The 56,505-nt window shown below is 57.3% G+C and carries 56 protein-coding genes (1 of these 56 only partly in view); 37 read left to right on the top strand and 19 right to left on the bottom strand.

Annotation, left to right across the window (positions count from 1 at the left end):
* The coding region (locus tag AC0V6O_RS00005; protein ID WP_486145423.1) for a Maf family protein at nt 1-178 on the bottom strand (178 nt) is incomplete at its 3' end.
* Nucleotides 175-1,020 (bottom strand): pyruvate, water dikinase regulatory protein, encoded by an 846-nt coding sequence (locus AC0V6O_RS00010; RefSeq protein WP_486140964.1) that lies wholly within the window; start codon nt 1,018-1,020, stop codon nt 175-177. The genes AC0V6O_RS00010 and AC0V6O_RS00005, both read right to left, overlap by 4 nt.
* A 384-nt stretch (nt 1,021-1,404) precedes the next feature.
* On the opposite strand from AC0V6O_RS00010, the gene hemE reads away from it, so the two are divergent.
* From hemE to AC0V6O_RS00060, 10 genes are all read left to right on the top strand, one after another.
* Nucleotides 1,405-2,421, top strand: coding sequence for a uroporphyrinogen decarboxylase (gene hemE / locus AC0V6O_RS00015; RefSeq protein ID WP_486140965.1), 1,017 nt, complete (start codon nt 1,405-1,407; stop codon nt 2,419-2,421).
* A gap of 42 nt (nt 2,422-2,463) precedes the next feature.
* Nucleotides 2,464-2,907, top strand: a complete 444-nt coding sequence (locus AC0V6O_RS00020; RefSeq protein ID WP_486140966.1) for a CopD family protein — start codon at nt 2,464-2,466, stop codon at nt 2,905-2,907.
* A gap of 272 nt (nt 2,908-3,179) precedes the next feature.
* The gene (gene rho / locus AC0V6O_RS00025; protein ID WP_486137803.1) at nt 3,180-4,445 is read left to right on the top strand and encodes a transcription termination factor Rho; all 1,266 of its coding nucleotides are present in this window, start codon (nt 3,180-3,182) and stop codon (nt 4,443-4,445) included.
* Nucleotides 4,446-4,460: 15 nt separating this feature from the next.
* The gene (locus AC0V6O_RS00030; RefSeq protein ID WP_486140967.1) at nt 4,461-4,853 is read left to right on the top strand and encodes a BLUF domain-containing protein; all 393 of its coding nucleotides are present in this window, start codon (nt 4,461-4,463) and stop codon (nt 4,851-4,853) included.
* A 168-nt stretch (nt 4,854-5,021) separates the two neighbouring features.
* Nucleotides 5,022-5,297 carry a DUF6489 family protein gene (locus AC0V6O_RS00035; RefSeq protein WP_486140968.1) on the top strand — a complete coding sequence of 92 codons (276 nt, stop codon included), beginning with the start codon at nt 5,022-5,024 and terminating at the stop codon, nt 5,295-5,297.
* A gap of 37 nt (nt 5,298-5,334) precedes the next feature.
* A complete protein-coding gene (mnmE, locus tag AC0V6O_RS00040) occupies nt 5,335-6,612 on the top strand; it encodes a tRNA uridine-5-carboxymethylaminomethyl(34) synthesis GTPase MnmE (protein ID WP_486140969.1) in 1,278 nt (425 codons plus the stop codon).
* A 109-nt stretch (nt 6,613-6,721) separates the two neighbouring features.
* Nucleotides 6,722-8,587 (top strand): tRNA uridine-5-carboxymethylaminomethyl(34) synthesis enzyme MnmG, encoded by a 1,866-nt coding sequence (gene mnmG / locus AC0V6O_RS00045; RefSeq protein ID WP_486140970.1) that lies wholly within the window; start codon nt 6,722-6,724, stop codon nt 8,585-8,587.
* Nucleotides 8,584-9,225, top strand: coding sequence for a 16S rRNA (guanine(527)-N(7))-methyltransferase RsmG (rsmG, locus tag AC0V6O_RS00050; RefSeq protein ID WP_486140971.1), 642 nt, complete (start codon nt 8,584-8,586; stop codon nt 9,223-9,225). Before mnmG ends, rsmG begins: the two co-directional genes overlap by 4 nt.
* 130 nt (nt 9,226-9,355) lie before the next feature.
* Complete coding sequence (locus AC0V6O_RS00055; protein WP_486140972.1) at nt 9,356-10,132, top strand: ParA family protein; 777 nt, start codon at nt 9,356-9,358, stop codon at nt 10,130-10,132.
* Entirely contained in the window at nt 10,129-11,142 is a 1,014-nt protein-coding gene (locus tag AC0V6O_RS00060) for a ParB/RepB/Spo0J family partition protein (RefSeq protein ID WP_486140973.1), read from the top strand. The genes AC0V6O_RS00055 and AC0V6O_RS00060 overlap by 4 nt, the downstream gene beginning before the upstream one ends.
* Nucleotides 11,143-11,378: 236 nt before the next feature.
* On the opposite strand, the gene AC0V6O_RS00065 is transcribed toward AC0V6O_RS00060, so the two are convergent.
* Together AC0V6O_RS00065 and AC0V6O_RS00070 are read right to left on the bottom strand one after the other, a co-directional pair.
* A complete protein-coding gene (locus tag AC0V6O_RS00065) occupies nt 11,379-12,302 on the bottom strand; it encodes a glycine zipper 2TM domain-containing protein (RefSeq protein ID WP_486140974.1) in 924 nt (307 codons plus the stop codon).
* A gap of 191 nt (nt 12,303-12,493) precedes the next feature.
* Nucleotides 12,494-12,988: a GAF domain-containing protein gene (locus AC0V6O_RS00070; RefSeq protein WP_472640845.1), complete on the bottom strand. Its 495-nt coding sequence runs from the start codon at nt 12,986-12,988 to the stop codon at nt 12,494-12,496.
* A gap of 66 nt (nt 12,989-13,054) precedes the next feature.
* Here AC0V6O_RS00070 and AC0V6O_RS00075 point away from each other — a divergent pair, with 66 nt between their 5' ends.
* Together AC0V6O_RS00075 and AC0V6O_RS00080 are read left to right on the top strand one after the other, a co-directional pair.
* A complete protein-coding gene (locus AC0V6O_RS00075) occupies nt 13,055-13,501 on the top strand; it encodes a hypothetical protein (protein ID WP_486140975.1) in 447 nt (148 codons plus the stop codon).
* The gene (locus tag AC0V6O_RS00080) at nt 13,428-14,537 is read left to right on the top strand and encodes a PQQ-dependent sugar dehydrogenase (RefSeq protein ID WP_486140976.1); all 1,110 of its coding nucleotides are present in this window, start codon (nt 13,428-13,430) and stop codon (nt 14,535-14,537) included. The genes AC0V6O_RS00075 and AC0V6O_RS00080 overlap by 74 nt, the downstream gene beginning before the upstream one ends.
* A gap of 73 nt (nt 14,538-14,610) precedes the next feature.
* Here AC0V6O_RS00080 and AC0V6O_RS00085 read toward each other — a convergent pair whose 3' ends face one another.
* Nucleotides 14,611-16,353 (bottom strand): acyl-CoA dehydrogenase family protein, encoded by a 1,743-nt coding sequence (locus AC0V6O_RS00085; RefSeq protein WP_486140977.1) that lies wholly within the window; start codon nt 16,351-16,353, stop codon nt 14,611-14,613.
* Between the two features lie 91 nt (nt 16,354-16,444).
* On the opposite strand from AC0V6O_RS00085, the gene AC0V6O_RS00090 reads away from it, so the two are divergent.
* A complete protein-coding gene (locus tag AC0V6O_RS00090; protein ID WP_486140978.1) occupies nt 16,445-17,377 on the top strand; it encodes an L-threonylcarbamoyladenylate synthase in 933 nt (310 codons plus the stop codon).
* Here AC0V6O_RS00090 and AC0V6O_RS00095 read toward each other — a convergent pair.
* The 6 genes from AC0V6O_RS00095 to AC0V6O_RS00120 all read right to left on the bottom strand — a co-directional run bounded on the left by AC0V6O_RS00095 (nt 17,374) and on the right by AC0V6O_RS00120 (nt 22,911).
* Entirely contained in the window at nt 17,374-17,718 is a 345-nt protein-coding gene (locus AC0V6O_RS00095) for a hypothetical protein (RefSeq protein ID WP_486140979.1), read from the bottom strand. The two genes, AC0V6O_RS00090 and AC0V6O_RS00095, sit on opposite strands and share 4 nt — an antisense overlap.
* Before the next feature lie 52 nt (nt 17,719-17,770).
* On the bottom strand, nt 17,771-18,574 hold the full coding sequence (locus tag AC0V6O_RS00100) for a head GIN domain-containing protein (protein ID WP_486140980.1): 804 nt from the start codon (nt 18,572-18,574) through the stop codon (nt 17,771-17,773).
* 152 nt (nt 18,575-18,726) lie between these two features.
* Nucleotides 18,727-19,263, bottom strand: coding sequence for a CarD family transcriptional regulator (locus AC0V6O_RS00105; protein WP_486140981.1), 537 nt, complete (start codon nt 19,261-19,263; stop codon nt 18,727-18,729).
* 296 nt (nt 19,264-19,559) lie between these two features.
* Complete coding sequence (fdxA, locus tag AC0V6O_RS00110) at nt 19,560-19,898, bottom strand: ferredoxin FdxA (RefSeq protein WP_472640232.1); 339 nt, start codon at nt 19,896-19,898, stop codon at nt 19,560-19,562.
* 47 nt (nt 19,899-19,945) lie between these two features.
* Entirely contained in the window at nt 19,946-20,203 is a 258-nt protein-coding gene (locus AC0V6O_RS00115; protein WP_486140982.1) for a S4 domain-containing protein, read from the bottom strand.
* Nucleotides 20,203-22,911: a helicase-related protein gene (locus AC0V6O_RS00120; protein ID WP_486140983.1), complete on the bottom strand. Its 2,709-nt coding sequence runs from the start codon at nt 22,909-22,911 to the stop codon at nt 20,203-20,205. Before AC0V6O_RS00120 ends, AC0V6O_RS00115 begins: the two co-directional genes overlap by 1 nt.
* Nucleotides 22,912-23,291: 380 nt before the next feature.
* On the opposite strand from AC0V6O_RS00120, the gene AC0V6O_RS00125 reads away from it, so the two are divergent.
* The 5 genes from AC0V6O_RS00125 (at nt 23,292) to AC0V6O_RS00145 (ending at nt 27,601) form a co-directional block, all read left to right on the top strand.
* Nucleotides 23,292-24,833: a peptidoglycan DD-metalloendopeptidase family protein gene (locus tag AC0V6O_RS00125; protein ID WP_486145425.1), complete on the top strand. Its 1,542-nt coding sequence runs from the start codon at nt 23,292-23,294 to the stop codon at nt 24,831-24,833.
* A 94-nt stretch (nt 24,834-24,927) separates the two neighbouring features.
* The gene (gene hemB / locus AC0V6O_RS00130; RefSeq protein WP_486140984.1) at nt 24,928-25,923 is read left to right on the top strand and encodes a porphobilinogen synthase; all 996 of its coding nucleotides are present in this window, start codon (nt 24,928-24,930) and stop codon (nt 25,921-25,923) included.
* Nucleotides 25,916-26,473: a GNAT family N-acetyltransferase gene (locus tag AC0V6O_RS00135; protein WP_486140985.1), complete on the top strand. Its 558-nt coding sequence runs from the start codon at nt 25,916-25,918 to the stop codon at nt 26,471-26,473. The genes hemB and AC0V6O_RS00135 overlap by 8 nt, the downstream gene beginning before the upstream one ends.
* Complete coding sequence (locus AC0V6O_RS00140) at nt 26,466-27,023, top strand: GNAT family N-acetyltransferase (RefSeq protein ID WP_486140986.1); 558 nt, start codon at nt 26,466-26,468, stop codon at nt 27,021-27,023. The genes AC0V6O_RS00135 and AC0V6O_RS00140 overlap by 8 nt, the downstream gene beginning before the upstream one ends.
* Nucleotides 27,020-27,601, top strand: a complete 582-nt coding sequence (locus AC0V6O_RS00145) for a gamma carbonic anhydrase family protein (protein WP_486140987.1) — start codon at nt 27,020-27,022, stop codon at nt 27,599-27,601. Before AC0V6O_RS00140 ends, AC0V6O_RS00145 begins: the two co-directional genes overlap by 4 nt.
* On the opposite strand, the gene AC0V6O_RS00150 is transcribed toward AC0V6O_RS00145, so the two are convergent.
* The 5 genes from AC0V6O_RS00150 to AC0V6O_RS00170 all read right to left on the bottom strand — a co-directional run bounded on the left by AC0V6O_RS00150 (nt 27,598) and on the right by AC0V6O_RS00170 (nt 33,666).
* Nucleotides 27,598-28,113 carry a DUF1993 domain-containing protein gene (locus tag AC0V6O_RS00150; protein ID WP_486140988.1) on the bottom strand — a complete coding sequence of 172 codons (516 nt, stop codon included), beginning with the start codon at nt 28,111-28,113 and terminating at the stop codon, nt 27,598-27,600. The genes AC0V6O_RS00145 and AC0V6O_RS00150 overlap by 4 nt on opposite strands.
* Before the next feature lie 52 nt (nt 28,114-28,165).
* The gene (locus AC0V6O_RS00155) at nt 28,166-29,761 is read right to left on the bottom strand and encodes a cisplatin damage response ATP-dependent DNA ligase (protein ID WP_486140989.1); all 1,596 of its coding nucleotides are present in this window, start codon (nt 29,759-29,761) and stop codon (nt 28,166-28,168) included.
* A complete protein-coding gene (locus tag AC0V6O_RS00160) occupies nt 29,762-30,793 on the bottom strand; it encodes a ligase-associated DNA damage response exonuclease (protein ID WP_486140990.1) in 1,032 nt (343 codons plus the stop codon).
* A 67-nt stretch (nt 30,794-30,860) separates the two neighbouring features.
* Nucleotides 30,861-33,287, bottom strand: a complete 2,427-nt coding sequence (gene clpA, locus AC0V6O_RS00165; protein ID WP_486140991.1) for an ATP-dependent Clp protease ATP-binding subunit ClpA — start codon at nt 33,285-33,287, stop codon at nt 30,861-30,863.
* Between the two features lie 175 nt (nt 33,288-33,462).
* A complete protein-coding gene (locus tag AC0V6O_RS00170) occupies nt 33,463-33,666 on the bottom strand; it encodes a DUF1192 domain-containing protein (RefSeq protein WP_486140992.1) in 204 nt (67 codons plus the stop codon).
* A gap of 171 nt (nt 33,667-33,837) precedes the next feature.
* Here AC0V6O_RS00170 and AC0V6O_RS00175 point away from each other — a divergent pair, with 171 nt between their 5' ends.
* From AC0V6O_RS00175 to AC0V6O_RS00190, 4 genes are all read left to right on the top strand, one after another.
* Nucleotides 33,838-34,824 carry an NAD(P)H-quinone oxidoreductase gene (locus tag AC0V6O_RS00175; protein ID WP_486145427.1) on the top strand — a complete coding sequence of 329 codons (987 nt, stop codon included), beginning with the start codon at nt 33,838-33,840 and terminating at the stop codon, nt 34,822-34,824.
* Nucleotides 34,817-35,446: a glutathione S-transferase family protein gene (locus AC0V6O_RS00180; RefSeq protein WP_486140993.1), complete on the top strand. Its 630-nt coding sequence runs from the start codon at nt 34,817-34,819 to the stop codon at nt 35,444-35,446. Before AC0V6O_RS00175 ends, AC0V6O_RS00180 begins: the two co-directional genes overlap by 8 nt.
* A 187-nt stretch (nt 35,447-35,633) precedes the next feature.
* A complete protein-coding gene (locus AC0V6O_RS00185) occupies nt 35,634-36,446 on the top strand; it encodes a cell cycle transcriptional regulator TrcR (protein WP_486140994.1) in 813 nt (270 codons plus the stop codon).
* A gap of 187 nt (nt 36,447-36,633) precedes the next feature.
* Nucleotides 36,634-38,337: a long-chain-fatty-acid--CoA ligase gene (locus AC0V6O_RS00190; RefSeq protein WP_486140995.1), complete on the top strand. Its 1,704-nt coding sequence runs from the start codon at nt 36,634-36,636 to the stop codon at nt 38,335-38,337.
* 102 nt (nt 38,338-38,439) lie between these two features.
* Here AC0V6O_RS00190 and AC0V6O_RS00195 read toward each other — a convergent pair whose 3' ends face one another.
* Entirely contained in the window at nt 38,440-38,853 is a 414-nt protein-coding gene (locus tag AC0V6O_RS00195; RefSeq protein WP_472640248.1) for a bactofilin family protein, read from the bottom strand.
* 28 nt (nt 38,854-38,881) lie between these two features.
* Nucleotides 38,882-40,051: a M23 family metallopeptidase gene (locus AC0V6O_RS00200; RefSeq protein WP_486140996.1), complete on the bottom strand. Its 1,170-nt coding sequence runs from the start codon at nt 40,049-40,051 to the stop codon at nt 38,882-38,884.
* 306 nt (nt 40,052-40,357) lie between these two features.
* Between AC0V6O_RS00200 and AC0V6O_RS00205 the strand changes: the two genes are divergently transcribed.
* The 9 genes from AC0V6O_RS00205 to AC0V6O_RS00245 all read left to right on the top strand — a co-directional run bounded on the left by AC0V6O_RS00205 (nt 40,358) and on the right by AC0V6O_RS00245 (nt 47,902).
* Nucleotides 40,358-41,641: a glutamate-5-semialdehyde dehydrogenase gene (locus AC0V6O_RS00205; RefSeq protein WP_486140997.1), complete on the top strand. Its 1,284-nt coding sequence runs from the start codon at nt 40,358-40,360 to the stop codon at nt 41,639-41,641.
* Between the two features lie 16 nt (nt 41,642-41,657).
* Nucleotides 41,658-42,311, top strand: coding sequence for a nicotinate-nucleotide adenylyltransferase (locus tag AC0V6O_RS00210; RefSeq protein WP_486140998.1), 654 nt, complete (start codon nt 41,658-41,660; stop codon nt 42,309-42,311).
* A 132-nt stretch (nt 42,312-42,443) separates the two neighbouring features.
* The gene (gene rsfS, locus AC0V6O_RS00215) at nt 42,444-42,791 is read left to right on the top strand and encodes a ribosome silencing factor (RefSeq protein ID WP_486145429.1); all 348 of its coding nucleotides are present in this window, start codon (nt 42,444-42,446) and stop codon (nt 42,789-42,791) included.
* 185 nt (nt 42,792-42,976) lie between these two features.
* Entirely contained in the window at nt 42,977-43,396 is a 420-nt protein-coding gene (locus AC0V6O_RS00220; RefSeq protein WP_486145431.1) for a 23S rRNA (pseudouridine(1915)-N(3))-methyltransferase RlmH, read from the top strand.
* A 21-nt stretch (nt 43,397-43,417) separates the two neighbouring features.
* On the top strand, nt 43,418-44,653 hold the full coding sequence (locus tag AC0V6O_RS00225; RefSeq protein WP_486140999.1) for a murein hydrolase activator EnvC family protein: 1,236 nt from the start codon (nt 43,418-43,420) through the stop codon (nt 44,651-44,653).
* A 157-nt stretch (nt 44,654-44,810) separates the two neighbouring features.
* Nucleotides 44,811-46,154 carry a S41 family peptidase gene (locus AC0V6O_RS00230; protein WP_472640254.1) on the top strand — a complete coding sequence of 448 codons (1,344 nt, stop codon included), beginning with the start codon at nt 44,811-44,813 and terminating at the stop codon, nt 46,152-46,154.
* Nucleotides 46,155-46,175: 21 nt separating this feature from the next.
* On the top strand, nt 46,176-46,652 hold the full coding sequence (locus AC0V6O_RS00235) for a disulfide bond formation protein B (protein WP_486141000.1): 477 nt from the start codon (nt 46,176-46,178) through the stop codon (nt 46,650-46,652).
* Entirely contained in the window at nt 46,649-47,170 is a 522-nt protein-coding gene (locus AC0V6O_RS00240) for a demethoxyubiquinone hydroxylase family protein (protein WP_486141001.1), read from the top strand. Before AC0V6O_RS00235 ends, AC0V6O_RS00240 begins: the two co-directional genes overlap by 4 nt.
* Before the next feature lie 90 nt (nt 47,171-47,260).
* On the top strand, nt 47,261-47,902 hold the full coding sequence (locus tag AC0V6O_RS00245) for a hypothetical protein (protein WP_486141002.1): 642 nt from the start codon (nt 47,261-47,263) through the stop codon (nt 47,900-47,902).
* Between the two features lie 31 nt (nt 47,903-47,933).
* Here AC0V6O_RS00245 and AC0V6O_RS00250 read toward each other — a convergent pair whose 3' ends face one another.
* Nucleotides 47,934-48,947 (bottom strand): NAD-dependent epimerase/dehydratase family protein, encoded by a 1,014-nt coding sequence (locus AC0V6O_RS00250; protein ID WP_486141003.1) that lies wholly within the window; start codon nt 48,945-48,947, stop codon nt 47,934-47,936.
* Nucleotides 48,948-49,243: 296 nt separating this feature from the next.
* Between AC0V6O_RS00250 and wecB the strand changes: the two genes are divergently transcribed.
* The 6 genes in view from wecB to AC0V6O_RS00280 are tightly spaced (at most 11 nt apart) and all read left to right on the top strand, a layout consistent with a single transcriptional unit that may run on beyond the window.
* Nucleotides 49,244-50,380, top strand: coding sequence for a non-hydrolyzing UDP-N-acetylglucosamine 2-epimerase (gene wecB / locus AC0V6O_RS00255; RefSeq protein WP_486141004.1), 1,137 nt, complete (start codon nt 49,244-49,246; stop codon nt 50,378-50,380).
* 11 nt (nt 50,381-50,391) lie between these two features.
* Complete coding sequence (gene wecC / locus AC0V6O_RS00260) at nt 50,392-51,654, top strand: UDP-N-acetyl-D-mannosamine dehydrogenase (RefSeq protein WP_486141005.1); 1,263 nt, start codon at nt 50,392-50,394, stop codon at nt 51,652-51,654.
* Entirely contained in the window at nt 51,651-52,781 is a 1,131-nt protein-coding gene (locus AC0V6O_RS00265; protein ID WP_486141006.1) for a hypothetical protein, read from the top strand. Before wecC ends, AC0V6O_RS00265 begins: the two co-directional genes overlap by 4 nt.
* The gene (locus AC0V6O_RS00270) at nt 52,781-53,641 is read left to right on the top strand and encodes a hypothetical protein (protein WP_486141007.1); all 861 of its coding nucleotides are present in this window, start codon (nt 52,781-52,783) and stop codon (nt 53,639-53,641) included. The genes AC0V6O_RS00265 and AC0V6O_RS00270 overlap by 1 nt, the downstream gene beginning before the upstream one ends.
* Complete coding sequence (locus tag AC0V6O_RS00275; protein WP_486141008.1) at nt 53,628-54,782, top strand: hypothetical protein; 1,155 nt, start codon at nt 53,628-53,630, stop codon at nt 54,780-54,782. The genes AC0V6O_RS00270 and AC0V6O_RS00275 overlap by 14 nt, the downstream gene beginning before the upstream one ends.
* Nucleotides 54,779-56,505 carry the 5' portion of a bi-domain-containing oxidoreductase gene (locus AC0V6O_RS00280; protein WP_486141009.1) on the top strand. 394 nt of this gene lie beyond the right edge of the window, so only the first 1,727 of its 2,121 coding nucleotides appear in the window; it begins with the start codon at nt 54,779-54,781; its stop codon lies beyond the right edge, outside the window. The genes AC0V6O_RS00275 and AC0V6O_RS00280 overlap by 4 nt, the downstream gene beginning before the upstream one ends.

The raw sequence follows: 56,505 nt of genomic DNA on the forward strand, positions 1-56,505 counted from the left end.
TCGCGACCGCCAGCGCTTCGGCAATCTCATGCGGAGCAGAGCCCGCCATTTCCTCTTCAAGCGCTCGCTCATCAATCGCAGCGGGACGCGCTTCGTAGGGTACTCTAGCTGCATCGAGCATCGCGCGGCGAGAGGCCGATTTAGAGGCCAATATCAATTTCGGGCTGGTGGCACTCATATCGGCTTGGACGTCCCATCAACTGGCCGGTCACGGCGCTGGCGCTCTTGCACTAGGCGAATAATCGCCGCCGCGCTTTCCTCAATCGAACGGCGCGTCACGTCAATCACCGGCCAGCCATTGTCGGCAAACATCCGGCGCGCAAATTGCAGTTCATCCTTCACCCGGTCACCGTCAACATAGGAGGTCTCAGTGCCCTCATTGAGCGACAGCAGGCGGTTGCGGCGAATTTGGACCAGGCGCTCTGGCGCAGTGGTAAGGCCAACAACCAGTGGATGCCGCAAGCCAAACAGAGCCTTGGGTGGGGGACTTTCCACCACCAGCGGGATATTCGCGACCCTATAGCCGCGATTGGCGAGATAGATGCTGGTTGGTGTCTTTGAGCTGCGCGAAACCCCGGCCAAGACAATGTCGGCCTCTTCCCAATTTTCCCAGCCAATGCCGTCGTCATGCGCAATGGTAAACTGGATCGCCTCGACCCGCTTGAAATAGGCCTCGTCCATCAAATGTTGGCGCCCCGGGCGACCATGAGCTTCTTCGCCCAATTGCGCCTCTAATGCTGCTGTAACACCATCCAGCACGGGAACCGCTGGCAAACCGAGCTGTCGGCAATGCTCCTCCAGCCGGGCGCGAGTATCGGGATTGACCAGAGTGAACAGCACCAGGCCAGGATTAGCAGCCAGATCGGGCACAATCCGGTCAAGATGCTGGCGCGAGCGCACCATCGGCCAAAAATGCCGGTTTACCTCGGGATTATCAAACTGCGCCAGGGCTGCCTTAGCGATCATTTCCAAGGTTTCGCCGGTGGAATCCGATACAAGATGCAGATTCAGCCGGTTCATAGCGTGTGGTGTTTGATCCTTGGGCGGCGATTTGCCAATTTCATGCTGTTTAGCCAGTGTGCTTTATCATCGGCGCGAGCATGTTGATAGACATTGGTATAAACCACGGGAGAAACCGGTCGACAAGATCGGGGATCGGATTCATGCCCAGAGGCAGGCATTGGAGCCGCGTGTTTGTCGACATGGGACAATGGTTTTAGACAGGCTGGGGAGAGCGGGGATAAGAATGGCTTGACCACATGAACACCTAGATTCGCGTTCACCTTTGGGTCTGTTCAGAGCCGGAGAAATCAGGCAGAGGCCGGTAATTCCCGATTTCCACAGGGCCAACAAACTCCTACAAACCTTATATAAATATATATATTTATTGATTGGAACCGATCTATGCCGGGCATCTTGCTCGATACTCTTAAGGGAACCAAACAGGAAAAGGCTCCCATTTGGCTAATGCGACAGGCCGGTAGGTATTTACCCGAATATAGGGAGTTACGGGCCGAAAAGGGTGGCTTCCTTGAGCTCGTATACGACAGCGAGGCGGCAGCTGAGATCACGGTTCAACCCATTCGCCGGTTCGGCTTTGATGGAGCGATCCTGTTTTCTGATATTCTCATCGTGCCACATGCCATGGGCCAAGGCCTTGCGTTTCTTGCAGGCGAGGGCCCTAAGCTCAGTCCCACTTTGCTGGAGGCGAAGCTTGAGGATTTCACCGCAGCGCCGGAGCGGTTTGATCCCATTTATGAGACGGTACGGCTAACGCGCGGCATGATCAGCGAAGAAGTGACCATGCTGGGTTTTGCAGGCAGCCCATGGACGGTCGCGACCTACATGATCGCTGGCGAGGGCAGCAAAGACCAGGGCAAAGCGCGCTTGTTAGCGTATCGCGATCCAGCCCGGATGCAGGCAATCTTGGATGCGATTGTGGACGTGACCATCGGCTATTTGCGCGGCCAGATCGACGCCGGGGCGGAGGCAGTGCAATTGTTTGACAGCTGGGCGGGCAGTCTTGCGCCAGATGAATTTGAGCGCTGGGTTATCGCGCCCAATGCAAAGATCGTTGCAGCGGTGAAGCAGTCGCATCCAGGCACTCCAATCATTGGGTTTCCCAAGGGCGCGGGCGCGAAACTGCCCAGTTATGCGCGCGAAACCGGGGTCGATGCGATCGGGATGGACGAAACGCTTGATCCAGACTGGGTCCATTTGGTGTTGCCCGATGGCATGCCGGTGCAGGGCAATTTTGATCCTTTGCTGCTGGAGGCGGGCGGCGATGCCGTGAGCGCCCGAGCAAAACTGATCCTTCGCGCTTTCGCCGAGCGTCCGCATGTCTTCAATCTGGGGCACGGCATTGGCCAGTTTACCCCGATCGAGCATGTCGAAATCCTGCTTGAGACCATTCGGGGCTGATCAGGGGATGAAATTCACGCCAAGTCTCCCTACACAGACCCTATGCAGGATCCTCTTTCGTTGATGTATGTGTGGCTCAAAGCAGGCCATGTGATTTTCATGGTGTTCTGGGTGGCGGGGCTCTTCATGTTGTCGCGCCAATGTATTTATATTCTTGATCACACCAGCGGCTCTGAAGGTGAGGCGAAATGGGCGGAGCGCATGGGAAAGCTGCGCAAGATCATCATGACGCCCAGTCTCATAATCGTTTGGGTTTTGGGTTTGACTTTGGCCTATTCCACCGGTGCATTCACGCAGGGCTGGTTCCACGTAAAACTGGCGCTGGTGCTTGCGCTCACGGGCTATCACGGCTGGTTGGTTGCTCAGACGAAAAAGATGACGCGGGGTGAGCGGCCGCTGACCGAAAGGCAATTGCGCATATTCGGCGAGGTGCCCGGTCTGATCCTCGTACTGGTCGTGGTGCTAGTTTATACGCGACCATTCTAAACGCGGCTAATGTCGCGATATCAGGTTTTCCTCAGACTTATCCGGTGCGTTACACCTCGCCTTTCTCAGCCGAGCGGCAATTCGGCAATTGACCTGAGCGCGCGGCTCTCATATTTTGCAATTCATCAATCCGGCTTTGATGGCGTGACAATGGCGTTATCAGGTCTGCTTTCTCCAAGCCCAAGCCTGCTCGCAAACCAGCGATCTGGCACCTCTTTTTGAAAAAGAGGCACTGACCCGCCGGTCATCTCGAAGACGGAACGTAAATTACTATGCATCTTAAAGACTTAAAACTGAAAACCCCTGCTGAACTCGTCCAGATGGCCGAAGAATTGGGCGTTGAAAGTGCCTCTACCATGCGCCGGCAAGACCTGCTGTTCAGCATCTTGCGCGAGCTGGCCGAGGATGAAGAATACAACGAAGATATCATGGGTATTGGCACGATCGAAGTGCTGCAGGATGGCTTCGGCTTTCTGCGCTCGCCAGAGGCCAATTATCTCGCTGGCCCAGGCGATATCTACGTCTCGCCCAACCAAATTCGCAAATGGGGGTTGCGCACTGGCGACACTGTCGAGGGGCAAATCCGCGCACCGAAGGAGGGCGAGCGCTATTTCGCGCTGACCGATCTCACCAGCGTGAATTTCGAAGGCCCGGAAAAGGTGCGGATGCGCACCAATTTCGATAACCTTACCCCGCTTTATCCAGATGAAAAACTGACGTTGGACCAGGCCGACCCTACCGTTAAAGACAAGTCCGCTCGGGTGATCGATATCATCTCACCTCAGGGCAAAGGCCAGCGTGCATTGATCGTTGCGCCGCCGCGCACGGGTAAGACGGTTTTACTGCAAAACATTGCAAAAGCGATCACCGACAATCATCCTGAGGTGCATCTTTTGGTGCTACTGGTGGATGAACGCCCGGAAGAAGTCACCGATATGCAGCGCAGCGTTAAGGGTGAGGTTATCTCTTCAACCTTTGATGAGCCTGCCAATCGGCACGTTCAAGTTGCTGAAATGGTTATCGAAAAGGCAAAACGCCTGGTCGAGCACAAAAATGATGTAGTCATCCTGCTGGATTCAATCACACGCCTTGGCCGGGCCTACAACACGGTTGTGCCTAGCTCTGGCAAGGTTCTGACCGGCGGCGTGGACGCCAATGCTCTGCAGCGCCCTAAGCGCTTCTTTGGCGCCGCGCGTAACATTGAAGAGGGCGGCTCGCTGTCCATCATTGCAACCGCGCTGATCGACACAGGTAGCCGGATGGACGAGGTTATCTTCGAAGAATTCAAGGGTACGGGTAACTCTGAAATCGTGCTGGATCGCAAGGTGGCTGACAAACGCATCTTCCCAGCACTGGATGTTGGTAAATCGGGCACTCGTAAGGAGGAGTTGCTGGTTGAGAAGGACAAGCTCTCCAAAATGTGGGTGCTGCGCCGGATCCTGATGCAAATGGGCACGGTTGATGCGATGGAGTTCCTGCTCGACAAGATGAAGGATTCCAAGACCAACGAAGATTTCTTCGAAACGATGAACCAGTAAGCGCTGGCTGGCGATATGCTGAGGCAATATCTCTATATCAGCACGGCGCCGAGCCTCTCGCGAGAGGAAGTGGAATCGATCCTCAGCAGCAGCATTCGCAACAATCCCAGTCGCGGGGTAACGGGCTTATTGCTCTATAACGGACGCAACTTCCTTCAGTTACTTGAAGGGGAAGAGGCCGAACTCGTCGAGCTTATGCTGCGGATTTCCTATGATCCGCGCCATTCTGGCCTATCTTTGCTTGATCGGCGCAATATTGCTGAGCGGGCGTGTTCGGACTGGGCGATGAAGCGTATTTTAGTGGCAGAACCGGTTGAAGAGCGTCAACGTTTGCTGGAGGCAGACCTTCCAGATGGTTTGGAGTCCGAGATACGCAAATTAATCGTGAATTTTGCGGTTTTGAACTAGGTATGGGCTTCGTTCACTAGGTGGGCTGGAATAACCTTTTCCTAAACTGCGTAGTTGCCGACTGATACGACTCATTGCGCTTCGCCAATGCTAAGCCAAATGCTACATTGCAAAACGCAGAGCGCAAATGCTTGGGCGATCAGCCCGCAAGGATGGAGAGAGCACCCGATGAAGGTCAATATTGAGATTGATTGCACGCCAGAGGAGGCGCGCAGCTTCATGGGCTTGCCCGATGTGACCGAAGCCAACAATGCTTACGTTGATAACATCACCAAAGCGATGAAGGGCGTGAGCAGCCCGGATCAGTTGCAGGAATATGCACAAGCCTTGGCGCCTATGGGTCAGATGGGGTTGAAGATGTTTCAGAACTTTGTTGAGAACGGGATGCGGGCAGGGGCGATGAGTGGATCATCACGCTCCAAAAAAGACAAACCTGACGATTAAAATATTGAATTCAATACTGTAATTGGGTCCGCATTGAATGAGTGACACCATCTTTGCGATTTCCAGCGGCGCACCTCCCGCTGCTATTGGTATCATCAGGATCAGCGGTTCTGAGGCCGGATCTGCGCTGCGTAAACTGGCTGGGCGAGACTTCACTGCGCGTCGCGCGTCACTTACGACGTTACGAGATGCCGACGGGGATACGTTGGATCAGGCACTGGTTTTGTGGTTCCCTGGCCCAGCGACGGCGACCGGCGAAGATCTTGTGGAATTGCATTGCCATGGGGGCCGGGCGGTCTTGGCTGCTGTTTTAAGGGCTTTAGAGGCGATTTCGGGCCTTCGTGCGGCAGAGGCCGGGGAATTCACTCGGCGCGCTTTTGCCAATGGCCGAATTGACCTCGCTGAAGCGGAGGGGCTTAGTGAGCTGCTTAGCGCAGAGACGGAGCTGCAGAGGGCCGCCGCCATCCAGATGGCAGGAGGGGCTTTTTCTACTCAGGTTGAGGCATGGCGCACCGCTGTTTTGCGGCTTTCCGCGCAATTGGAGGCGGCGCTCGACTTTTCGGATGAAGACGATGTGTCAGAATTGCCCCCGCAATTTGCCGAAGGTATCAGGATGTTGTCGCAAGAGCTGGAGGAATGGCTGAGCCGCCCGCGAGCCGAGAAACTGGGGGAGGGTTACCGAGTGGTGCTCGCCGGTCCGCCTAATTCTGGCAAATCAACCTTGTTTAATGCTCTGATTGAAAGCGAGGCGGCGATCACATCAGATATCGCGGGCACCACGCGCGATCTGATTGAGCGCAATGTGGCCATTGCGAGCGTCCCTTTTAGTTTCGTCGATACGGCAGGCCTTCGTGATGAGAGCGAGGATACAATCGAGCGGATCGGTATCGACCGCGCCCGTGAACAATTTGCGCGCGCAGATACTGTTCTGTGGCTTGGACCAGAGGGTGGGGGGCCGGAAAGGGCATGGGAAGTGGCGGCCAAGAGTGATGCGCCCGATTATCAGGCGAAACCTTCTGCGGATTACATATTATCAGCCACCAAAGGTGCGGGCGTCGATGAGCTGAAGCAGGGCTTGGTTGAGGCGGCGCGGGCGGCTTTGCCGAAACCCGGCGAGGCGGCGCTTAACGCGAGGCAACACGCGGTCCTGTCGGATGCCGCTCAGGCATTGCGCGGAGCGATTGATCAAGGTGATCCCTTGCTGTGTGCTGAGGAGCTTAGACAGGCTCGAGGTGCGTTTGATCGCCTCATCGGCCGTACAACCACGGAGGATATGCTGGATGCGCTGTTTGGGCGTTTCTGCATCGGGAAATAGGAAAAGCCTCTCGTGATCGAGAGGTGCAGCGCACAAACCACCCAATTCGAGCGGTGTTCCACGTGAAACAGCTTTGACCCAAGCCGCGTGAAGCCCTATCTGGCGCAGCATGCATAACTTTGATGTCCTGGTTATTGGCGGCGGTCACGCCGGTGTGGAGGCTGCCTGTGGGGCGGCCCGCATGGGCGCGCGCACTGGACTGGTGAGCTTCGATCTGGGCGCTATTGGGGCAATGAGCTGCAATCCGGCGATTGGCGGGCTGGGGAAGGGGCATTTGGTTCGGGAAGTCGATGCGCTCGACGGTGTGATTGGCCGAGCGGCAGACGCCGGAGCAATCCATTATCGTATGCTCAACCGTTCTAAGGGTAGCGCCGTCTGGGGACCTCGCGTTCAAGCCGACCGCGTGCTGTTCAAAGCCGAAGTCCAGCGGATTGTTAGGGCGCAGGCGAATCTAACGCTGATCGCGGGGGAGGCTGCTGCACTTCGCCTCGAGAGCGGTCGTGTTGCTGGGTTAGAGCTTGCTGATGGTACAGCACTGGATGCGCCGCGCGTCATCCTCTGCACCGGCACCTTTCTGGGCGGCACTTTGTTTCGCGGCGAAGAGCGCTTTACTGGCGGGCGCATTGGCGAGAACTCCGCTCAGCGTTTGGCGGAGCAATTGCGCCGAGCCGATCTGCCAATGGCGCGGCTCAAGACGGGTACGCCCCCGCGGATAGATGGGCGCACAATTGATTGGGCTGCCCTGCCAGAGCAAGCCTCCGATTATGAGAGTTGGACGATGTCCGCGCTCACCGAAAGGCGAGCAAATCCTCAGGTCTTCTGCGCGATCACTCGGACTACGGAGGCAGCGCATGATGCTATTCGCGCAAACCTGCACCGCTCCCCGTTGTTTTCGGGCGCGATCGATGCAGCCGGTCCACGCTATTGCCCTTCGATCGAAGATAAGATCCACCGCTTTGGTGATCGCGACGGGCATCAGGTGTTCCTAGAGCCGGAGGGGCTGAACACTCATTTGGTCTATCCAAACGGGATCAGCACATCCCTGCCGGTGGATGTTCAGCACGATATGGTTCGCGCGATGGCTGGGCTGTCGAAAGCGGAGATCGTCGAGCCTGGCTACGCGGTGGAATATGACCATATTGATCCACGTGCACTTACGCCTGACCTTCAGCTGCGAGCGATCCCTGGCCTCTATTGTGCAGGGCAGATCAATGGGACTACCGGCTATGAAGAAGCCGCCGCGCAGGGTTTGATTGCCGGCCTAAATGCCGCCGCTGCAGAGACCGACCGCCAGGCACCAGTTCTGGACCGCGCCAATTCCTATATCGCGGTAATGATAGATGACCTCAGTCTCCAAGGGGTGAGCGAGCCGTACCGAATGCTCACCTCACGTGCTGAGTACCGCCTTCGCCTGCGGGCCAACAACGCTTCGACGCGTTTAACGAAGCTGGGTGTCGAAGCAGGGTGCGTGTCAGATGAGCGCTCAAAATGGTTTGAGCATCGGGAGGCTGCGCGGACAGTTTTGGCGCCCCTGTTTGCGCAAAAGCTTCATTCCAAAGATCTGGCTGAGGCAGACCTACCTGTCCGGCGTGATGGTGGTGAAAAGCCCATCTCGGAATGGCTAAGGCATGACGGCGTCGAATTTGCTGACCTGATGCCTTGGGTAGACACCGAACTTGCCGAGGCGCTTTACGCCAACACCGACCTTGCTGATGAGATGGCCGAGGATGCGGCGTATGAGCCTTATCTCGCCCGTCAAGAGGCGGAGCTAAGAGACCTTCGTGCAAGTGAGAATCTGGCGCTAGCAGAGGACTTTCCGTTTGGCGCGGTTCCGGGGCTCTCATCGGAGATGATCGAGCGGCTGACGTCTGCCAGCCCGCCAACCTTAGCTGCTGCGGGCCGTGTGCCGGGGGTGACCCCAGCGGCTCTATCGGCTTTGTTGGTTTATGCGCGTCGCTGGCAAACTGCGGCATGAGCGAACCGAATATCATTGAGACAGAGGAGCAGGCACGCGCTTATGTTAGCGAGTGGGCTGACGCTACGGCAATCAAGCGGCTAGAGCGTTTTTCCACGCTGCTTCTCACTGAAAACAAACAACAAAACTTGATATCGAAGCCCTCTGAAGGTCAGCTATGGCAACGGCATATTGCTGACAGCGTTCAGCTCCTACAACATGTTTCACGTGAAACACGTGAAGATCGCACAGGTGTGCCATGGCTCGATTTAGGAACAGGCGCAGGCTTTCCGGGGATAATTTTGGCTAGCTTGCTACCTAACATCCCAATAGTTCTGGTCGAATCACGGGCACGCCGCGTTGAGTTTCTGGAGCGTGTGGTGACCGAGCTCGACCTCAAGCGATGCCGAGTGGTGGGTGAGCGTCTGGAGAAGATAAAACCATTTCCAGTCAATGTGATAACGGCACGCGCCTTCGCGCCGCTCGATAAGCTCCTGCGCCTTTCACAACCGTTTTGCACCGCGAACACACGCTACGTTCTGCCGAAGGGCCGGTCCGCATCAGATGAGTTGGCCGGACTAAAAGCTCGCAATCGGCGGAAGTTCCACGTGGAACAATCATTGACCGATCGCGACGCAGGTATCATCGTCAGTTTGTGAATTGAGATTACCGCGTCGAATGGTTTCGTTTGCGGCGATTTTAGACTCACTTGAGCGCAAACGCCCCGCAATTAGGGGTTTTTGTGCTTAGAGTTTGCTGGTTCAAGCACGAGTTAAGGAACGCGTTAAGATGCTGACAATCGCAATTGCAAACCAGAAGGGAGGGGTCGGGAAGACGACCACTGCCATCAATATTGCAACAGCGATGGCGGCAACGGGATGGCGGACGCTGCTGATTGATCTCGATCCTCAAGGCAATGCATCGACTGGCATGGGTGTCGATGCGAATGATCGCGGCCTGTCGAGCTATGACCTCTTGGTTGATGAGATTGCTTTGGAAGATGCGGTGGTGCCGACCAGCATTCCTGGTCTCGATCTGGTTCCGGCGACGGTGGATTTGAGCGGCGCCGAGGTCGAGCTGGTTTCTGTCGAAGAGCGGACTGGGCGGCTAAAAGCGGCGTTGGCTCATCACAGGGAGCACGACATTTGCTTCATTGACTGCCCGCCGTCTCTGGGTCTGCTGACACTCAATGCCTTGTGCGCGGCTGACACTCTGCTTGTTCCGTTGCAATGCGAATTCTTCGCGCTCGAAGGTCTCAGCCAATTGCTGCAGACGGTGGAACGGATTCAGCAGCGCTTCAACCCTGATTTAGGTATTATTGGTGTTGCGCTCACAATGTTTGACCGTCGTAACCGCTTGACCGATCAAGTTGCTGATGACGTGCGAGATTGCCTCGGCAATTTGGTGTTTGAGACCGTCATCCCTCGCAACGTTCGCTTATCCGAGGCGCCAAGCCACGGGTTACCAGCGCTTGTCTATGACCATTCCTGCACGGGCAGCCGGGCGTACATCGCGCTAGCTCGAGAACTAATCGGACGATTCCCGCCAGAAAGGAAAGCCGCATGAGCCGCACTGTGAAACCGAACGCGAACCAATCTGGCGAGAAGATCGAATTCTCTGTACCGCATCGTGCACCTGGTGATCGTAAGAAGAAGCTCGGTAAGGGCCTCGGAGCGCTGTTGGGCGAAACTCAGCGTGAAGAGCCGCTTGTCCGTAGCGATATTGCGCAAGGCTCTGATAAAGTGATGAAAAGTGGAAATGCGAAGCCAGTCTCTGGCCTTGCGGCTCTACCAATTGCCTCGATTAGCCCCTTGCCAGGGCAACCACGCAAACATTTTGATGATGCCGCGCTTGCAGAACTGGCTGCATCGATCGCGGCACGCGGTGTTATTCAGCCGATCATCGTTCGGCCGCGCGGCGAGGGCCGTTATCAATTGGTTGCGGGTGAACGTCGTTGGCGGGCCGCGCAGAAGGCGCGCTTGCATGAGATCCCTGCGCTTGTTCGTGAACTGAATGACCGCGAAGTGATGGCGCTGGCTCTGATCGAGAATATTCAGCGTGAAGACCTCAACCCAGTCGAGGAGGCGCGCGCTTATCAACGCCTTGCTGATACTGAGGGTATGACCCAGGCCGAAATTGCCCGCATGGTCGATAAATCACGCAGCCATGTTGCGAATTTTCAGCGGCTTTTGGGCCTTCCTGGCGCAGTGCTCGATCTAGTAGAGGGTGGCAGACTGTCGATGGGGCATGCGCGCGCGCTCATTGGGCAGGAGAATGCGGCGAGCCTCGCTCAACAGGCGGTGAACGATAATCTGTCTGTGCGTGAGATTGAGCGCATGGTTCGCAAGGTTGCTGGGAAAGTCGCGACGAAGGCTCCGAAAACTCAGGTGGGTGGACGCGACCCCGCGAATGACGCCGATATCGAAGCGGTGCAGCGTCATCTGGAGGAATTTCTGGGTCTGACCGTCCGGATTAAGGCCGATGCGGATCCGCGTTCTGGTGCAGTTACTATCCGCTATCGGACGCTCGATCAGTTGGATCTGGTGTGTCAGAGGCTAACGGGCGGCGACATCTAGGTTTCTCAGATATCCGTTGCACAAGATATCCCATATCTAAATCAGTGATTTAAAGTTTTCGCAGCTTTGCACTTCTCGCCTGTAGAAAGTTGCGCCGCGCAACTGCGCTCATCTAGTGCGCCGGGTTGAATGGTATCTTGCTCACGGGAAGCGCATAGCAAAGCACGCGAGACTCGCTGAGAGTCCCGCATGCTGCTGTATCAAGATATGACGGCGACTAGATCCGCCGACCCAACCTAGTTCTTGATCATTTTGATTGGACGCGGCGCTGGCAAGACCCGTGTTGGCTGCTTGATCATGCGAGGCTCAGGAATTGTCCGTTCACGCACTGGCTCTGGCACAAATTCCTCGCGCACAGTTTCGCGAACGATCACCCGTTGCCGCTGCGTGGTTTGAACGGGAACTAGAACAGTTTGCTGTACGGGTTGCGCTTGGTAGCAATTGCAGCCGCCATAGCCATAAGCAGGTGCAGCAATGGTCCTGCTGGCAAAACGTTGAGGCGGTGCGGCAACCAATCCAGTGCTATTTTGCAGATAATCGTTGAGTGCTGCCTCGCAATCATAACGATCGTCATCATCGCCGTCGCCGATCAAGGTGCCAATCGCCAGGCCGGCCAAGCCGCCTGTACCCGCACCGATCAAAGTGCCAGCCAAACGCTCACCGCTTGATACCCGGTTGCCAATAATGCCGCCGGTGATTGCGCCGAGTAGGCCGCCAATAATGCCGCCCTTTTCCTTGCCATCGCGGCCGTCAGTGCGGCGGCGGCATTCTGCGAGCCATTGTTCACGTTCAAACACCACTGGCTGAGACACTGGGTAATATTGCACGGGCGCGGGTTGACCAAAACCACTATCCGTAGGCGGGATCGAGCGTGTCGCCGTGCGCGGTGTGATGTACCGTGTGCGGATGACAGTTTCGACCCCGTCTTCGCCGATGATGACTTCTTCGGTCTCACCCAAGGTCCGGCCGCCGGTTTGCGCTGGAGCAATGGAAGTCTCTGACGTTGGGGCCGGAGCGGTTTGAAGGTCCGCCGGGAGCGATTGAATCTCTCCCTCGGTCATCACCACCTCTGCCTGTGCGAAAGCAGGTGCGGCGCTGGCCAAAGCCAGCCCGGCGACCGGTACGCTGAGGCTGCGAAGCGCGAAATGGAGTGTCGACATCAAAAGTTTCCCCTGTGCTTATAGAGCGATCATGAGGCACGATATCGTGCGATTCGCACGCTGAACCCATGGCAAATTGTTAGCTACTATCAACTAACAGACCAAACCAGCCAAACAGGAGAACTGTCTCTTTTCGGGGCGATTAAAGGTGGAACTGCTGCGGTTGACCAGTAAGTTTAGCTGACTTAGGGCTAAATTCGATTCTCTAGCAACGCGGCAAGGGCCTCTAACCCGCTTGCATCCTCTTTGGTGAAGCGCGCTGCCTCCGGGCTGTCGCAATCGATCACTGCAATAACCTCACCATCGCGCATCACGGGCACGACAACTTCGGATTGGCTGGCGGCATCGCAGGCAATATGCCCAGGGAAGGCGTGGACGTCCTCAACCAACTGAGTTTCCCCAGTTGCAGCGGCTGCACCGCACACACCTTGGCCAAAAGGAATGCGAATACATGCAGGGCGGCCGACAAAGGGCCCAAGCACCAGCTCTTTTTCCGTCCCGTTTCGAACCACGCGGTAAAAACCTGCCCAATTGAGCCGGGGCACAAATTCCCAGATCAGCGCCGCGACATTCGCCATATTGGCAATGCTATCGTTCTCTCCGGCAGTAAGGGCGTCGGCGGCATCGGCCAATTGCCGATAAAGTTCGGCGGGCGCGAGGGTTTCATCAGGTTTGAAATCATACATGGCGATAGGCTGTCTAATCGCTTCCCCCATTGCCGCAAGGCCATGCCTCTTATATCGCGGGGACCTATGGCTATTATTCGTAAAATTCTCATCGCTTTTATTGTCCTGCTTGTGATCCTGGGCATTGCCGGTTTCTTTTTGACCCGCGGTGACACGGCGGATCTGTCGGTTGACGAGGTTGCGGGGACGGACCCAACCTTGGGAGAGCCTGATCCGGAGAGCTTCCCTACGGTGCAGATCGCAAAGCCGGTTGGCTGGGAAGAGGGCGCCTTGCCGGTGGCTGCTGAAGGACTGACCGTGACGCGATTTGCCGAAGGTCTGGACCACCCACGCGTGCTGTACGGTCTGCCGAATGGCGATGTGCTGGTCACTTTGACTCGGTCACCGAAGGCAAAGGATGATGGCGATGGTGGCATTATGGCCAGCATCCGCAGCTTTGTTGCAGAATATCTGTTCTCAGAAGCGGGCGCTGCTGGCGATTCTGCCCAACCAAATCGTTCTGCTGCGCGATGAAGACGGTGACGGTGTCGCTGAAAAGCAGGTCGTCATCCTGTCCGCTGGGCTCGATTCCCCGTCCGGGATGAGCTGGAACGATGGCGCGCTCTATGTTGCCAATCACAATGCCGTGCTGGCGTTTCCCTATGAACTGGGGGCGGAAGCCGTAACAGGCGAACCGACAAAGCTGATGGATCTGGCACCGGGCGGCGGGCACTGGATGCGCAATATGGAGCTGCATCCGGACGGCAACCGTCTCTATGTCGCTGTCGGTTCGGTCAGCAATATCGGCGAAAGTGGGATGGAGGTCGAAGAAGGCCGGGCGATGATCTGGGAATATGATCTGACGGCTGGGCGTCAGCGCCAGTTTGCCGTCGGTCTGCGCAACCCCAACGGGCTGGACTTTAGCCCATGGTCGGGCGAGCTGTGGACCACGGTGAATGAACGCGACATGCTCGGCTCTGACCTGGTTCCTGACTATCTGACGAATGTACCCGTGGGCGCGCAATATGGCTGGCCGTGGCTGTATTATCGCACCAATATCGATCGCCGGGTCGAGGCGCCTATGCCAGCCTATCTCATGGAATATGCGCGTTACCCTGAATATGCGCTTGGGCCTCATGTCGCCGCGCTGGGTCTCGTCTTCACCAAGGAAGGTCACCGCATGGGCAATGGCTTTGCCAGCGGTGCTTTCATCGCGCGGCATGGCTCATGGAACCGAAAGCCGCCGTCTGGCTATGACGTGGTCTATGTCGCCTTTGATGAACGCGGCAATCCTAACGGTAAGCCGGTGCCTGTGCTTACCGGCTTCCTGAATGAGGACGGCACAACAAAGGGCCGCCCGACTTGGGTTGAATGGGGCGGGGATGGCTCTTTGCTGGTGTCCGACGATACCGCAGGGATCATTTGGCGCGCCATTGCCCCCGGTGCGGAAGCGGGTGCCGCGATTGGACGTTTGGAAGGTGAGCGCTTGCGACCACAGCGAGAGCTAAGCGGCAATCCCACGGCCAGCTTTGGCGAGGATGACTTTGCACGCATCCAGCCTGCGGAATAGCGCCTCGCCCTAGGCCTGGGTCTCATGCAAAAGTCGCGTGGCGCAACATCGCTGCGCGTTCTTTCCGCTCCGTTTAGCTTGCGAGCTTGTCTGCGCTCAGGGCGTAGAGCAGGTCTGAGCCGCTGATTGCGCTGGCCTTTAGCCCGGCGGCTTCTGAGACGATATGGTCGAGGAAGAAGCGCGTTGTCACCGGCTTGGTCTCTGCCAAAGCAGGTGCGGCCCCTTCGGCCACCGCGCGCACCTGGTGCAGCATTTGCCACCCTGCGACTGCCACGGCCGCCATAGTGCAGAACGCGGCGCTGCCAGCCAAGCGATCATCCAGGCTTGCCTCATCACGCATCCAGCGGGCGATATTCGCGCAATCGCCGGCAAGACCGGCAAGACCTGCTTCGTCGCTCGCGTCTCGGGCGATCTCTTCAAACAGGCCAATCACTGTTTCGCCGCCGGACATGCCAAGCTTGCGCGTTACCAGATCGGCGGCCTGAATGCCGTTGGTGCCCTCATAGATCGGGGCAATTTTGGAATCGCGCCAATGCTGCGCCGCGCCGGTTTCCTCAACGAAGCCCATACCGCCATGCACTTGAATACCGATGCCTGACACCTCGACGCCGATGTCGGTGCCCCAGGCTTTGACCAGCGGGACCAGCACTTCGGCGCGCTCACCAGCGGCTTCATCGCCGATCGTGCCGCGATCCACTTGGCCGGCGCAGTAATAGAGCAGAGCGCGAACCCCTTCGGTTAGGGCTTTCATGCGCAGGATCATGCGCCGCACGTCGGGATGCTCGATAATCGCAACCGGGGTTTTGTCTGGCGAGCCAGCGCGGGCCGATTGGACCCGGTCCATCGCATAAGCAATCGCTTGCTGGGTCGCACGCTCAGCGATTTGTGCGCCCTGGTTGCCGACGTTGATCCGCGCATTGTTCATCATCGTGAACATGGCCATCAGACCGCGGTTCTCCGCGCCGACCAGCTCTCCAATGCACTCGCCATTGTCGCCATAGCTCATCACGCAGGTGGGGGAGGCATTGATGCCGAGCTTATGTTCGAGACTTACGCAGCGCACATCATTGCGATTACCCAGCGATCCGTCGTCATTGACGTGGTATTTGGGGACGAGGAACAGCGAGATGCCGCGTGAGCCCTCTGGCGCATCGGGCAGTCTTGCGAGCACCAGGTGGATGATGTTCTCGGCCAGATCGTGCTCACCCCAGGTGATGTAGATCTTTTGGCCTGCTATCTTGTACTTCCCGGCCTGTTCACCCTCTGTGATAGGCTCTGCGGTGGAGCGCAGCGCACCCACATCGCTGCCCGCGCCTGGTTCGGTGAGGTTCATGGTGCCGGACCATTTGCCGCTGACCAGATCGGGCATGTACTTTGCCTGCTGATCCTTGCTGCCATGGTGGCCGATTGCCTCAATCGCGCCGACAGACAACATCGGCAGCAGGGTGAAGGCCATATTGGCGGACCCGAGGTTTTCCAGCACATTGCAAGACAACGTAAAGGGCAGGCCTTGGCCGCCAAACTCCTCGGGCGAGGCGATCGCGTTCCAGCCTTGCTCGACATAGGCGCCGTAGGCGGGCTCAAATCCCTCTGGCAGACGCACCGCGCCATTTTCCAGCTTTGCTCCCTCAAGGTCGCCCACACGGTTGAGCGGTGCGAACTCACCCGCAGCAAACTGGCCCACGCCATCGACAATCGCCTCGACCAAATCGGCCTCTGCACTGGCAAAGCGCTCGCTTTGCGCCAGCTCTTCGATCCCGGCATTCACTCGGATGGCGAGCAATTGGTCTTGGGTAGGGGGCGTGTAAGGGGTCACGGGCGTGGGTCGTCCTTTGATTGGGTGCATTTCTCGGCTGGAGGCCGCCTGCCTCTTGGCAGCGCTTGCGCTTGAATATAGCGCAGATGGCATGAGCGACAAGAACCTTACGGAAGTGCTGGATGCTGATGCGCTGGGCATCGCTCGCGCGGCGGCGATTCTCGAATCGGGCGGGCTTGTCGCAGTGCCGACAGAGACGGTTTATGGGCTCGCGGCGAGGGCGGATAGCGCAGAGGCCGTGGCGAAGATTTACGCTGCCAAGGGACGGCCGGATTTCAACCCGCTGATCGTGCATGTGCGAGACGCAGTGCAGGTGGGCATGCTGGCCAAGTTGTCAGATGCGGCATGGTCGCTTGCCGAGCAGTATTGGCCCGGCCCGCTAACCTTAGTTTTGCCCTGCAGGCCAGAGGCAAAGCTCGCTGGCGCAGTGACGGCAGACCTGCCGACGGTTGCGGTCCGCGCGCCTGCGCATCCTGTGATGCGGGCCTTGCTGGAGGCTGTGGATTTCCCGCTTGCCGCACCCTCGGCCAATCGCAGCGGGTTTATTAGCCCCACCACCGCGCGCCATGTGCTTGCCTCGCTGGATGGCCGAATTGATCTGGTGCTGGATGGCGGGCCAACGCAGGCGGGTGTTGAGTCGACAATTGTCGCTGTTCGCGGCGATGGTAGCTTGGAAGAATTGCGGCCCGGCCCTGTGGTATTAGGAGGCGCGCATCGCGCGAATGTGAGTGGTGTTGAAGCCCCTGGTCAGCTGGCCAGCCATTACGCGCCGGGCAAACCAGTGCGGCTGAACGCTCATCACGCCGAGACTGGTGAGTTTTTGATCGGGTACGGTGATGTGCCTGGCGATTGCACTTTGTCGGCAGCGGGCGATCTGGCCGAAGCCGCTTCCCGCCTCTATGGCTGCTTGCATATAGGCGCGGCGTCGGAAAAGCCGCGCATCGCAGTTGCGCCTATCCCAGAGGATAGCATTGGCATTGCGATCAACGACAGATTGCGCAGAGCAGCAACTCCGCCGGACTAATCGTCTTCCGGCTCCAGTGGGACGCTGGGCAGGATTTCCTGCATTTCGGCATAGGTCGCTTGAGCCTCATCGCAGGCTGCATCATCGCCTTCGCGGCATTCCTCGATCTGCTTGTCGTATTTGCGCTCAAGCTTGCCGAGCTGTTCCTCGCGGCGGCGAATTTCGCGCCCGCGGTTCTCGTCAGCCTCGGATTGGCTGGTGGTCGCAACATCCGCGGCCTTGCCGGCCACCTTTACCGGCGCCGTCACTACGTCGAGCGCAGTGCGGGCAAGACAGCCGCTCAAAGCGATGCTTGAAACAAGGGTGAGAGCCAGGGTTGAGGCAGGGTGGGAGGCGCGCATACCGTGCTTGTCGCGCGCATCCTGCCGCTTGGCAAGTGAGAGTGGCGCCGGATTAGCTCTCGTCTGCCTCGTCTTGCGGTGTTTCTGTTTCTGTTTCTGGTTCGTCTGCGGCCGGTACTGCATTGGAGCGTGGCGCGCAATTGAGGTCGCCTGATCCCACTGCGTTGAGTTCGCACTGGGCGCTACCGAACACGTTGATATCGCCTGATCCCGCAATCGTAGCCTCGACCGTGCCATCAGAAGAGAAGGCTACATCGCCTGATCCACCAATCGTCACTTCGGCGCGTTCGGTTGTTAGATCATCGAGGTTTACGTTGCCGTTGCCGCCGATGACCACTTCCAACCGGTTCGCTGAGCCCGCGCCGTTTACCGTGCCAGATCCGCCAATGTTTACGTCCAGCCGGCTGGCATCGAACTGTGCAACAGTCACACTGCCGGAGCCGCCGATGTTGATTGATGCGCTATCAGCCATAACCGGGGTTTCGACATTGCCGCTGCCGCCGATATTGATGTCGCGCGGTGCAGGCATGGTGATGCGAACGGTTGTCGAACCGCCGTTGTCCCAGCCATCTTCGCGGTAAATGGACAGATCGCTGCCATCGAGTTCGAAGCGCAAAGTTTCGGTCGCCTCTTCGTCACCCTCGACCGTGATGTCGAGCGTTTCCCCTTCGGTGATGATGACCTTGTCCGGTCCGGCAATGGAGAGCGTATCAGGCGCCGCACCGCTCATCTCGAGGTCGGCCAATGGTACGCCGTCACCGCCGCCGATATTGATGTCCACTTCACAGCCTGAGAGTCCGAACCCCAGCAACAGGGCAGCGACGGGTGCGATGCGTTTCGAAGTGGATGTCAGCATTGGGGGATCCTCCAGGAGTATTTGAATGGCGTATTAGTCATATAATACACTAGATACGAAGGTTCAAGCACTGGCTTGGATTCTGCTGCGCAAATGAAAAAGGGGCCGCCTACGATAGGCAGCCCCTTTGAAACGGTCCAATATAAGGGGGCTTAGCCCTCCTCTTCCGGATTGTCGTAATATTGCGGCGCGTGTTCGCGCAGCACATCGAGAATTTTCTCAAGCGCGGTTGGCTCGTCGGTCTCTTCCATCGCGGCCAGTTCGCGTGCCAGACGGCTGGAGGCGGCTTCAAAAATCTGCCGCTCAGAATAGCTCTGCTCTGGCTGATCTTCAGGACGGAACAGATCGCGGGTAACCTCAGCGATCAGCACGATTTCGCCAGAATTGATCTTCGCTTCGTATTCTTGTGCGCGGCGCGACCACATGGTGCGCTTGACCTTTGGTTTGCCCTTGAGCGTTTCCATCGCTTCTTTCAAAGTCTTGTCGCTCGACAGCTTGCGCATACCGATCGCTTCGACCTTATTGGTGGGCACCCGCAGGGTCATCCGCTCTTTTTCGAAGCGCAGCACATACAGTTCGAGCTGCATGCCGGCGATCTCTTCGTTCTGAAGTTCGATCACGCGGCCAACGCCGTGTTTGGGGTAAACGACATAGTCGCCAACGGTAAAAGCAGGCACATTGCTTGCCATGCGAATTCCTTTCAATTGGCTCAGTTCAATTGCAAGTAGCCGACATGTCTTTCAGCGGCGCTGCGATGTGCAAACGCCGTCCAAAACATTGCCGGATCTGTTGCTACTGGTCTGAAACCTTCCTGTTTTTCGACCCGGCGCCGGGACCAACCAGCGCGGTTGAACAATTATATAGCACAACCGCAACAAAATTGCGAATCGCAACTCTATTGGTCGCCTGTCAGCGTTTCTAATGGTGGGAACGGACGTCCTGGCAGGATATTCGTTACGCTCTGGCTATGGCCGATGTTCAAGCCTTAATCGCCTTCGCCCGGTGCCTCGCTAAAGTACTTCTCAAACTTGCCTTCAACGCCTTTGAAATCATCGGCGTCTGCGGGTGCTTCCTTCTGGCTCGTGATGTTAGGCCATTCAGCGGACAGCTTGGTGTTGAGCTCCAGCCATTTTTCTAGGCCGTCTTCGGTATCGGGCAGAATCGCCTCTGCTGGGCATTCTGGTTCACACACCCCGCAATCAATGCACTCGCTGGGATTGATCACCAGCATGTTGTCGCCTTCATAGAAGCAATCGACCGGGCACACTTCGACACAATCGGTGTATTTGCATTTGATACAGGCGTCGGTGACGACGTAAGTCATGAGGTAAGGCTTTCTTTCGATACCGTTTCGAGCGCTGCTAGTGCGCTTTACCCAGCGCGGTCAAGCTCGCGGTAGTGCGTGCGTGCTTCGTCGGGTGATCCGCGCCGCTTTGGCAGCGATATGATCTCAACTACGCGCACTTCATTACCGATTGCTAAAGTCAGCACATCGCCTGCTACAACATCTTCGCTAGGGCGCATCACATGCTTTCTATTGCAGCGTAAAGAGCGGCTTGCGATCATCTTTTGCGCGCGCGATCGGGTCCGCGCGAATCTGAGATAGACCAGCAAGCGGTCGAGCCGCATTAGCGCAAGAGATCCGCCAAAGCATCGAAGGCACCGCTGGCTTTGGCCGGGCCAGTGTCGGGCTTTTTGCTGCGGTTTTGCGACCGTCCCAGGGGTGGGCCTTTGCCCACCTTGCTGTGCTTCGCGCCCTTGTTCTTGCCGCCTGCGTGCTTGTGGTCTGCGCCAGCACCTTTGTTTTTGGCGGTGGGGCGGCGTCGGCGCGGATTGTCCTCTCCAGCGCGCTTGGGCCGCCAGGTCCAGCTGTCCGGCGCGGGCGGGCCAAATGCACCCTCGGCCAGCGCACGGGCGCGTTGCACTCTAAATCCAGCAGCGCTCAGCAGGCGGCGGGCGTTGTCTTCCTCAAGACCAATCGAGACCGGCAGCGCCAGATCAAGCCCAAACTTCAGATTGCGCTGCTTGCCCGCCTTTTCCTGAGCCTTGCCGCGCGCATCAAAGGCGGCGCGGAAAATCTTCTCCGCCAGATCAACCCGGATCGCCTGACTGCCGGCTGGACGATATCCTGCAGGCAGGCCCTTTGCCTCGGGGATGACCGGCAGCATGGCAGGATTAAGCGGACGTTTGTCGACACCCAGCGCGTGCAACAATTGCCGCGGGGCCGGTTTCAGCAAAGGCGCGGCGAAAATGTCGAGCGCGCCAAAAGTAATGCCCAACTTGCGCAGGAACGGACGCATTTCTTTAGGCAGATGTTCCAGCCCGGCCCTTTCACGGGTCACCACGCCACGTGCATCGATCAGAATATGCAGCAGAGCGCGCGCTTGCGATCCAGCCTCTGGGTCACGCGCCGCCTCGGCCAGCTTGCGCAATGGCTCAAGCGGTTCTAGCTGCCCTGTCAGCCATTGAGTCAGACCTGCTTTCAATGCGGTCCTCGGTACCTCTGGCAAGGTCGAGATATCGCGCGCCAATAACAGGCGCGGCGCCGCAAAATCCTCTGGGCCAGAGTTCGCTGAAAAGCTGATCTCGGCCAAAGTGCGATCTTGCCAGCGGATCGCACCGCGTGACAATTCCAATTCGCCAAGCCCCTCGGCCAGCAGCCAATTGGCCCGCTGGGTCAAGATAGTCGGTAGTGCTTTCTCGCCAGCAGCGAGCAGCATTTTCCGGTCCGCCACGGTCGCATTGGGGTCGACTACAAAGCGAAACCCATCGAGCCGACCAATCGGCTCGCCCTCAACGCACATTTGCCCATCGGGCTCCAGCGTAACTGGCAATGCATTGGCATCCTGTCCCAGCGACTTCATAAGTATTGTCGTCCTCCGATTGACGAACCTCTCGGTGAGCCGCCCATGCAGCGCATCCGATAATTTTGCTTCGACCGCGCGGGCGCGCGCAGCCATCTCATCTCGCGCCAGCACCCAATCGGGGCGCTGGCAAATATAGGCCCAGGATCGAATCGCAGCGATCCTACCTTGCAGTGTATCAATATCACCCTGCGTGCGGTCCAGCTCTGCGATCCGCGCCGCAACAAAGTCTGCGCCGATATAGCCATCGGCCATATCTTGCCAGAGCCGCGCGACGAAACGGGCATGATTGTCGGGGCCGATTTGCCGAAAATCAGGAAGACAGCACGCTTCCCAAAACCGCCGGACCTGCCCGCTGCCGCGAACAGTGCGATCCAGATTATCCTCGGCCAGACGTTTCAAAACAGCGATGTCAATCGCCCTGGGCGCTGCCTGCAAAACATCACTTTGAGGCTTGCTCTCCAGATCTCCGATCAAAGTGCCAATGCTGTCAAAGCGTGGCTCCGCCTCGCGCCAGAACAGCTTGGTAAGCGGCGCGAACTGATGTTCCTCAATCGCGTAAATCTCTTCCTCAGCGAATTCGAGCGGGGCGCCATTGCGGGTGCCGCCCCCGGCAAGGGTGCCGAAACTGCCATCGGTCTGGTGCCTACCCGCCCGCCCGGCGATCTGCGCCATCTCTGCCGGAGTGAGGCGGCGTTTGCGGCGGCCATCAAACTTGCTCAGCGCGGCGAAGGCCACATGATGCAGATCGAGGTTGAGGCCCATGCCAATCGCATCGGTGGCGACGATGTAGTCAACTTCGCCATTCTGGAACAGCTCGACCTGCTTATTGCGGGTTTGCGGGGATAGTGCGCCCATTACCACCGCTGCACCGCCTCTGAATCGGCGGAGCATTTCCGCCATCGCGTAAACTTGCTCGACAGAGAAGGCGACGATCGCACTGCGCGGGGGCAGGCGCGATAGTTTGGTTTGGCCTGCATGGGTGAGGGTGGAGAAACGTGGGCGTTCGACCAACTCAGCGCGCGGGATCAGCTGTTTGATGATTGGCTCCAGCGTGGCAGAGCCCAGGATCATCGTCTCTTCGCGGCCGCGTGCATTGATCAGCCGGTCGGTGAAGATATGGCCGCGCTCCGGATCCGCACCGATCTGAGCCTCGTCAATGGCGACAAAGGCGTGATTGCCTCCGGTGCGGTTCATCGCCTCCATCGTGCAGCAGAAATAGCGTGCGTTTTCCGGCTCAATCCGCTCTTCACCCGTAATCAGCGCGACTTGCGCATCGCCCTTGATCGCGCGCACCCGATCATAAACCTCCCGCGCCAGCAACCGCAGCGGAAAGCCCATCATCCCGCTGGAATGGGCGCACATCCGCTCAATCGCCAAATGCGTCTTGCCAGTATTGGTCGGCCCTAGCACCGCTCGAACGCGGCTATCGCTGTGATTTTGGCTGGGGTTCCAAGAGTGTTGGGCAGTCACATTTCCGCTTGTGTCACCGCGATCGGCCTGCTGCAATGTCCCGCGGGTAATCCCTTGGACAGGTTCTCCACAAGTCACCGCTTGGGCGAGTCCTTTGGTCGTGAGTTAAGGCAGCATTTACTTTAATCGTGCAGGAAATCAGCCAATAGAGGTGATGCGCTACCAGATTCGGCTGTGCGCAAGATTAGCAAGCCTTGCCAGTTTTAGGATGCGAGTTGGATCACGCACGCGACATTGCTGATGGCGAAATCGCCGGTTCTGCAGATTCTGCGGAACTGACGGGCGTGGCTGATGCGAATCTCAAGGCTCCTGATGCGGGCGCATGCGAAGCGCATGATGACGCAGACCTGTTTAGCTATTTTGGTGATGACGCTCCGCAAATGGACAACACTGGCACCGCCGTTTCTACCAAAGTTTCGCTGAATCGCGCGGGAACTTGGCGCGATCGCTATGACGAATGGAAACATTCAGTCGAAGATCGCCTCGCCGGGATTGATCTTGCTCCGGATTTGGCGAGCAATATCGGCAGTCGCCGCTGGTTCCGCGGGTTCGGCACTATGGTGGGCCTGGCCGCTGTGGCGCTCGCCTTCTGGCCAGATATGAGCCCGCTTGAGGCCCGGCCAGCCATGAAAATTGATGCTGCCGCCCATGATGAGCTGCGCAGCCAGATGATTATGCCGCTGGCTCTGGGCGCCGATTCTGGTCGCCGGATGAGCCCAACACCTGAGGTTATTCCGCTAGCCAGCGCGCCTGAACGCCCACAAATTGAGCTGGTTTCCACTTTGGCAGAGGGTGACAGCTTTCAAAGCATGCTCCGCCGTGCAGGCCTTTCGTCTATCGACGTTAGCCGGGTAAGCGAGCTTGTTTCTGGGGCAATGCCGCTCAGCGAGATCGATGCTGGCACTCAAATGGACATTATCTTGGGTCGGCGGGAAGCGAATGGCGCACCTCGCCCGCTCGATGAGCTGTCCTTCCGCGCCCGGTTTGACCTGGAATTGGCGATCACTCGGGAAAGCGGCGCTTTGGCGCTCGAACGCAATATCATCCGCGTGGATGAGACACCTTTGCGCATTCGCGGGACCGTGGGCGATAGCCTGTACCGGTCCATGCGTGCAGCCGGCGCTCCGGCCAGCGCTGTGCAAGATTACATCAAGGCGATTGATGAGCAGATCGATATGGACCGCGAGGTTCGATCGACCGACGAGTTCGATATGATCATCTCTTACCGCCGCGCCGCCACGGGCGAACGCCAAGCGGGTAAATTGCTCTATGCTGGCGTTGATCGGGGCGGGTCATCCAAGACGCAATTGATGCGCTGGGGCGAGGATGGCCGTTTTTATGAGGCTTCTGGCGTTGGTGAGCAGCGGGGCGGCTTGGTCGCCCCTGTACCCGGCCCGATTTCTTCGCGCTTTGGCATGCGCCGCCACCCGATCCTCGGCTATCGACGGATGCATTCGGGCATGGATTTCCGCGCGCGCCATGGCACTCCAATCGTTGCCGTTACCGATGGGCGCGTGACCTCGGCTGGCCGCGCTGGCGGCTGCGGCAATGCGGTGAAGCTGGATCATGGCGGCAATCTGTCAACCCGCTATTGCCATATGAGCAGAATGTCAGTCAGCCGCGGGCAAAATGTCCGGCGGGGCCAAGTGATCGGCTATGTTGGTTCAACCGGTCTCTCCACTGGCCCGCATCTCCATTATGAAATGTACCGCGGCGGCCGCGCGATTAACCCGGCCAGTGTTAAATTCGTCACCCGGGCGCAATTGTCTGGCGAGGAGCTCAAGAAATTTCGAGCAGCCCTTGGCCGTTTGAAGACCGTTGAACCCGGCCTAGCGCTGAAAGACCTGACCCCGACCAGCGACGAGGTGGCAGAGCCGCTGCGCGAGATCGAGAAGCTCGATACCGTCAAAGAGGTGGAATAGCGCGCCTTGCTTTTAAGGAGGCTTGCTTCTGCACCTAGCTCCAGAATTTGAGGCGTGATTGCACGCGCTCAAAAATTGCGGCAACAGGTTGCCCATGACTGGCAGCTATCCCAACACCCGCCTTCGCCGCACTCGCTCCACCGGATGGAGCCGTGCCTTGCATCGCGAAACCGTGCTGACTTCGGCGGATTTGATCTGGCCCTTATTTGTCACTGATGGTGAGGGAGTGGAAGAGAAGATTGCGACGCTGCCCGGCGTCTCGCGCTGGTCGGTTGACGGCATTGTGGAGCGCGCGAAAGAGGCGATCGCTCTGGGTATTCCGGTCATCGCCTTGTTCCCCAACACTCAGGCGGACAAGCGCAGCGATGACGGCGTAGAGGCGCACAATCCCGACAATCTGATGTGCCGTGCGATCCGTGCGATCAAGGCAGAGTGCGGCGATGAAATCGGCGTGCTGACCGATGTCGCGCTCGACCCCTACACCGCGCATGGGCAGGACGGCCTGCTCAATGATGCGGGTTATGTGATGAATGATGAAACGGTCGCGATGCTGGTCGATCAGGCCCTGAATCAAGCGGAGGCAGGCGCGGATATCATCGCCCCATCAGATATGATGGATGGGCGCATTCACGCAATCCGCATGGCGTTGGAAATGGCCGGGCACACCAATGTCCAGATCATGAGCTATACCGCGAAATATGCGAGTGCTTTTTATGGGCCGTTCCGCGATGCAGTTGGCTCTGGCGGTCTGCTGAAGGGCGATAAGAAAAGCTATCAGATGGACCCTGCCAACACCCTGGAGGCCTTGCGCGAGGTGGAATTTGACCTAGCCGAGGGGGCCGATAGCGTAATGGTAAAGCCGGGCCTCGCCTATTTGGATATTGCAGCACGCGTTAAGGACCAATTTGGCGTTCCTGTGTTCGCCTATCAGGTCAGCGGCGAATATGCGATGATCGAGGCTGCTGTTGCGGCGGGCGCGGGAGACCGCGATGCTCTGGTTATGGAGACATTGCTGGCGTTCAAACGCGCGGGATGCTCTGGGATACTCACCTATCATGCCGCCCATGCGGCACACCTTTTGAATGGCTGACTTTCGCCACGAGACGGAGCGGCTCGTCCTGCGCGATTGGCGGGAGGAGGACTGGCCAGAGTTCTGGGAAGGCACAAACACGCCAGCGGTGATGCAATGGCTGGGCGGTGTGATCGACGAAGCCGGTCAGGACAGCGCGCGTCGTCGGTTAGAAGGGTATCATGCCGATCACGGCCACACTTTCTGGGCGGTAGAGCGTAAATCAGACGGAGCAATCCTGGGATTTTGCGGCCTAAAGCGCTGCAATGAACCCAAGGGGCCAATAGGCGATATGGAGGCGGGATGGCGCCTACGCGAGAGCGCATGGGGCCAGGGTTACGCGAAAGAAGCGGCTTTGGCCTCGATTGAGATCGCCTTTCGCAAATTTGGCGCGCCCCATGTCATTGCGCTGACAGTGGATGGCAATGCCGCAAGCTGGGGCCTGATGAAAAAGCTCGGGATGCGGCGCCGGCCCGATATGGATTTCCCAGACACCGTCTCTTGGGCAGAAGGCGAAAACATAATCGTCTACCGAATCGAGAAAGACGAGTGGGAAGCACAAAATGGGTGAGATTGTGCTGACGACCGAGCGATTAGAGCTGCGCCAGATTGGCGAAAATGACCTCGAAGCACACCTACAGCATCTTAATACCCCAGCTGTGATGGCCAAGCTGGGCGGTCCGCGCACGGCTGAGCAGTTGGCGGAGAAGCACGAGGCCTCGCGCGCTGGTTTTGCGCAGGATGGGTTCGGCTTTATGTTTGCGTTTGACCGCAAAACCGGCGATCTGGTCGCGCATTGCGGGATGAAGCGCGTTTCTAACCCGCTTGCGCCCAATATTGGCGATCATGAGATTGGCTGGCTCGTGCGCGAGGATCGCTGGCGCCAGGGTCTGGCAGAAGAAGCCATGCGCGCCGTGATCAATTGGGCGTTTGATACGCATAACGCCTCTCATCTGGTCGCGCTTACCAGCGAGAGCAATATCGGCAGTTGGAAACTTATGCAGAAGCTCGGCATGCAGCACCGTCCAGAGCTTGACTTTGATGACCCCTTTTTTGCCCCCGAACACAATCCGACCATTCAATACTCGCTCACTCGCGAGCAATGGGAGAACCATATATGAACTCCGCCTCGCAGCACCCCGGTGTCAATATCATCGCTATCCACGGCAAGACGCCCAAGATCCACGAAACCGCATTTATCGCGCCTGGCTGTACCATCATAGGCGATGTTGAGATCGGCGTAGGCAGTTCGATCTGGTACAATTGCGTGCTGCGCGCGGATGTTGCACCAATCCGCATTGGCGAGCGCACCAATGTGCAGGATGGCAGCGTCCTGCATTGCGACGGGCCAAAACCGGGCGATCCCGATGGCTGTCCGTTGATCATCGGGGATGACGTGCTGATCGGTCATATGGCGATGGTGCACGGCTGCACGATTGCGGACCGCGGGTTTGTGGGGCTGGGCGCGATTGCGATGAATAAGTCCGTTATCGGCTCTGACGCCATGCTGGCAGCGGGTGCGATGCTGACCGAGGGTAAGGTGATGGAGCCGCGCATGCTGTGGGCAGGCCGCCCGGCGAAGCCGCTGCGCGAGCTAAACGATGCCGCGATTGCCGGTATGCGGCTGGGCGTGGCGCATTACGCCGAGAATGCGAAGCACCATGCTGAGGCGGTGGCCGATGCTATGTCTGCGTCTTAGCTGGCCGACGTTTTGAAATAGCGTGCCATATGCGGAATAAAATCCGCTTTCCCGATCTCCAACCCCTTCATCCTCAAGATCGCATAGGCAATTGAGAGGTGAAAATAGAAATTGGGTAGAGAGAATTCGGTTACATATTCCTCCGCGCTCATTTCAAAATGAAACGCGCCATCGCCGATTGCGAACTCGACCCGAGTTTCGGGTGTGGGCAGATCGTCCGGGGCAATGGTATCGAGCATATCAGCTGTTTTTGACACCAGCGCTGTTGTTTGGGTGAATTTGGTTAGATCATCATCGCTCGACGTGAAGTTGCGTACCCCAAGGCGCTGCATGGCTTCGCCTGGAATATTTGTAACAAAGCGGATTTGTGTCGCCAGCGGGTGCATATCCTCGGCCAGTTTTGCCCTAAGCAGTGCATTACCATCAGCATGGTTTTCCGCCTTCGTCAAAAGACCATTGAGCGTATCGAGGCGCGATCGATAGGTTGCAACGGATTGATCGTAAAAGCTCATCAGGCATCTCCCCTTTGCCAAGATGTTTAGCGATCAAACCAAAGGTTCCAACCTAATCTTTCACAAATGCCCTTAGGTTGTCCAACCGGTCCGCTTCGTGCACTGGCTTGTCCCAGCGGATGCGGTGGATGCGCGGGAAACGCATGGCTAGGCCGCTCTTGTGGCGCTTGCTCGAATGGACACTGTCAAATGCGACCTCGAACACCAGTGTGAGCTCCACCTCGCGCACCGGGCCAAACCGATTTAGCGTCGTCTGGCGCACAAGCTTGTCGAGCTTCTTCAGTTCTGCATCGGTGAAGCCGGAGTAGGCCTTGCCCACCGGCAGCAAAGCCGCGCCTGCGTCTGGATCGCCGTCCCAACAACCGAACGTGTAGTCCGAATAGAAGCTCGACCGCCTGCCAGAGCCGCGCTGCGCATACATCAGCACGCAATCCACCAGCAGCGGGTCGCGTTTCCACTTATACCACAGGCCGACCTTGCGCCCGGGGACATAGGGCGCGTCTCTGCGCTTCAGCATCAGGCCCTCGATTGCATCCTCGCGCGCGCCCTCGCGGATTTCGGCGAGATGCGCAAAGTCGCGCGCCGCAACTATTTGCGAGAGGTCAAAGTGACTGACTGGCAAGCGCGGCATCACCGTCTCCAACGCCGTACGGCGTTGCTCCCAACCCAGCTCGCGCAGATCTTCGCCTTCCAGCAGCAAGACATCATAGAGCCTCACGAAGGCAGGCAGCTCAGCGAGCATCTTCTTACTCACTTTCTTGCGGCCAAGTCGCTGTTGCAAGGCGTTGAAGCTGGCTGCGCCGCCTGCCTCGCCGCCTTGGACTGAGCCGCGCACCATCAATTCGCCATCGACCACAGCATCAATTGGCAAGACATCGAGCAATTCGGGGAAGGTCGCCGAGATATCATCGCCAGAGCGGGAATAGAGCCGCGTCTCGCCCTTCACCCGCACCAATTGCACGCGAATGCCGTCCCATTTCCATTCTGCGGCATAGTGAGTGAGGTCCAACTCCTCTTCCTCCAGAGGATGGGCGAGCATAAATGGCCGGAACATGGGACGGTTGGTGACATCAGGCGGATCCCCGCCATCGGCCGCCCAGGCGAACAGCTCCGCATAGGGCGGCTCCAACGCGTGCCAATATTCCTCCACCTCCTCGACCGAGACATCGAAGCTTTGCGCAAAGGCCGTCTTCGCGAGCCGGGCAGAGACCCCGATCCGCATGCCGCCAGTCGCAAATTTGATCAGAGCAAAGCGGCCGTTCTCATCGAGCCGGTCGAGCAGTTTGGGCAGTTCGGTGGGGGCGCTGGCGCGGGTGAGGGCGGAGAGCGTCTCCACCACCTCCGCAATGCTAGGTGACTTATCAGCAGAAGCACTGCCTTCTGGCCACAGCAGGCTCGCGGTTTCCGCCGTATCGCCAACGAAATCGCGGCTCAGCGTCCATAAGACCGGGTCGACGCGCTCTTTTAGAAGATTGCGGAACGTGTTTGCCTTCACCGCTGGAAAATCAACTGATCCCGTCAGAGCCGCTAATGCCCATCCGCGATCAGGGTCGGGTGTCTCGCGCAAATAGGCCGCGATCAACGCCAGCTTACGATTGCGGCTGGTCGTATAGACAAGTGCATTGAGGAGGGCGGCGAATTCTTCCACCTATTCGCCCTCTTCCTCGCGCCCGATCATTGCCAGCGCGCGCGCTTTTCGCTGGCCCAGTTCGCACCACCGCAGCAGCGCCTCTTCGCGGCCATGCGTGATCCAGGTTTCCGCTGGATTCACCTCTTCGATGGTGTCGGTCAGCTCGTTCCAATCGGCGTGGTCAGAGATGATCAGCGGCAATTCAACGCCGCGTTGCCGCGCCCGGCCGCGTACCCGCATCCATCCGCTCGCCATGGCGGTAATTGGGTCGGGCAGCCGCCGTGACCAACGATCGTTGAGTGCCGCCGGTGTCGCGACCACAATATGCCCGCGCATATCATCCTTGTCCGCGTCCGCGACTAGCTGCAGCTTGCCCAGATCCACGCCATGCTCTTCATACAGGTGGCACATCTTCTCCATCGCGCCGTGGAGATAGATCGGCTGGTCATGGCCCGCCGCGCGCAGTTCTGCGATCACGCGCTGCGCCTTGCCCAAAGCATAGGTGCCCACCGCGACGCATTGGTCGGGATTGGCGGCGAGTACACCAAGCAGTTTGGCCATTTCCCGCTCAATTGGTGGGTGAACGAACACAGGCAGGCCAAAGGTTGCCTCGGTGATAAACACGTCACACGGCACCACTTCGAACGGAGCGCATGTGGGGTCGTGACGCCGCTTGTAATCACCGGTGATTACCACTCGCTCTCCCGCATGCTCCAGCAGGATTTGCGCGCTGCCCAGAACATGTCCAGCGGGTACAAAGCTGGCCTTTACGCCGCCAGGCAGGCTGATCGTTTCGCCATATTGCACCGGTGTGGCCTTGGAGGGGATCTCCCCCTCACCGTTCTCGATACCAGTGCGATAGCGCAGGGCCATAATCGCCAAGGTTTCCGGCGTGGCGATGGTTTCTCCGTGCCCGCCGCGTGCGTGATCGGCATGGCCGTGGGTCACCAGCGCTCGGTCAACCGCGCGGCCGGGGTCAATCCAGCAATTGGCAGGGACGATTTGCACGCCCCAAGGCTCAGGCCGGATCCAGGAGAATGGGTTGCTCATGGTTTAGATACGAAAAAGGGCGCGAACCGTATGCTGGCGCGCGCCCTTTCCTTTAATTTTGTGCAGCTTAGCCCTCGCTATCGCCGCCTCCCGTGTCGCTGCCGCCCGTATCGCTGCCAGAGGCCTCGGGCTTGGTATCGCTGCCATCCTTTGCAGGTGGTGCCTTTTTTGCCGTGGGCTTTTTCTTCGCCGGCGCCTTGCGCTTCGGCTTGGCCTTGGGCGGGGCGGGGGTAAGTTCGAAGGTTGGCTTACCGTCCTTGATCCCAACATGCACTTCACCGCCATCGGCCAGCTTACCGAACAGCAGCTCTTCGGCGAGTGGTTGCTTGATCTTATCTTGTAGCAGACGGCCCATTGGCCGTGCGCCATAGAGCTTGTCATAGCCCTTGTCGGCCAGCCAATCGCGCGCATCACCGTCAAACTGGATGTGTACGTTTTGCTCGGCCAGTTGCAGTTCGAGTTGCAGGATAAACTTGTCGACCACGCGGGCAACAGTGCTCTTGCCAAGATAGGCAAATGGCACGATTGCATCCAAACGATTGCGGAATTCCGGCGTGAACATCTTCTTCACAGCCTCGCTGCCTGCATCTTCCTTAGACACGTCACCAAAGCCGATGCCCTGGCTCGCCATGTCGGATGCGCCGGCATTGGTCGTCATAATCAGTACGACATTGCGGAAATCGACCGTTTTGCCGTGGTGATCGGTCAGACGGCCATTATCCATCACCTGAAGCAGGATGTTGAACAGGTCCGGGTGAGCCTTCTCGATCTCGTCGAGCAGCAGGACACAGTGCGGGTTCTGATCAACCGCATCGGTTAAAAGGCCCCCTTGGTCGTAACCAACATAGCCCGGAGGCGCACCGATCAGGCGCGAAACGCTGTGGCGTTCCATGTACTCAGACATGTCGAAACGCTTCAGCTCAATGCCCATGATCGAGGCGAGCTGACGCGCGACCTCGGTCTTACCAACGCCGGTTGGACCGCTGAACAGGAAGCTGCCGATTGGCTTGTCCGGATCGCGCAGACCAGCGCGGGACAGCTTCATTGCTGTCGACAGGCGGTGGATCGCTTCGTCCTGGCCAAACACGACGTGTTTGAGATCGCGTTCGAGGTTCTCGAGCGCCTTCTTGTCGTCCTTGCTGACTGATTTCGGTGGGATGCGCGCCATTGTCGCGATGACTTGCTCAATCTCGCGCGCAGTGATCTTCTTCTTGCGGCGACTGGGCGGCAGCAGCATTTGCATCGCGCCAACCTCATCAATCACGTCGATGGCTTTATCCGGCAGTTTGCGATCATTGATATAGCGTGCGGACAGCTCGACCGCCGTTTTCAGTGCATCGGGCGTGTATTTCACATTGTGATGCTCTTCAAAGGCGGTCCGAAGCCCTTTGAGGATCTTAATGGTGTCTTCCACCGTCGGCTCATTCACATCGATTTTCTGAAACCGGCGCAGCAGCGCGCGGTCTTTTTCGAAGTGATTTCGGAATTCCTTGTAGGTGGTTGACCCGACACAGCGGATGGTGCCGCCGGACAGGGCCGGTTTTAGCAAGTTAGACGCGTCCATCGCCCCGCCGCTGGTCGCGCCTGCGCCGATAACGGTGTGAATTTCATCGATGAAGAGCACCGCATGCGGCATCCCTTCAAGCTCGGTCACAACCTGCTTCAAACGCTCCTCAAAATCACCGCGATAGCGCGTGCCAGCCAGCAAGGCGCCCATGTCGAGTGAGTAGATCACCGCCTCGTTGAGCACTTCTGGCACTTCGCCTTCGACGATTTTGCGCGCAAGCCCCTCGGCGATCGCGGTTTTACCAACGCCGGGATCGCCGACATAGAGCGGATTGTTCTTGCTGCGGCGGCACAGGATTTGGATTGTCCGATCAACTTCGGGCCCGCGGCCAATCAGCGGATCGACTTTCCCGGCCTCCGCCTTGGCATTGAGGTTGACGGTGAACTGATCGAGCGCGGTTTCTTTCTTCGCCGCTTCGGCAGGCTTCTCGCCGCCTTCCGGCTGCGGCTCATCAGAACCCTGAGCAGATTTCGCCTCCAGTTGGCGGCCGCCCTTGCCAATGCCGTGGCTGATATAGCTCACCGCATCCAGCCTGCTCATATCCTGCTGTTGCAGGAAATAGACCGCATAGCTGTCGCGCTCAGAGAACAGTGCGACCAGCACATTGGCGCCTGTGACCGTATCCTTGCCTGAGGATTGCACATGCAGAATGGCGCGCTGAATCACTCGCTGAAAACCAGCGGTTGGCTGCGGATCGGCCTCTTCTTCTGTTTTAAGTGATTGATATTCCTGATCAAGATACTGCTTTACGACCTCGCCAAGCTCAGCCAAGTCAACCCCGCATGCGGCCATCACCTGGGCTGCGTCTTCATCATCGATGAGCGCGAGCAACAGATGCTCCAGCGTGGCATATTCATGTCGCCGCTCCGACGCATGGCCAAGCGCATGATGCAGCGTTTTCTCTAGGTTCTGGGCAAAACTGGGCATGGGTCTGATTGTCTCTGGCTTTAGGCTTTAAACGGTTTGGCTAGCTGTTGATCTGCGCGAAAGCGCAGATCGTGGCGTTTGCAGCATATATGGGACGCCCTTTCATAATTGCGACTCTGCACATGGGCTAAACCCACAAGACGGCATAAATCGGGCGAGCGGCTCTGGGATAGACCTATCCGCCGGGCTTCTTAAACAACGCATCGGCCGCTTGCATATGCGCGGCTGTCTTTGCGGAATGAGAAGAAACTCGAGCAATTTCAGCTTCTAACAGAGCGATTCGCTCGTCCAATTCGTCTTGCGAATAGGGCGTTAAATCTTCCACTGCGAGCTTGCTCGCGGCGTCTCCTTTTGTGCGTGGCAGGTCTTCTTCTTCCATATTGGTTCACAACATCGCAAGCGGGACGGCTTGCTGTCAATCCGCGCCATCGTTAATCGCCACCACTACCGAAGTTTCTCGCGTCTGACCCGGGGCAAGGGGCAGGCCAATGAAGCGTGGCAAGGGGCGAACACGATGGTCGATCACAATTCGGCGGCACTTCCGCAGCATATGCAGGCGATTGGTTTCGAGGCGCCGGGCGGACCCGATGTCCTGATGCTGGGGCAAGTGGACGTTCCGCAGCCTGGTCCACAAGACGTTCTGATCCGTGTGGCTTTTGCCGGGGTCAATCGGCCCGATTGCATTCAGCGCTCTGGCAATTATCCCGCGCCTGCTGGGGCCTCACCGATCCTTGGGTTGGAGGTTGCGGGCGAAGTGGTGGCAGTGGGGACTGAGGTTCCTCCAGAAATGCTAGGCAACAGAGTTGCGGCGCTCACCCCGGGCGGCGGATACGCGGAATATTGCACCGCCCCGTGGCAGCATTGCCTGCCTGTGCCTGATGATATGCCGCTCGAAAAGGCCGCTGCTTTGCCAGAGACATTGTTCACCGTGTGGCACAATGTGTTTGAGCGCGGTCTGGCATGCGATGGGGAGCGTCTGCTGGTGCATGGCGGAACCTCTGGCATTGGCACCATGGCGGTCATGCTTGCCAAGGCATTTGGCGCGGAAGTGATCGTGACCTGCAGCGATGATGAGAAGTGCGCCGCCGCACGCGAGATTGGCGCTGATCTGGCGATCAATTATCGTTCGCAAGACTTCGTTGATGTGATCAAGCAGCACACCAATGGCGAGGGCGTGAACATCGTGCTCGACATGGTTTCTGGCGATTATGTTCCGCGCAATCTCAAATGCCTGGCTGAGGACGGGCGGCATGTCACCATCGCGATCCTTGGCGGCGCCAAGGCAGAGATCAATATGGCGTTTGTGATGATGCGCCGCCTTGTGCTGACCGGATCGACCCTGCGGCCGCGCTCTGATGCATTTAAGTCGGCGCTGGCGGAAGAGATCGCGCGCCATGCCTGGCCATTGTTTGTGAGCGAAGAACTAGCCCCGATTATGGATCAGACTTTCCCTTTGGCAGAGGCCGCCGCGGCGCATGCCCGGATGGAAGCGGGCAATCACATTGGCAAAATTGTGCTAGAGGTGTGCGGTGGCTGAAACCTATCACCTGCACGAGGACCCTCGCAGCGGGAATTGTTATAAGATCAAGCTGACCGCAGCGCTCGTCGGGCATGAGCTCACTTCTACTCAATACGACATTCTAAATGGCGAAACGCGCACGCCGAGCTTTTTGCAGAACATCAATGCCAATGGCCGCATTCCAGTTCTTCAAATCGACGGAGGACAAGGCACACGCTTTCTGCCAGAGAGTAATGCGGCATGCTGGTATCTGGCTTCGGGCTCACCGCTCATCCCGCAAGACCGTTTTGCCCAAGCTGATATGCTGCGTTGGATGTTTTTCGAGCAATACAATCACGAGCCCAATGTTGCGACTTTGCGATTTTGGCTGGCGATTGTGGGGGAGGCGAACCTGTCTCCAGAGCAATCCGCTCAAATTGAGGTCAAGAGGGCGGCGGGCGAAGCGGCGATTGCGCTGATGGATCAACAATTGGGCGAGTCGGCATTCCTGTGCGGGGATGATGTGACTTTGGCCGACATTGTCTTGTTTCCATATACCCATGTCGCAGACCAAGGCGGGATCGACCTTGAGGGTTTCGGCCACGTTCGCGCCTGGATTGACCGTATCCAAGGATTGCCAGGCTTTACGCCAATGGCTTGAAGCTCTGATGGGTGAGTTTTAGCGCTCAAGCAATGCCCTTATCCTGAGGAATTGCAGACTGAATTGCGAACCTGGCGACTTCATATGCTGAACTCGCTTGCTCAATGCCGCGCAATTGCCTATCTACGGTCTCGCAACGGCCGCTCCGCAAGGGGCGGCCCTTTTAATTTTTAACGGAGTTTGCCTCATGGCCAAAGCGCCAAAGGAACAACCCAAGCCGCTCATGCCGCACGCGACAGCCACTTGGTTGGTCGATCACACGGGTTTGTCGTTTGAACAGATCGCGGAATTCTGCGGTCTGCACATTCTCGAAGTTCAAGCGATGGCGGATGATCTTGCGGGCAGCAAGTACACCGGCCGCGACCCGGTTCATGCCGGTGAGCTGACCCAAGACGAAATCGACAAAGGTCAGGCAGACGCCAATTACGCATTGGTGATGCAGAAGGCTCCGGTCGAAGTGACTCGGACCAAAGGCCCGCGCTACACGCCAGTGTCAAAGCGTCAGGATAAGCCAGATGGGATCGCTTGGATCCTGCGTAGCCATCCTGAGGTGTCCGATGCGCAAATCTCGAAGCTAATCGGGACGACTCGCAACACGATCGGCGCGATTAAAGAGCGTTCGCACTGGAACATTCAAAACATTCAGCCGAAAGATCCGGTAACCTTGGGCCTGTGCTCGCAACGAGAGCTTGATGCGGTTGTTGCCAAAGCGGCCAAGCGCGCCGGCGTTGTTGCGGAAGAAGTGCCGACAGACGGCGATGATCGCAGCGACAAGGAAAAACTGATCGAAGAGCTGCGGGCAGAGCGCGACGCCAATGTCAAAGCCGCCGCAGAAGCTGCGCAAGAGGCGGAAGCCGAAGCATGGCTGGCCGCAAAGCGCGAAGCAGAAGAGAACGGCGATGTTGCACAGACGGTGCCTGGCTACGCAGAGGAGCCAGCGGCTGAGCCGGAGCCAGAGCCTGCTCCCGCAGCCGAAGAAGAAGAGACCAAGGACGACTGATCTCGCGCCATTTGGCTTTGGCGTTTCAGTTTGAGCCGTGATGAAAGGCCGCCTGCAGGAACCTGTGTGGCGGCCTTTTCGTATTCGCTGCGCATTTCACGCGGTAGCGGCCAAAATGGCTCAAAAAGATACTATGCGCCGCGTAGAATCGCTTGTGACTTTTGATGGGATACGTCATGCTACTGACATGAATGTCAATAACGCGCCGTATCACCATCCCACCCCATGGGATTCGCAATTTGAGCTAATGAGCTTGCCGGCTCTGCTCGAACGCTCGGTTCGTAGTGATCCGAGCGCGCCCTTGCTGTATTTTCTGGGTCGCACGTTCTCTTATCGAGAGATTTTTACCGAGGCTCAGCGGTTCGCGGCTGGCCTTAAAGCAATGGGTATCGAAAGGGGCGACCGGGTCGGCCTGTTTCTTCCCAATGTCCCGATCTACGCCTCGGCCTATTATGGAGCGATGATGGCGGGCGCGATCGTCGTGAACTTCTCGCCACTCTACTCGGTTGAAGAACTGGCCTGGCAAGTTGAGGATTCCGGAACGCGCGCGCTCGTAACGCTCGGCGTTCCAGAGCTTTATGAAACTGCTTCCAAAGTGCTCAGCGCCTCTGCGCTCGAAACGCTGATCGTCGGCTCGCTGCCCGATATGCTCACCGGCCTGAAGAGCCTCGCGTTAAAGACCCTTGGCCGCAGTAAGCTCGCCAAGGTTGAATTCAGCGCAAACGTGAAAAGCTGGGCCGAAACGCTTGGTGCTTGGGATTGGAGTAGTTGGGAAGCGGGAACACCTTCGACCTTGCCGGTGATTGATCCAGCCGAGGATCTGGCGCTGCTGCAATACACCGGCGGGACGACCGGGCGGCCCAAAGGCGCGATGCTGGGCCATGCGCAGCTCGCCACAAACGCTCAGCAAGTCGCCGCAATCAACCCATTCGGCAAAGGTTCGGACGAGGTGTTCATGGGTGCACTGCCGTTCTTCCATGTCTTCGCCAACACCGCTTTGCTTAATCACGCAGTCGTGAGCGGAGCCTCAATTGCGATTGTGCCGCGGTTTGAGACCAAGCAGGTGCTGCAAACCATCCAGAAATACAAAACTACGGGCTTTCCCGGCGTCCCAACCATGTTTCAGGCGTTGCTCGATCATCCAGATCTCGCCAAAACTGACGTGTCCTCGCTCAAGGTCTGCATTTCTGGCGGCGCGCCGATGTCAGCGCCGGTTCATGCCAAATTCGAAGAAGTCACCGGCGTGCGCCTGGTCGAGGGTTATGGCCTCACCGAAAGCTCCGGCGTCGTGTCGGTCAATCCCTACGCGGGCACGCGCAAACGCGGTACCATTGGCCAAGTTGTGGCGGGCACCGAGATCCTACTGCTGGACAAGGAAGACCCAGCCAAACTCGTGCCGGCGGGCGAACCCGGTGAACTCGCCATTTCCGGCCCTCAGATTATGCGTGGCTATTGGAACCGGCCAGAGGCGGCGGCGGACGTATTCATTGAGCATAATGGCAAGCAATGGCTGCGCACCGGCGATGTTGCGACCTTCGATGAAGACGGTTTTCTAAAGATCGTCGATCGGATCAAGGATATGATCGCGGTTGGCGGCTTTAAGGTTTTCCCGAGCCAGGTTGAGGACGTCATTCTCGAAAACGATGCGGTGAAGGAGGCACTCGTGATCGGCATGCCTGACGACTATAAGGGCGAAGTGCCGAGGGCCTTCGTGACTTTGGCAGACATCGGCGCTGATTCGGAGAAAACCGCGGTGGAATTGCGCGATTGGCTGAATGGCCGGATCGGCAAGCATGAGCGGGTCGACAAAGTCGTAATCCGCGATGAATTGCCCAAGACGATGATTGGCAAGCTGGACCGCAAGGCCTTACGAGCCGAAGTGATCACTTAGGAGCGCGCTCACCGAGCGCAATTTGGCTTTAAGCCGCCTCAAACAAAAAGGCCCCGGAAAATCCAAGGCCTCTCGCTATCGTTTGCATGTGTCGCTGCTCGCTTATTGCGCGATCTTCAGCTGCGGCTCTTCATCGCCGCTTGGCTTGGTGCCGCCAGCTTTGGGCGCGGCTGGCTTTGCTTCAGGCTTGCGCCGATCGTTTGGGGCAAAGCGGCCGTCAACCTGAGCGCCTTGCTCAATCGTCAGTGCATCATAATGCACATCGCCTTCGATTTGCGCGCTCTTCAGGATCACCAATTCGCGAACATTGATTGAGCCTGTTACGCGGCCAGAAAGGCGCGCGGTCTCTGCCATGATCCCGCCGGTTACCAGCGAAGTTTCGCCCTGAACCAGCGAAGTGCATTTGATGTCGCCCTCAACCGAGCCATCGACGTGAAGGTCAGCAGAGGCGGAAACATTTCCTTTGATCGAAACGTCAGAACCGATCACCGAAAACGTTGAAGAATTGGATGGCATGGATTTTCCTCGGGGCTTGTCTTGAGGGTTAGTCTGAGGCGGTGCGGGCTGATTTGGCTCCGCGGGCTTCTTTGAGAACATTGGGGGCGGTCTCCAGGAAAGGGCGCGGATTTACCGCGTGGTCATTGATACGCACTTCAAAGTGCAGATGCGGTCCGGTCGAACGGCCAGTGCTGCCGATTGCGCCGATGGTTTCACCAGCGGCAACTTGCTCGCCTTCGACAGCATCAAACCGCGACATGTGAGCATAGCGTGTCATCATGCCATTGCCATGGCTTACTTCAACCACTTTGCCATAGCCAGACTTACGGCCCACGAACGTTACGACGCCTTTGGCCGCTGAATAGATCGGTGTTCCAGATGGCCCTTTGAAATCAAGGCCGCCATGCATCGCGCCGCCGCCGTTGAAGGGGTCGCGGCGATAGCCAAAGCCTGATGAAACTGTGGTTTTCGATAGATCGGTTGGCGTGAATTGCGGGACTGATTCCAGGCCGCGTTCAAGCGCTGCCATGCGGGCAAGACTTAGACCGAGGCGTTCGAACCGTGGATCGATGCTGCCATCAGCAGAGGTGGCGAGGATTTCCAGCGGACCACCCATCGCTTCGATATCGGCGCTATCAACCATCAACTTGGGATCAAGGCCGAGTTTGCGAAGTGCATTCTCAGCGCGTTTGGCGCGTTCATCGGCAAATCGTGTTACTCGCTCGACATAGGCCAATTGGCGCGCTTCGATTTTGGCCAATGTCACTGCTTCGGGGAACGAAGCGCTGACTTTTTCGATCATCTCTGCCGTTTCAGAGGTCAGATCGGTGACCGTGCCGCTGGTATCTTTTACATCAGCGGGCAGCGCCTCGGTCATTTGTTCGATGAAATTTTGCCGCGCAGTCAAATCTTCTGCAACGGCGCTCAGATCATCGCCATATGTATCCAAACGCTCTTGCGCGGTGGCCACTTTGGCTGCGTTTTCGAGTAGAGAAAGCCGGTCCACATCTGCCTGATATTTGGACCATGCCATGGCCGCCATTGTGACGGCCCAACCAACAACCAGCACCACGATTGTCGCCGCTGCAATTTTCTGCATGCGCGATGTGAATGTGATGAAGCGGACCTGACCTTGCGAGCGCATAAAGAACTCACGGTCAGGAAACCACTTATCCAGCTGGTCACGCCAGCTGGCGGTGGAACCTTCTTTTAGCAAGGCGAACCCTTTTTTCTCTCTGCCCCAATTCAATTGATCGCGGCGCTACCAAGCGGGCTGCCTAAGGTCGAATCTAAGTGTTAACGGACCGGGCGAAGTGTGAACTTAACGCGATGAAACGTTCATCTGGGTGAAATATTACCGCTAGGCCGCCGTTTTCCGTGGGTTATCGCCTGGAGATTCGCACTGAGAGAATCGCCCGAATCGGACGATTTCGGCTTGCATTTACACCCGATTCGCTTGGATTCAGACCTTGACGTCAGCGGACCTGACAGGGCGGTTTCACAGTGCTATTACCGCTGGATTATGACAGCAATTTCTCCCACTTTGCCTCAGCAAGTCAGCGCTAATGAAATCGTCACAGAGCTGGCAAACTCGGCCCGCGCGGCGCAGCGTCAACTTGCCTCCATGCCGAGCGAGGCGCGTGCCGCCGCTCTGCACCACGCCGCCGATCAATTGCGCCGTGACGTCAGCGTGATCCTGGAAGCGAATGCGAAGGATCTTGCCGCCAGTAAAACGGTAGGCTTGCCAGATGCGATGCTTGACCGATTAGCGTTGGATGAGGTGCGGGTTGAGGGCATTGCTGCGGGCGTGGATGCGGTTGCGCAGCTATCTGATCCGGTAGGCCAGATTGTTGACACCAGCGAGCGGCCCAATGGATTACAGTTGTCGCGGATACGCGTGCCGATTGGCGTCATTGGACTGATCTACGAAAGCCGCCCGAATGTGACGGCTGATGCAGCGGCCCTGTGCGTGCGGGCCGGGAATGCCGCCCTGCTGCGCGGTGGTAGCGAGGCAGTCCACTCGAATCACGCAATCCACGCCGCAATGACGTCAGGTCTTGTCCAAGGCGGCGTGCCAGCGGCGTCAGTGCAGATTATGCCAACACAAGACCGGGCTATGGTCGGCGCAATGCTGAGCGCCAGCGGACTCATCGATATGATTGTGCCGCGCGGCGGCAAGGGATTGGTTGCACGGGTTCAGGCCGATGCCCGTGTCCCGGTGCTCGCCCATCTTGATGGCATTTGTCACACCTATGTTCATGCCGACGCGAACCCTGCAATGGCGCAAGAGATCGTCCTCAATGCCAAGATGCGGCGTACAGGTATCTGCGGTGCGATGGAGACACTGCTGATTGATGCGCACTTCCCCAAGGCGGCGGACCTCGTCAAAGCCCTGCTGGCTTCAGGCTGTGAAGTGCGCGGCGATGGCCGGGCGCAAAGCCTTGATCCACGCATAGAACCTGCCGGGCCGGAGGATTGGGATACCGAATATCTCGACGCCGTCGTTTCCGCTGCGATTGTCGACAATATGGGCGAGGCACTCTCGCATATTGCGGAGCATTCCAGCGCGCATACCGATGCGATCATCACAGAAGATCATTCAGCGGCGGAACGGTTTTTTGCCAATGTCGATAGCGCGATTGTAATGCACAATGCCTCGTCGCAATTTGCCGATGGAGCTGAATTTGGCCTGGGCGCGGAGATTGGCATTGCTACCGGGCGGCTGCACGCTCGTGGGCCTGTCGCGTTGGAGGGTCTGACCACTTACAAATGGCTGGTGCGCGGCACTGGCCAGGCGCGGCCATAAGCCGATCGCAAGCGGTATGCGCAAAGGCCTGCGAACTGGTCTGCTGGGTGGCAGTTTCAATCCCGCGCACGGCGGGCATCGACGAATCACGCTGTTTACGATTGATGCGCTGGGCCTGGATGAGGCCTGGTGGCTTGTCTCGCCCGGCAATCCGCTAAAACCGCGCAAGGGCATGGCGCCGCTATCGGCCCGTCTGCAATCGGCGCAAAAACAAGCACGCCGGGCGCGGATCGTGCCGACCGCCATCGAGCAGCAGCTCGGCACGCGCTTTACGCTCGATACTTTGCGTGCGCTCAAGCGCCGCTATCCCAAGCGCGAATTTATCTGGCTGATGGGCTCGGACAATCTGGCGCAATTCCACCGGTGGAAGGCCTGGCGCGATATAGCGCGCACAATGCCGATTGCGGTGATCGCAAGGCCCGGCTATACTGGCCAGGCTATGGCGAGCCCCGCTATGGCCTGGCTCAGGCGCTACCGAGTGCCCGCCGCCAGTTTTCAAAAACGGGGGCGATGGAGCGCACCTGCACTGGTGTTATTGCGTTTCGATCCTGACACGCGTTCGGCCACGGCAATTCGCCGTGCCAATGCGGATTGGGCGGCGCAATATTCGCAGGCAGGCGTGCGAGACCGGCTGACGTTCAGGCGGATCCAGGCATCGGAGGGAGTATGAGGCGCATATTCGGCGTTTCTGATCCTGCATTTACCCACCCCAGTATCTGGAGTTCTATATTCGCCTATGAATCAGGCACAAACTTCCGCGTCCAATGCCAATGTGGCCCCGCCAGCAGGCGGCGCAGCTGATATGGCGAAGCACGAATTGCACGAATTGGTGATGCGTCAGCTGGACGATGATCAGGCTCAGGAAATCGTCTCGATCCCGCTTGAGGGAAAGAGCTCGATTGCCGATTACATGGTGATTGCATCGGGTCGCTCGACCCGGCAGGTGGCCGCTATCGCTCAGAAATTGGCTGAAACGGTTAAGCAGGCTGGGCATGGCCCGGTACGCATTGAAGGCTTGCCAGCGGCCGATTGGGTGCTGGTCGATGTTGGCGATGTGGTGGTGCATCTGTTCCGTCCAGAAGTGCGCAGTTTCTACAATCTGGAAAGGATGTGGGCGTTCGACGGCGAAGTCGGCATGGGTAAAGCTTAGTTTTCTGACTTCAAGAGCCAGCGGTGGCATCCGCCGCCTTGGCTTATCCTCGCTCACGCGATCAAAAATCGCATCGCTGCGGGCGGCCTCTTGGCCTTGCTGCCCGTTGTACGGGCTGGATCGGTTCGGCGTCGCACAGCTTTCGTGCTTTACAACACTTCCTTCCACCAATGGGAGCTCTGACCATTCTCCTTCATGTCATCGCTCGCGGAAAGATCGCCCGCTCGCCCGAGGCGGAGCTGGTAGCGCGCTATGAAAAACGGCTGACGTGGCCGGTGAAACTCACCGAATTGCCGGAAACTGGCGGGAAAGTGCCTGATCCTCAAGCGCCGCTTAAGACCGTGCTGCTCGATGAGCGCGGCAAAACTATGAGTTCCGAAGATTTCGCCGCACTGCTTGGCCGCTGGCGCGATGACGGCATTCGCGAGGCCCGCTTTGTACTTGGCGCTGCGGATGGGCACAGCCGCGAAGAGCGGGCCGAGGCGGATTTGTTGCTAGCGTTTGGTCCCGCGACATGGCCACATTTGCTCGCCCGCGCGATGTTGATGGAGCAGCTCTACCGCGCCTCAACCATTCTTGCAGGTCACCCCTATCATCGCTCGTAGTGATCGGGCAAAAGGGCACGCATGAAGAGGCAAATCTCAGCTACCGCAGGCGCTATGGCACTGGCGATTGCGGGTTTTGCGGCGCTTGTCCCTGATGGCAATGCTCAGCGCAATATTGCGCTGCTTGATCCGGCTGAGGCGCGCCAGCAATTGGCCCGCGCTCAGCGCGCGGCGGCGGATGCGCAAAAACGCGCTGCTGAACTGACGGAAACGGCAGAGAACTCTGCGCTTGCTGCGGAAAAGACAGCAAGTGAGGCTGCGGCCTTGGCGGCGCAGGTCCAACAATCCGAAGCGGAGATTGCGGCGGCTCAGGCGCGCTATTCTCTGGCACAAACGCGGCGCGAGGAGCTAGGCGCGCGCTTGGCGGAGCGGCAAGAGCCCTTGGTGCGCTTAACCGGCGCGCTGCAGGCGATGTCTCGCAGGCCGCTGGCGCTTTCTGCATTGCAGCCCGGCTCTCTGCGTGAAACGGTTTACGTGCGTGCGGTTCTCGACAGCGCCGTGCCGCAAGTGCGCGCTCGCACCGCTGCCTTGCGCAGCGATCTGGACGAAGGCCGCGCGCTGGAAGATCAAGCACGCGAATCGCTTGCTGATCTGCGCGGTAGCGAAGGCGTTTTGCAGGAACGCAGAGCCGCGCTCACCCAATTGGAGGCGCGTCAGCGACGGGACTCGAGCGAAGCCCGCGCTATTGCCGCGCGCGAGAATGAACGCGCATTGGCGCTGGCGGAGGACGCACGCGATCTCGATGGTCTGATCGGCGAGCTGGGCAATGCGAGTGAATTGCGCCGCGAGCTTGCGGCATTATCCGGACCAGTCCTACGGCCCGTTCAGCCAAGCGCATCGCAGGTGTCGATCGAACCATCGCCGACCCCGTCACAGACGGCCGATGAAGTTGCCCCGCCAACCGATTTTCAGCTCCCTGTTCAAGGCCGTACGGTTGCTGGCTTTGGCGCGCTTCGCGACAGCGGATCTCGCAGCACCGGCGTGGTGATTGCGCCCGCTGCCGGAGCGCAAGTGATCGCACCTGCTGCTGGCCGAGTGGCGTTTTCAGGACCGTATCGGGGATTCGGGCGAATCGTTATTATTGAGCACGAAAATGGCTGGACCAGCCTGGTCACTGGCCTTGCGACCAGCGATGCGGAGGTTGGCGATCAGCTGGTTAGCGGCAGTCCATTGGGCGTCGCCGCCAATCAGGATCCTGCAATAACGATTGAACTGAGGCGCGCCGGAAAGCCGGTTAACCCACTGCAATTTCTGTAAGAATTGTAGGGCACAGGCCTGCCGAGCCGTCGCCCTACCACTTCCCATCCCACGCAGAACCGCGCGGTGTGATGCACAAAATTCATGTGGTCGCTCTCATCTGGCATTCAGACAGTTTGCGCGATACACATGGCATATTACGCCAAAGGAGTCCTGCGTGCCCAAGAAGTTTATCGCCCTGCTGCAAAGTGCAGCGCTCGTGACCACCATCGCGCTTATCCCAACCGCCACGGCCAGCATGGCTCAAGTGGAAGGCCGCGCTGGCCCAGAATTTTCGAAATTGTTTGCCACCTATCAACGGATCAAGGCGAGCTATGTCGAGGATGTCGAGGACGAAGTGCTGGTTCGCGGTGCGATTGACGGGATGCTGGCGGCACTTGATCCGCATTCGGCATATCTCGATGGCAGCAGCCTGCAGCGCCTCAATACCTTGATCGATGGCAATTACTCCGGTCTTGGCCTGTCCGTGGTGATGGAAGACGGCGCGGTGAAAGTGATCTCGCCATTCCGCGGCAGTCCCGCAGAAGGCGCCGGCATTAAAGCTGGCGATTTCATTACGCACCTTGACGGCGATCTTATTTATGGCGGCGACTTGGACGATGCCGTTGCGCGGATGCGCGGCGAGGCTGGCACCTCGATTGAGCTAACGATCTTCAGGGCAGGGCGTGAAGAGCCGTTGGAGGTGTCCGTCACACGTGGCGTGATTGAGCTAGAGCCGGTCACGCACAAGCTGGAGGCGGGCAATGTCGGCGTTATCTCGGTCAACGAATTCTCCGCTGATGTCGGCCAGGACGTGTTCAATGCATGGCAAGCCATCCAGACCGAAGCGACCGGCCGGGTCAGCGGCCTGATCCTTGATCTGCGCTCCAACCCGGGCGGCAGTCTGGACGAGGCAGTCGCCTTGTCCGACCTGTTCCTCGACAAGGGTCGGATCGTATCGCAGCGCGGCCGCGCTCGCGGTGAAACCCTGCTGTATGATGCCGAAACTGTGTTCCGCGGCGATATGGCAGAGGGCACTCCGGTAATCGTGCTGATCGATGCGGGCTCTGCATCGGCTTCTGAAATTGTCGCAGGCGCTTTGCAAGATCATCGCCGTGCGCTGGTGATGGGTGATCGCAGCTTTGGCAAAGGCAGCGTCCAATCGTTGCTGCCGTTGGGCCGTGACACCGCTCTTAAGCTGACCACCGCGCGTTATTACACGCCGTCGGGTCATTCGGTGCAAGAAGGCGGGATCAAGCCGGATATCACCGTGCCGCAATTGTCCGATCCCGATTATGCGCTGCGCAGCAAATATGTGACGCGTGAGAGCGATCTGCGCGGGCATCTGGTCAATGAGCTGGGCCTCAAGGACGACGAACTTGAAGGCGACAAGATCGATGATCCGCGCTTCAAACTGACCGCTGAACAGCTGGAGGAACAGGGCGTTGAGGACTTCCAATTGCATTATGCGTTGGAGACTTTGCGCCGCACGACAGCAAGTTCGGTGGCGCTGCGGGAATAAGCCGCCTAAAGCGGGCGCGTTATGGCTGATTTCTCGCGGTTGAAGGCCGCTCAAACTCTGGCATTTGCGCTCCCGGCGGGTTTGCTGGGCGGTGCATACGTCTCGCAATATGGCTTTGACCTGTTTCCGTGTGAAATGTGCTGGTGGCAGCGCTGGCCCCATTTTGCGGCGCTCGGCTTTGCGATTCTGGGGTTCTTTGCCGCGCCAAAGCGGCTGTGGCTTGGCCTGGCTGGACTGGCTGTAATCATCTCAGGATTGATCGGCGGATTTCATGCCGGCGTTGAATATGGCTGGTGGGAAGGCATCACCGGCTGCGCGACCATTCCTTCGGGGCCGGGAGCAGCGGCGTCGGTCATGGACACCAGCACACCTCTGGTGCGCTGTGATGTTGCGCCGTGGAGCCTGTTTGGCGTTTCGCTAGCGGGTTGGAACTTCCTCTTTTCATGTCTCGGTGGGATCACCATCTTGGCACTGATAGCCAAGCAGGAGCGAGCATGAAACGCGAAGACATCCACCGCATGATCCGCGTTGATCAAGCCGGAGAATTCGGCGCGACGCGGATCTATGAGGGTCAGCTGGCAGTCATGGGCGATCGCGGGCCGCACAGCCAGGAAATCGCGCATATGGCAGAGCAAGAGAAGGTTCACCGCGAGAAATTCGACGCTTTGATGGCAAAGCGCGGCGTGCGGCCGACCGCGCTGCAACCGTTCTGGTCGATAGCAGGCTATGCTTTGGGTGCTGGCACAGCCTTGCTCGGCCCAGAGGCGGCGATGGCCTGCACTGCGGCGGTCGAAACCGAGATCGATAAGCATTACTCGGATCAGCTCGACGAACTTGAGGCAGACAATGCTGACCCAGAGCTGGCTGAAATGATTGAGAAATTCCGCGAGGAAGAGCGCGAGCATCACGATGCGGCGATTGCCCATGGGGCGGAAAAAGCACCTGCTTACGGGCTGCTCTCAGGCGCGATCCGATTGGGCTGCCGCGCGGCGATCAAGATCAGCGAGCGTATTTAGCCTGCGCTTGATGTACCAGGCCACGCTTCAGCCATGGTTCACGGCGAATGGTGTGATATAGCGCTCAGAAATTCATGTGAGGAACATTCGATGACGTCGCTGCCCCGTAAGACCCTGATCGCCAGTCTCGCGCTTGGTATGTCCGCCATGCTTGTGGCTGCGCCTGCTTCGGCTCAGGAGGGTGAGGCGCTGCCCGATGATGTGCAAACCGCCTATGTTTACGGCGATGACGATGCCCCGCCGTGCCCCGAGGGTACGATTTGCGTGATCGCTAGGCTGCCGGAAGATGATCGGTTCCGTATTCCGCCCGCCTTGCGCTTTTCGGATAATCCGCAAAATACGGCTTGGTCGCGCCGGGTAGAAAGCCTTGAATTGGTTGGCGCTTTTGGCACTTTGTCGTGCAGCCCAACCGGCGCAGGAGGTCTCACCGGCTGTACGCAGCAATTGATCAACGATGCGTACAAGGACAGGGCAGAGGGCCAAGATGTCCGCTTTAGCGAGCTGATCGAGCAGGCGCGCCAAGAGCGTTTATCGAACATTGATGTTGATGCCGCCGCCGAGCAGAGCCGGGTCGAACAGATCGAGCGCGAGTATCTTGAGCGGCTGGAGCGGGAGCGCTCGCAGGCACTGCCAGGTGAAGAGGGACCGCCTGCTTTGACTGAGTCAGAGCCGAGTGAATCGGGCGCAGCAGAACCGGCTGAAACACCCGCTGAGGAAGCGCCGCAAGGCTGAATTCTTGGGTGAGCAGCTAGCGCGCTCGACTCTAGATTTTGTAATAGTCGCGGTACCAGTCAACAAACTGACTGACGCCCTCTCGCACATCCGTTTTCGGTACGTAACCGGTCAGCTTTTTCAGCAAGGTTGCGTCCGCCCAAGTGGCAGGAACATCGCCCTTTTGCATGGGCATAAAATTCTTGATCGCCTTGCGTCCGCAAGCACTCTCGATCGCCTCGACAAAGTCCATAAGGCGCACCTTGTCATTGTTGCCGATATTGACGACGCGATAGGGGGCGGCGGGTGACAGGCTGTCGTATTCAGCAATGTCCTCTGGCGTATCCGGACGTGCTGGTGCGGCATCGATCAGCAATCGGATTCCGCGCACCAGATCTGAGACAAAGGTGAAGTCGCGGTACATGTCGCCATTGTTGTATATGTCGATTGGGGTGCCTTCGAGGATCCCTTTGGTGAACTTGAACAGAGCCATATCAGGGCGCCCCCACGGCCCGTAGACTGTGAAGAAACGAAACATCGTTGTCGGCAGATTCCACAGGTGGGCGTAGGAATGGCCCATTGCCTCGTTCGCTTTTTTGGTCGCGGCATAGAGCGTCATCGGTGTGTCACTCTTGTGCTGCTCATGAAATGGCATTGCATCATTTGCGCCATACACAGAGCTGGTCGAGGCCATGAGCAGGTGCTCAACCGCCAGTTCCCGCGCAACCTCCATTACGTTGAACGTTCCGGTGACATTCGCATCCATATAAGCGCGCGGGTTCTCAAGGCTGTAACGAACGCCAGCTTGGGCGGCGAGATGGACAATCACATCCGGTTTCTCTTGCAGCGCCAGTTCGTGCAGTGTGTCGAAGTCTTCAAGCATCCCAATTTTGCAGCTGAAGTGCTGATTCTGAAGGAGTATTTGATGCCGTCGTTCTTTTAAGCGAACATCATAATAGTCCGTTAGCCCATCATAGCCGACAACTGCGAAGCCTTCGTTCAGCAAGAGCTTTGACAGGTGGAATCCAATGAACCCGGCGCTGCCAGTGATAAGGATCTTCTTCATTATCGTGTCTATCTCCTGCTTTGCCTGTCGTCATCCGCTCGCGCTAAGCCTCCGTGAAGGCTATAACAGTGAATACTCTATGAAATCGAAAATGGCATCTGGCAGAAATCTGAAAATTGCCAAGCAATGGGTTCAGCGCACCCTATGAAACTGATCATTTGGTCACCAATCACGCTGAGAATAAGAAACAGCAGTTGATATAAGGCGCGCAGCTTGCCATGCGCGGCGCACGAAGTTGCAGTAGGCAACCTGGCGAACCAATGCTCGTTCGTAAGGCGGCAAAAGGATGCGGTCGAATGGCAAAAAAGTTCAAAGTCGTTCTTGTCTTTGGCACGAGGCCCGAGGCAATCAAGATGGCCCCTGTCGTCAAAGCGCTCCAAGCCTCGGATACAATCGACGCGCGTGTGTGTGTGACGGCACAGCACCGCGAAATGCTTGATCAAGTGCTATCACTGTTTGAGATCAAGCCCGACTTCGATTTGAATCTAATGCAACCGGGCCAAGGACTGTTCGAAATCACCAGTGGAGCTCTGCTGAGGCTGCGCGAGGTTCTAGAACAGGAAAAGCCGGATTTGGTTCTAGTGCATGGTGATACCACCACGACTTTCGCAGCATCGCTGGCGTCTTATTATTTGCAAATACCGGTTGGCCATGTCGAGGCAGGCTTGCGTACTGGGGATATTTATTCTCCATGGCCCGAGGAGATAAACCGCAAACTGACAGGCGTAATCACTCGCCTACACTTCGCGCCGACGGAGCGTTCCAAAAGCAATTTGCTTGATGAGAACACCGCAACTGAACGTATTCTTGTCACTGGAAATACAGTCATCGACGCTTTGCTCTCGGTGGTCGAGATGCTTGAGGCCGACCCTGCTCAAAGCGACGCATTCGACCGATCCTTTGGGATTGATCCTGACAAAAAAATGATCCTGGTCACCGGCCATCGCCGGGAGAGTTTTGGAAGCGGATTTGAGCGAATTTGTGCGGCATTGGTCGAGCTGGCGAAGCGAGATGACGTTCAAATCGTCTATCCGGTTCACCTTAACCCCAATGTGAAGGGGCCGGTTGAAGATAACTTAGGCGCGATCGAGCAGATCCAGCTCATCCCGCCACAAGACTATTTGCCGTTCGTGCATTTGATGCGCCGGGCCGACATTATTCTGACCGATTCTGGTGGCGTGCAAGAAGAAGCGCCTTCGCTCGGTAAGCCAGTTTTGGTGATGCGTGATACGACTGAGCGTCCAGAGGCGGTTCAGGCAGGCACGGTCAAGCTAGTGGGTACAGACGATGCGATGATCGTTAGCGAAGCAACGACCCTGCTTGATGATTTAACAGCTTACGAATCAATGGCTCGCGCGCACAACCCATATGGCGATGGCATGGCCTCAGGCCGTATTCACGACGCGATTGTCGAATTTGCGACATCCCAGTAATCGAAAGAATCATGGCACAAGAATTCAAAAGAATCTCCGTCGTTGGGCTTGGCTACATTGGGTTGCCTGCCGCAGCGATGTTTGCCTCGCGCAAGATCGAAGTGGTTGGGGTCGATGTGAATGAGGCGGCGGTTGAAACCATCAATCGCGGCGAAATCCACATTGTCGAGCCCGATCTTGATCTTGTTGTCCATGCCGCTGTGACTGAGGGCTATCTGCGGGCAACGACTAAGCCAGAGCCAGCAGAAGCCTTCCTGATCGCGGTTCCAACCCCCTTCAGGGGTGAAAATCATGATCCTGATCTTTCGTATATTGAAGCGGCTGCGCAAGCGATCGCACCGGTTTTAGAATCTGGCAATTTGGTGATCTTGGAATCAACTTCTCCTGTTGGTGCGACAGAGGCGCTGGCCGATTGGTTGGCAGATGCACGGCCTGATCTTTCTTTCCCTCAAACCGCTGGTGAGCAGTCGGATATACGCATCGCACATTGTCCCGAGCGCGTTCTGCCTGGCAAGGTCATGCAGGAGTTGATTTCCAACGACCGAGTAATCGGAGGCATGACGGAGCTTTGTTCGCAGCTCGCAGCCGATCTTTATAAGGTTTTCGTCACCGCTGACTGTGTGATCGCTTCCGGTCCGCGCGTCGCAGAGATGGCCAAATTGACAGAAAACAGCTTTCGCGATGTGAATATCGCATTTGCGAACGAATTGTCATTTGTTTGCGACAGGCTTGATATTGATGTTTGGGAGCTCATTGCGCTGGCCAACCGCCATCCGCGAGTGAGCGTCCTGGAGCCAGGCGCTGGCGTTGGCGGGCATTGCATTGCCGTTGATCCATGGTTCATCGTCTCCTCTGCTCCAGAAGAGGCGCGATTGATCCGAACCGCACGCATCGTCAATGACGCGAAGCCGCAATGGGTGCTTGAAAAAGTAAGGGCTGCAATTGGCACTTTCCTAAGTGAAAACCCGACTAAAACTGCGACACAAATTGAGCTGGCAGTTTATGGGGTGGCATTTAAGCCCGATATTGATGACCTGCGCGAGAGTCCTGCGCTCGAAATTGCCCGAGTGTTGACCGCAGAGCATCCTGGTTCTGTCAAAGTGGTTGAACCCAACATCGATAGCCTGCCTGACATTCTGCAAGGTGCGACGCTTACCTCGCTCGACGAAGTAAGGGGGGCAGACATTCATGTGATGCTGGTTGATCATCGTTCTTTCAAACAGAGCTCACGTCCTGCAGGAAAAATCATCGATGTCCGCGGGGTCTGGGGGTGATCTCCTGGTCGAACATTCTTTCGAAGGCGCAATCATTATTCTCTAGTAGACTGGCAGCTGTCATTGAGCAGGCGGCGTATACGAGTTTCTCGTTCATCGTATTTGTTATTGCAATTACCCAGTATGAGACGGAGGTTTCGGCCTTTAACTTGGGTTTGGTTGCCCTTCTCAATCTCCCCGTCACATTCCATGCAATACAACTTGGCTGGCGGACGGATACGAAGTTTGATTTTTGGTTAGGTTCGAAGAAATTTCAGGCAATTTTGTTTGTGGTCACAGCTGCAGCCATATTGATCTTCGTTCGCAGCTCAGGGGTAGAGCTAGCGCCCATCCGATATCTTGAGTTCTCCTTGGCGTGCTTTGCAGCTGTGTGGTCTAATGGTTTAAGGTGGCTGTATATCAAGCAAGGTGACTTCTTGCCTCTGATGGCGATGAGTGGCGCTTCGATCCTGATTTTCGGCGGAGCGGAGTTTTTTGGCGGTTTACCCCGCGGGATGAGTGTTTTCACAGCAGTCGTCATCGCGAAATTGTTTTTTACGTTTGCTCTCATAGGGTACGCGGTGGTTCAAAAGCGTTTTGCATCCAATATGACTAACGCAGAGCGCGGCTTTGATGCCGGGACTTTAGCATTGGCATTTTCACGATTCTTACGGACCAATGGGACCTTCGTTGTCGTTGCTGCTTTCGCTCCAAATGCGGCGATCACAGGGCGCTTGGTTCAGCAGGCAGTAGCTTTGTGCCGGGTGGTCCAGAACCCTCTCGCGAACTACATGTTTTTTCATGATCGGGCAGTTGTTGGCAGTGTGATTTTGGGTCAAGTCGCATTTGGAGCTTTGGTTGCCTCGGCGTTCTATGTTGTGGGCGCTTGGTTTGATAGTGGATCGATCCAAACCATCGGTTCTATAGCCGTGTTTTGTTCGACCCTCGGCTTTGTTGGCGTTTTCATTATGCGCCAGCAAAACAGGAAGGGTTGGGGAATCATCTTTGAGACCTTCGCGGCTCTGACCTTCCTTCTGTTCGCCATTCTCTTGCCTGCTAGCGACGGTTTCATCATTGGCTTGCTTATCTCCGAGTGCATTTTGGCGCTAGCGGGGATACTTGCCATCAAACTGAGAAGACCGGTGTGATGAAAGAGAAGATCATTCTATTTTTCCATATCGAAAAATGTGGAGGGACCTCTCTGGTCGAGTTTTTCCGGCGCAATTTGCCTTTTCAAGCCTGTGAAGCGGTATCAAAAACCAATGCACTCACGCGTGCAGAGCTTGAACGGACGCTTAAGATCTATCCACGGTTGAAAGTGCTGTCTGGCCATAACCTCCAAGTGGAGACCATTGACTGGCTCGGTGATCTAGGCTTTGCGGTCGAGAGTTTTACGATCTTGCGCGACCCCATCGAGCGCGCGATCTCGGACTTTTTGCATGATTATCGAAAGGGGACTTTCTCTGGCTCGTTAAGCGAGTACGCTGACATTTCGTGGAAGCAGAACTACATTGCGAAATTTCTTGGCTCTGGCGAAGAGAGCCGCGGAATTGATGGCCTTAGCAAGCTTGATCATATCATTCGGATCGGCGATTCAGCCAATTTCGTGGCTCAGCTTTTGCAGAACAATCAACTGCCACAGAACTTTCTCTATGCAATTGAAAATAAGGCTTCGGGCGTCGTGCCTGACGAAGTCAAATTGGAGGATGGCGAGCGAGTTGGGCGTTATAGAATCCAGAAGAATGTCCATTCAAAACTGGTTGAGGTCAATCGATTAGACCTTGAGATTTTCCATCAAGCAGCGTTTACCATGCTCGATAAGGGTTCTGAGTCAAAACCAGAGCAAGCCAAGCGAGAAAAGTCTGCTAATGACTGGAAAAAGCTGGCGGCTTCATTGCAGCGCAATTTACTGTACAAACCATCAATGGGAATATGGTCTAAGCATTATGCATTACCCCGCAACCAATCCAGTCCGGATGCGGTCGCCGAAGACGATGCATTCAGGTAAAGCTTTTGTTTTTTGGGCTTTCCTTAGTGTATACCTTTCTTATATTTTCTTCTTCGACCTAAGAATATTAACAGCTCGTTTGGCAATATCGACTCCAGAACTCAGTCAATTATTGATCGTTTGGGGTATAGCGCTTGCTCCCTTCATCTTTTATTTTTTGTTGTCTATCCGGTTGACGAGAAATAACTACATCCTGCTTTCGTTGTGCGCAGTGTACGTTTTTGCGGGTCTTATTCTAGGTTTGGCGGTAGAAAATCCGGTTAGTGATCTTGCTGGTGATTTTTACAAAGCCCTGTTCATACCAGCCGGTGTTGGGCTGCATTTTGCATTTCGAGGCCAGCGAGAGTTTGTCGAAAAGTCTCTTTATGTCGTTGGTTCGCTATTTGTTTTGGCTAGGACCGTTCTTTTCATTGTGTCATTTGGCTCACTGTCTCGGCTGTATTATGGAACGAGTATGGATGCACTGATTGTGCTGATGGCGCTCAAGCGCTTCAATGCTGACTACTCTGGCATCCGTCGCACCAAATTTGGCAAGTTCAAGAGCATCGTGGTAATCGTCGCAGCCTTGGTTGGTCAAAAACGCAGCGTAGCTTTGGCCTTTTTGATTTACCTAGTTCACCGGCACACGCGATTGCTTGCGTTGGTCTCCGTGCTGAGTTTGATAGCTTTCTCCTATGTCGATGTTTCAGACTGGCGGAGCCTCGGTTTTGTCGGACGGTACCTGTCGGTAACAGACACGTCTTTCTTGGCTGAGAGCCAGTCGATGCGTGTCGCGGAAGTCGTAACAGCGTTTGCCGCCTGGACGAGCGGAGCGCTTGCGTTCCTAATTGGTCACGGGTTCGGCGCTGAAATTCTCGTTTATACTGGTCGCGGCGACTACGCTGAATGGTTGCACTCGCTCCATAATACCCCGATGGCGGTGGCTTATCGTTCGGGACTGCTAGGCCTGCTGTTGATGGGCTATCTGGTGTGGATCGGGCTTCTCGACATTTTGCGTGGAAGCAAGAGCGATGGTGCTATCTTGTTTGCCCTTTTCGCGGCATCGATCTTTTTCTTCTCATTCATCGACGAGGTGTTTATCGGCTACTTCGCAGCGAAGATCCTCGAATCCTCTAGATCCAGAAATTTGGCGACCAATTGAAGCAAATCCTTCAGAACCTTTCCTCCGGTGAATCCGAGCTTGTTGAGGCGCCAGTTCCGCAATTGCGGCGCGGCGGTGTGCTGATTGATACCACAATCTCGCTGATTTCCAGTGGGACGGAGCGAATGCTTGTCGACTTCGGAAAGTCCGGCCTGATCGCAAAGGCTCGCAGTCAACCTGACAAGGTCAAGCAGGTGTTGGACAAGGTTGCGACAGACGGGCTGCTCACCACAATCGATGCGGTTCAAGCAAAACTGGGACAGCCCCTTCCACTTGGCTATTGCAACGTCGGCGTGGTGAACGCCAGCGCTGCAGAAGGTTTTCAAGAGGGAGATCGGGTGATCTCGAACGGCCCTCACGCTGATGTTGTCTGCGTCTCGAAGAACTTATGCGCGAAGATACCCGCCAGTGTCAGCGATGAAGCTGCTGCTTTTACGGTGGTAGCCAGCATTGGCTTGCAAGGTATTAGACTGGCTAAACCAACCTTAGGAGAGGCTTTCGTTGTTACCGGGGTCGGACTGATTGGTTTGCTCACAGTTCAGATGTTGCGCGCACAAGGGTGCCGGGTGCTCGCGATTGATTTTGATGCTGCTAAGCTGGAGCTAGCCCGAGAGTTTGGGGCTCAGACATGCAACCCTGGCGCTGGAGAGGATCCAGTCGCTGCGGGCATGGCATTTAGCCGCGGTGTTGGCGTGGACGGCGTTATCGTAACCGCCTCGACCAAGTCCACTGATCCTATCACGCAGGCAGCCCAGATGTGCCGCAAGCGTGGCCGAATTATTCTGGTCGGTGTGACCGGGCTTCAACTAAACCGCGCTGACTTCTACGAAAAAGAGCTCAGCTTCCAAGTGTCCTGTTCCTATGGCCCTGGCCGATATGACCCAGACTATGAGGACCGCGGCAATGATTATCCAATTGGGTTCGTGCGATGGACAGAGCAGCGCAATTTTGAAGCTGTTCTTGATATGCTGGATAGCGGAGCGCTTAAGGTGGATCAGCTGATCAGTCACAGAGTGCCGTTTGAAGATGCACCGCGCGCCTATGATCTTCTGACGACGGACAAGACAGCGCTCGGCATTATGCTGACCTATGATCACCCAGTTGAAGCGCGTCATATTGACAAAGTTAACCTTGGGAGCGCGTCCTCAGAGTCCACCGGCAAGGCGGTGGTTGGCTTTGTTGGCGCTGGCAATTACGCATCTCGTGTTTTGATCCCAGCCTTCAAGCGGGCAGGCGCTGTCTTACAATCAATTTCTTCGGCGGGCGGAGCCAATGCGGTCCTGCATGGCCGCCAACTGGGGTTTGCTGAGGCCACCTCTGATACAGACGCTTTGCTGGCTGATGGGGCGATCAACACCGTAGCCATCGTCACCCGTCACAACAGTCACGCACACTTCACTTGTCAGGCATTGAGGGCTGGCAAAAATGTGTTTGTGGAGAAGCCATTGGCCCTCACTCACGAAGAGCTGGCCGACGTTCAGGCCGCTCATGCTGAGAGTGGCAGGCAACTCATGGTCGGCTTCAACCGCAGGTTTGCCCCTCACGTTCAGACAATGAAGGGTCTGCTCGACAAAGTTCATGCGCCCAAGAGCTTTGTTATGGTTATGAATGCTGGCGCGATTCCTGCCGATCACTGGACGCAAGATCCAGAAGTCGGTGGTGGTCGAATTATCGGTGAAGCATGCCACTATATCGATCTTATGCGGTTCCTTGCAGGATCATC

It is taken from the genome of Erythrobacter sp. JB2-19 (genome assembly GCF_057365005.1).

Excerpts from the sequence above, each read along its gene's own strand:
- AC0V6O_RS00010 (WP_486140964.1), bottom strand. The coding sequence starts at position 1,020 with ATGAACCGGCTGAATCTGCATCTTGTATCGGATTCCACCGGCGAAACC.
- hemE (WP_486140965.1), top strand. The coding sequence starts at position 1,405 with ATGCCGGGCATCTTGCTCGATACTCTTAAGGGAACCAAACAGGAAAAG.
- AC0V6O_RS00020 (WP_486140966.1), top strand. The coding sequence starts at position 2,464 with ATGCAGGATCCTCTTTCGTTGATGTATGTGTGGCTCAAAGCAGGCCAT.
- rho (WP_486137803.1), top strand. The coding sequence starts at position 3,180 with ATGCATCTTAAAGACTTAAAACTGAAAACCCCTGCTGAACTCGTCCAG.
- AC0V6O_RS00030 (WP_486140967.1), top strand. The coding sequence starts at position 4,461 with ATGCTGAGGCAATATCTCTATATCAGCACGGCGCCGAGCCTCTCGCGA.
- AC0V6O_RS00035 (WP_486140968.1), top strand. The coding sequence starts at position 5,022 with ATGAAGGTCAATATTGAGATTGATTGCACGCCAGAGGAGGCGCGCAGC.
- mnmE (WP_486140969.1), top strand. The coding sequence starts at position 5,335 with ATGAGTGACACCATCTTTGCGATTTCCAGCGGCGCACCTCCCGCTGCT.
- mnmG (WP_486140970.1), top strand. The coding sequence starts at position 6,722 with ATGCATAACTTTGATGTCCTGGTTATTGGCGGCGGTCACGCCGGTGTG.
- rsmG (WP_486140971.1), top strand. The coding sequence starts at position 8,584 with ATGAGCGAACCGAATATCATTGAGACAGAGGAGCAGGCACGCGCTTAT.
- AC0V6O_RS00055 (WP_486140972.1), top strand. The coding sequence starts at position 9,356 with ATGCTGACAATCGCAATTGCAAACCAGAAGGGAGGGGTCGGGAAGACG.
- AC0V6O_RS00060 (WP_486140973.1), top strand. The coding sequence starts at position 10,129 with ATGAGCCGCACTGTGAAACCGAACGCGAACCAATCTGGCGAGAAGATC.
- AC0V6O_RS00065 (WP_486140974.1), bottom strand. The coding sequence starts at position 12,302 with ATGTCGACACTCCATTTCGCGCTTCGCAGCCTCAGCGTACCGGTCGCC.
- AC0V6O_RS00070 (WP_472640845.1), bottom strand. The coding sequence starts at position 12,988 with ATGTATGATTTCAAACCTGATGAAACCCTCGCGCCCGCCGAACTTTAT.
- AC0V6O_RS00075 (WP_486140975.1), top strand. The coding sequence starts at position 13,055 with ATGGCTATTATTCGTAAAATTCTCATCGCTTTTATTGTCCTGCTTGTG.
- AC0V6O_RS00090 (WP_486140978.1), top strand. The coding sequence starts at position 16,445 with ATGAGCGACAAGAACCTTACGGAAGTGCTGGATGCTGATGCGCTGGGC.
- AC0V6O_RS00095 (WP_486140979.1), bottom strand. The coding sequence starts at position 17,718 with ATGCGCGCCTCCCACCCTGCCTCAACCCTGGCTCTCACCCTTGTTTCA.
- AC0V6O_RS00100 (WP_486140980.1), bottom strand. The coding sequence starts at position 18,574 with ATGCTGACATCCACTTCGAAACGCATCGCACCCGTCGCTGCCCTGTTG.
- AC0V6O_RS00105 (WP_486140981.1), bottom strand. The coding sequence starts at position 19,263 with ATGGCAAGCAATGTGCCTGCTTTTACCGTTGGCGACTATGTCGTTTAC.
- fdxA (WP_472640232.1), bottom strand. The coding sequence starts at position 19,898 with ATGACTTACGTCGTCACCGACGCCTGTATCAAATGCAAATACACCGAT.
- AC0V6O_RS00115 (WP_486140982.1), bottom strand. The coding sequence starts at position 20,203 with ATGCGGCTCGACCGCTTGCTGGTCTATCTCAGATTCGCGCGGACCCGA.
- AC0V6O_RS00125 (WP_486145425.1), top strand. The coding sequence starts at position 23,292 with ATGGACAACACTGGCACCGCCGTTTCTACCAAAGTTTCGCTGAATCGC.
- hemB (WP_486140984.1), top strand. The coding sequence starts at position 24,928 with ATGACTGGCAGCTATCCCAACACCCGCCTTCGCCGCACTCGCTCCACC.
- AC0V6O_RS00135 (WP_486140985.1), top strand. The coding sequence starts at position 25,916 with ATGGCTGACTTTCGCCACGAGACGGAGCGGCTCGTCCTGCGCGATTGG.
- AC0V6O_RS00140 (WP_486140986.1), top strand. The coding sequence starts at position 26,466 with ATGGGTGAGATTGTGCTGACGACCGAGCGATTAGAGCTGCGCCAGATT.
- AC0V6O_RS00145 (WP_486140987.1), top strand. The coding sequence starts at position 27,020 with ATGAACTCCGCCTCGCAGCACCCCGGTGTCAATATCATCGCTATCCAC.
- AC0V6O_RS00150 (WP_486140988.1), bottom strand. The coding sequence starts at position 28,113 with ATGAGCTTTTACGATCAATCCGTTGCAACCTATCGATCGCGCCTCGAT.
- AC0V6O_RS00160 (WP_486140990.1), bottom strand. The coding sequence starts at position 30,793 with ATGAGCAACCCATTCTCCTGGATCCGGCCTGAGCCTTGGGGCGTGCAA.
- clpA (WP_486140991.1), bottom strand. The coding sequence starts at position 33,287 with ATGCCCAGTTTTGCCCAGAACCTAGAGAAAACGCTGCATCATGCGCTT.
- AC0V6O_RS00170 (WP_486140992.1), bottom strand. The coding sequence starts at position 33,666 with ATGGAAGAAGAAGACCTGCCACGCACAAAAGGAGACGCCGCGAGCAAG.
- AC0V6O_RS00175 (WP_486145427.1), top strand. The coding sequence starts at position 33,838 with ATGCAGGCGATTGGTTTCGAGGCGCCGGGCGGACCCGATGTCCTGATG.
- AC0V6O_RS00185 (WP_486140994.1), top strand. The coding sequence starts at position 35,634 with ATGGCCAAAGCGCCAAAGGAACAACCCAAGCCGCTCATGCCGCACGCG.
- AC0V6O_RS00190 (WP_486140995.1), top strand. The coding sequence starts at position 36,634 with ATGAATGTCAATAACGCGCCGTATCACCATCCCACCCCATGGGATTCG.
- AC0V6O_RS00195 (WP_472640248.1), bottom strand. The coding sequence starts at position 38,853 with ATGCCATCCAATTCTTCAACGTTTTCGGTGATCGGTTCTGACGTTTCG.
- AC0V6O_RS00205 (WP_486140997.1), top strand. The coding sequence starts at position 40,358 with ATGACAGCAATTTCTCCCACTTTGCCTCAGCAAGTCAGCGCTAATGAA.
- AC0V6O_RS00210 (WP_486140998.1), top strand. The coding sequence starts at position 41,658 with ATGCGCAAAGGCCTGCGAACTGGTCTGCTGGGTGGCAGTTTCAATCCC.
- rsfS (WP_486145429.1), top strand. The coding sequence starts at position 42,444 with ATGGCGAAGCACGAATTGCACGAATTGGTGATGCGTCAGCTGGACGAT.
- AC0V6O_RS00225 (WP_486140999.1), top strand. The coding sequence starts at position 43,418 with ATGAAGAGGCAAATCTCAGCTACCGCAGGCGCTATGGCACTGGCGATT.
- AC0V6O_RS00235 (WP_486141000.1), top strand. The coding sequence starts at position 46,176 with ATGGCTGATTTCTCGCGGTTGAAGGCCGCTCAAACTCTGGCATTTGCG.
- AC0V6O_RS00240 (WP_486141001.1), top strand. The coding sequence starts at position 46,649 with ATGAAACGCGAAGACATCCACCGCATGATCCGCGTTGATCAAGCCGGA.
- AC0V6O_RS00245 (WP_486141002.1), top strand. The coding sequence starts at position 47,261 with ATGACGTCGCTGCCCCGTAAGACCCTGATCGCCAGTCTCGCGCTTGGT.
- AC0V6O_RS00250 (WP_486141003.1), bottom strand. The coding sequence starts at position 48,947 with ATGAAGAAGATCCTTATCACTGGCAGCGCCGGGTTCATTGGATTCCAC.
- wecB (WP_486141004.1), top strand. The coding sequence starts at position 49,244 with ATGGCAAAAAAGTTCAAAGTCGTTCTTGTCTTTGGCACGAGGCCCGAG.
- wecC (WP_486141005.1), top strand. The coding sequence starts at position 50,392 with ATGGCACAAGAATTCAAAAGAATCTCCGTCGTTGGGCTTGGCTACATT.
- AC0V6O_RS00270 (WP_486141007.1), top strand. The coding sequence starts at position 52,781 with ATGAAAGAGAAGATCATTCTATTTTTCCATATCGAAAAATGTGGAGGG.
- AC0V6O_RS00275 (WP_486141008.1), top strand. The coding sequence starts at position 53,628 with ATGCATTCAGGTAAAGCTTTTGTTTTTTGGGCTTTCCTTAGTGTATAC.